47 protein-coding genes, 1 other RNA gene and 3 pseudogenes (2 of these 51 running past the window's edge) are annotated in these 56,830 nt (G+C 69.8%); 16 read left to right on the plus strand and 35 right to left on the minus strand.

Annotated elements, in window-relative coordinates:
* A protein-coding gene (locus tag MSPGM_RS23925; RefSeq protein ID WP_003600888.1) for a monovalent cation/H+ antiporter subunit A crosses the window boundary here: on the minus strand, positions 1-2,032 show its 5' portion. Its footprint begins 908 nt before the window's first position; the window shows 2,032 of its 2,940 coding nt (coding positions 1-2,032); the start codon lies at positions 2,030-2,032; its stop codon lies beyond the left edge, outside the window.
* A gap of 435 nt (positions 2,033-2,467) precedes the next feature.
* On the minus strand, positions 2,468-2,677 hold the full coding sequence (locus tag MSPGM_RS23930) for a hypothetical protein (RefSeq protein WP_238507547.1): 210 nt from the start codon (positions 2,675-2,677) through the stop codon (positions 2,468-2,470).
* 473 nt (positions 2,678-3,150) lie between these two features.
* Here MSPGM_RS23930 and MSPGM_RS23935 point away from each other — a divergent pair, with 473 nt between their 5' ends.
* Genes MSPGM_RS23935 through MSPGM_RS23955 form a run of 5 tightly spaced genes read left to right on the plus strand, consistent with a single transcriptional unit; the run spans position 3,151 to position 8,457 of the window.
* On the plus strand, positions 3,151-4,488 hold the full coding sequence (locus MSPGM_RS23935; protein WP_003600890.1) for a nucleotide sugar dehydrogenase: 1,338 nt from the start codon (positions 3,151-3,153) through the stop codon (positions 4,486-4,488).
* A complete protein-coding gene (locus MSPGM_RS23940) occupies positions 4,485-5,456 on the plus strand; it encodes an NAD-dependent epimerase/dehydratase family protein (RefSeq protein ID WP_003600892.1) in 972 nt (323 codons plus the stop codon). The genes MSPGM_RS23935 and MSPGM_RS23940 overlap by 4 nt, the downstream gene beginning before the upstream one ends.
* 10 nt (positions 5,457-5,466) lie before the next feature.
* Complete coding sequence (locus MSPGM_RS23945; RefSeq protein WP_003600893.1) at positions 5,467-6,405, plus strand: GDP-L-fucose synthase family protein; 939 nt, start codon at positions 5,467-5,469, stop codon at positions 6,403-6,405.
* Complete coding sequence (locus MSPGM_RS23950; RefSeq protein WP_261926033.1) at positions 6,398-7,273, plus strand: WecB/TagA/CpsF family glycosyltransferase; 876 nt, start codon at positions 6,398-6,400, stop codon at positions 7,271-7,273. The genes MSPGM_RS23945 and MSPGM_RS23950 overlap by 8 nt, the downstream gene beginning before the upstream one ends.
* Positions 7,274-7,284: 11 nt before the next feature.
* Entirely contained in the window at positions 7,285-8,457 is a 1,173-nt protein-coding gene (locus MSPGM_RS23955) for a glycosyltransferase (RefSeq protein ID WP_003600895.1), read from the plus strand.
* A 165-nt stretch (positions 8,458-8,622) separates the two neighbouring features.
* Here the strand turns inward: MSPGM_RS23955 and MSPGM_RS23960 are convergent, their stop codons facing one another.
* From MSPGM_RS23960 to MSPGM_RS24000, 9 genes and pseudogenes are all read right to left on the minus strand, one after another.
* Positions 8,623-8,790 carry a hypothetical protein gene (locus tag MSPGM_RS23960; protein WP_003600896.1) on the minus strand — a complete coding sequence of 56 codons (168 nt, stop codon included), beginning with the start codon at positions 8,788-8,790 and terminating at the stop codon, positions 8,623-8,625.
* A 115-nt stretch (positions 8,791-8,905) separates the two neighbouring features.
* Entirely contained in the window at positions 8,906-11,446 is a 2,541-nt protein-coding gene (locus tag MSPGM_RS23965; RefSeq protein WP_244426818.1) for a condensation domain-containing protein, read from the minus strand.
* Between the two features lie 41 nt (positions 11,447-11,487).
* Complete coding sequence (locus MSPGM_RS23970; RefSeq protein WP_015857593.1) at positions 11,488-14,949, minus strand: non-ribosomal peptide synthetase; 3,462 nt, start codon at positions 14,947-14,949, stop codon at positions 11,488-11,490.
* 328 nt (positions 14,950-15,277) lie between these two features.
* Positions 15,278-16,497, minus strand: a pseudogene (locus MSPGM_RS23975) (hypothetical protein).
* Positions 16,498-16,649: 152 nt separating this feature from the next.
* Complete coding sequence (locus tag MSPGM_RS23980; protein ID WP_003603670.1) at positions 16,650-17,180, minus strand: SixA phosphatase family protein; 531 nt, start codon at positions 17,178-17,180, stop codon at positions 16,650-16,652.
* Positions 17,177-18,157, minus strand: coding sequence for an aldo/keto reductase (locus MSPGM_RS23985; protein WP_003603668.1), 981 nt, complete (start codon positions 18,155-18,157; stop codon positions 17,177-17,179). Before MSPGM_RS23985 ends, MSPGM_RS23980 begins: the two co-directional genes overlap by 4 nt.
* Before the next feature lie 58 nt (positions 18,158-18,215).
* On the minus strand, positions 18,216-19,067 hold the full coding sequence (locus MSPGM_RS23990) for an AAA family ATPase (RefSeq protein ID WP_003603666.1): 852 nt from the start codon (positions 19,065-19,067) through the stop codon (positions 18,216-18,218).
* Between the two features lie 95 nt (positions 19,068-19,162).
* Positions 19,163-19,816 carry a hypothetical protein gene (locus MSPGM_RS23995; RefSeq protein WP_003603665.1) on the minus strand — a complete coding sequence of 218 codons (654 nt, stop codon included), beginning with the start codon at positions 19,814-19,816 and terminating at the stop codon, positions 19,163-19,165.
* Positions 19,817-19,941: 125 nt separating this feature from the next.
* Positions 19,942-21,180, minus strand: coding sequence for a hypothetical protein (locus MSPGM_RS24000; RefSeq protein ID WP_003603663.1), 1,239 nt, complete (start codon positions 21,178-21,180; stop codon positions 19,942-19,944).
* A 301-nt stretch (positions 21,181-21,481) separates the two neighbouring features.
* Between MSPGM_RS24000 and MSPGM_RS24005 the strand changes: the two genes are divergently transcribed.
* Entirely contained in the window at positions 21,482-23,374 is a 1,893-nt protein-coding gene (locus tag MSPGM_RS24005; RefSeq protein WP_003603661.1) for a cation:proton antiporter, read from the plus strand.
* Between the two features lie 34 nt (positions 23,375-23,408).
* On the opposite strand, the gene murD is transcribed toward MSPGM_RS24005, so the two are convergent.
* The 9 genes from murD to ligA form a co-directional block, all read right to left on the minus strand.
* Complete coding sequence (gene murD / locus MSPGM_RS24010; protein ID WP_003603659.1) at positions 23,409-24,776, minus strand: UDP-N-acetylmuramoyl-L-alanine--D-glutamate ligase; 1,368 nt, start codon at positions 24,774-24,776, stop codon at positions 23,409-23,411.
* A gap of 23 nt (positions 24,777-24,799) precedes the next feature.
* A complete protein-coding gene (gene mraY / locus MSPGM_RS24015; RefSeq protein WP_003603658.1) occupies positions 24,800-25,882 on the minus strand; it encodes a phospho-N-acetylmuramoyl-pentapeptide-transferase in 1,083 nt (360 codons plus the stop codon).
* Between the two features lie 105 nt (positions 25,883-25,987).
* Positions 25,988-27,451 (minus strand): UDP-N-acetylmuramoylalanyl-D-glutamyl-2,6-diaminopimelate--D-alanyl-D-alanine ligase, encoded by a 1,464-nt coding sequence (locus tag MSPGM_RS24020; protein WP_003603656.1) that lies wholly within the window; start codon positions 27,449-27,451, stop codon positions 25,988-25,990.
* Complete coding sequence (locus tag MSPGM_RS24025) at positions 27,448-28,926, minus strand: UDP-N-acetylmuramoyl-L-alanyl-D-glutamate--2,6-diaminopimelate ligase (protein WP_261926034.1); 1,479 nt, start codon at positions 28,924-28,926, stop codon at positions 27,448-27,450. The genes MSPGM_RS24020 and MSPGM_RS24025 overlap by 4 nt, the downstream gene beginning before the upstream one ends.
* Positions 28,927-28,985: 59 nt before the next feature.
* Positions 28,986-30,863 (minus strand): peptidoglycan D,D-transpeptidase FtsI family protein, encoded by a 1,878-nt coding sequence (locus MSPGM_RS24030; protein ID WP_003602232.1) that lies wholly within the window; start codon positions 30,861-30,863, stop codon positions 28,986-28,988.
* A gap of 7 nt (positions 30,864-30,870) precedes the next feature.
* Positions 30,871-31,302 carry a hypothetical protein gene (locus tag MSPGM_RS24035; protein ID WP_003602234.1) on the minus strand — a complete coding sequence of 144 codons (432 nt, stop codon included), beginning with the start codon at positions 31,300-31,302 and terminating at the stop codon, positions 30,871-30,873.
* Complete coding sequence (gene rsmH, locus MSPGM_RS24040) at positions 31,299-32,354, minus strand: 16S rRNA (cytosine(1402)-N(4))-methyltransferase RsmH (protein ID WP_043707481.1); 1,056 nt, start codon at positions 32,352-32,354, stop codon at positions 31,299-31,301. Before rsmH ends, MSPGM_RS24035 begins: the two co-directional genes overlap by 4 nt.
* 450 nt (positions 32,355-32,804) lie before the next feature.
* Positions 32,805-33,210: RNase P RNA component class A (gene rnpB / locus MSPGM_RS24045), an RNA gene on the minus strand.
* 54 nt (positions 33,211-33,264) lie between these two features.
* Positions 33,265-35,709 (minus strand): NAD-dependent DNA ligase LigA, encoded by a 2,445-nt coding sequence (gene ligA / locus MSPGM_RS24050; RefSeq protein ID WP_003602238.1) that lies wholly within the window; start codon positions 35,707-35,709, stop codon positions 33,265-33,267.
* Between the two features lie 117 nt (positions 35,710-35,826).
* Between ligA and MSPGM_RS24055 the strand changes: the two genes are divergently transcribed.
* The 3 genes from MSPGM_RS24055 (at position 35,827) to MSPGM_RS24065 (ending at position 37,767) form a co-directional block, all read left to right on the plus strand.
* Positions 35,827-36,147, plus strand: a complete 321-nt coding sequence (locus tag MSPGM_RS24055) for a hypothetical protein (protein ID WP_003602239.1) — start codon at positions 35,827-35,829, stop codon at positions 36,145-36,147.
* Complete coding sequence (locus tag MSPGM_RS24060) at positions 36,120-36,677, plus strand: Uma2 family endonuclease (protein WP_003602241.1); 558 nt, start codon at positions 36,120-36,122, stop codon at positions 36,675-36,677. The genes MSPGM_RS24055 and MSPGM_RS24060 overlap by 28 nt, the downstream gene beginning before the upstream one ends.
* 76 nt (positions 36,678-36,753) lie before the next feature.
* A complete protein-coding gene (locus MSPGM_RS24065; protein ID WP_003602243.1) occupies positions 36,754-37,767 on the plus strand; it encodes an adenosine kinase in 1,014 nt (337 codons plus the stop codon).
* A 52-nt stretch (positions 37,768-37,819) separates the two neighbouring features.
* Here MSPGM_RS24065 and MSPGM_RS24070 read toward each other — a convergent pair whose 3' ends face one another.
* Both MSPGM_RS24070 and MSPGM_RS24075 read right to left on the minus strand, forming a co-directional pair.
* Positions 37,820-38,242, minus strand: coding sequence for an FKBP-type peptidyl-prolyl cis-trans isomerase (locus tag MSPGM_RS24070; protein ID WP_261926035.1), 423 nt, complete (start codon positions 38,240-38,242; stop codon positions 37,820-37,822).
* Positions 38,243-38,309: 67 nt separating this feature from the next.
* Positions 38,310-38,777, minus strand: a complete 468-nt coding sequence (locus MSPGM_RS24075) for a hypothetical protein (protein ID WP_015857599.1) — start codon at positions 38,775-38,777, stop codon at positions 38,310-38,312.
* Positions 38,778-39,116: 339 nt separating this feature from the next.
* Between MSPGM_RS24075 and MSPGM_RS24080 the strand changes: the two genes are divergently transcribed.
* The gene (locus MSPGM_RS24080; protein WP_003602249.1) at positions 39,117-40,337 is read left to right on the plus strand and encodes a CaiB/BaiF CoA transferase family protein; all 1,221 of its coding nucleotides are present in this window, start codon (positions 39,117-39,119) and stop codon (positions 40,335-40,337) included.
* Between the two features lie 23 nt (positions 40,338-40,360).
* Positions 40,361-41,185: an enoyl-CoA hydratase/isomerase family protein gene (locus tag MSPGM_RS24085; protein WP_003602251.1), complete on the plus strand. Its 825-nt coding sequence runs from the start codon at positions 40,361-40,363 to the stop codon at positions 41,183-41,185.
* A gap of 31 nt (positions 41,186-41,216) precedes the next feature.
* Here MSPGM_RS24085 and MSPGM_RS24090 read toward each other — a convergent pair whose 3' ends face one another.
* Entirely contained in the window at positions 41,217-41,909 is a 693-nt protein-coding gene (locus tag MSPGM_RS24090; RefSeq protein ID WP_003602259.1) for a GntR family transcriptional regulator, read from the minus strand.
* A 264-nt stretch (positions 41,910-42,173) separates the two neighbouring features.
* On the opposite strand from MSPGM_RS24090, the gene MSPGM_RS24095 reads away from it, so the two are divergent.
* Positions 42,174-43,217 (plus strand): threonine aldolase family protein, encoded by a 1,044-nt coding sequence (locus MSPGM_RS24095; RefSeq protein WP_003602262.1) that lies wholly within the window; start codon positions 42,174-42,176, stop codon positions 43,215-43,217.
* A 130-nt stretch (positions 43,218-43,347) separates the two neighbouring features.
* Here MSPGM_RS24095 and MSPGM_RS24100 read toward each other — a convergent pair whose 3' ends face one another.
* From MSPGM_RS24100 to MSPGM_RS24120, 5 genes are all read right to left on the minus strand, one after another.
* On the minus strand, positions 43,348-43,893 hold the full coding sequence (locus MSPGM_RS24100; protein WP_003602263.1) for a DUF4142 domain-containing protein: 546 nt from the start codon (positions 43,891-43,893) through the stop codon (positions 43,348-43,350).
* Between the two features lie 83 nt (positions 43,894-43,976).
* Positions 43,977-45,104 (minus strand): carboxylate-amine ligase, encoded by a 1,128-nt coding sequence (locus MSPGM_RS24105; protein WP_003602264.1) that lies wholly within the window; start codon positions 45,102-45,104, stop codon positions 43,977-43,979.
* A 69-nt stretch (positions 45,105-45,173) separates the two neighbouring features.
* Positions 45,174-45,545 carry a hypothetical protein gene (locus MSPGM_RS24110; RefSeq protein WP_015857600.1) on the minus strand — a complete coding sequence of 124 codons (372 nt, stop codon included), beginning with the start codon at positions 45,543-45,545 and terminating at the stop codon, positions 45,174-45,176.
* A complete protein-coding gene (locus tag MSPGM_RS24115; RefSeq protein WP_003602124.1) occupies positions 45,542-47,197 on the minus strand; it encodes a S10 family peptidase in 1,656 nt (551 codons plus the stop codon). Before MSPGM_RS24115 ends, MSPGM_RS24110 begins: the two co-directional genes overlap by 4 nt.
* Positions 47,198-47,268: 71 nt before the next feature.
* Positions 47,269-47,721, minus strand: a complete 453-nt coding sequence (locus MSPGM_RS24120) for a DNA polymerase III subunit chi (protein WP_003602126.1) — start codon at positions 47,719-47,721, stop codon at positions 47,269-47,271.
* A gap of 161 nt (positions 47,722-47,882) precedes the next feature.
* On the opposite strand from MSPGM_RS24120, the gene MSPGM_RS24125 reads away from it, so the two are divergent.
* Positions 47,883-48,176, plus strand: coding sequence for a hypothetical protein (locus MSPGM_RS24125; protein ID WP_003602127.1), 294 nt, complete (start codon positions 47,883-47,885; stop codon positions 48,174-48,176).
* A gap of 61 nt (positions 48,177-48,237) precedes the next feature.
* Here MSPGM_RS24125 and MSPGM_RS24130 read toward each other — a convergent pair.
* From MSPGM_RS24130 to secG, 5 genes and pseudogenes are all read right to left on the minus strand, one after another.
* Positions 48,238-49,400, minus strand: a pseudogene (locus MSPGM_RS24130) (glutathionylspermidine synthase family protein).
* The gene (locus tag MSPGM_RS24135; protein WP_003602131.1) at positions 49,400-50,032 is read right to left on the minus strand and encodes a DUF1190 domain-containing protein; all 633 of its coding nucleotides are present in this window, start codon (positions 50,030-50,032) and stop codon (positions 49,400-49,402) included. The pseudogene MSPGM_RS24130 and the gene MSPGM_RS24135 overlap by 1 nt, the downstream one beginning before the upstream one ends.
* Before the next feature lie 4 nt (positions 50,033-50,036).
* Complete coding sequence (locus MSPGM_RS24140; RefSeq protein WP_003602133.1) at positions 50,037-50,435, minus strand: DUF350 domain-containing protein; 399 nt, start codon at positions 50,433-50,435, stop codon at positions 50,037-50,039.
* A 19-nt stretch (positions 50,436-50,454) separates the two neighbouring features.
* Entirely contained in the window at positions 50,455-52,083 is a 1,629-nt protein-coding gene (locus tag MSPGM_RS24145) for a CTP synthase (RefSeq protein ID WP_003602135.1), read from the minus strand.
* A gap of 192 nt (positions 52,084-52,275) precedes the next feature.
* Positions 52,276-52,743, minus strand: coding sequence for a preprotein translocase subunit SecG (gene secG, locus MSPGM_RS24150; protein ID WP_003602137.1), 468 nt, complete (start codon positions 52,741-52,743; stop codon positions 52,276-52,278).
* 302 nt (positions 52,744-53,045) lie between these two features.
* Between secG and MSPGM_RS24155 the strand changes: the two genes are divergently transcribed.
* Together MSPGM_RS24155 and MSPGM_RS24160 are read left to right on the plus strand one after the other, a co-directional pair.
* Positions 53,046-53,327, plus strand: a complete 282-nt coding sequence (locus MSPGM_RS24155; protein ID WP_003602139.1) for a hypothetical protein — start codon at positions 53,046-53,048, stop codon at positions 53,325-53,327.
* Positions 53,328-53,347: 20 nt separating this feature from the next.
* Positions 53,348-53,813 (plus strand): annotated as a pseudogene (locus MSPGM_RS24160) (cysteine hydrolase family protein).
* Between the two features lie 20 nt (positions 53,814-53,833).
* Here the strand turns inward: MSPGM_RS24160 and MSPGM_RS24165 are convergent.
* Positions 53,834-54,340 carry a Tsi3 family protein gene (locus MSPGM_RS24165; protein ID WP_315974123.1) on the minus strand — a complete coding sequence of 169 codons (507 nt, stop codon included), beginning with the start codon at positions 54,338-54,340 and terminating at the stop codon, positions 53,834-53,836.
* A gap of 3 nt (positions 54,341-54,343) precedes the next feature.
* On the minus strand, positions 54,344-55,108 hold the full coding sequence (gene tpiA, locus MSPGM_RS24170; RefSeq protein WP_003602146.1) for a triose-phosphate isomerase: 765 nt from the start codon (positions 55,106-55,108) through the stop codon (positions 54,344-54,346).
* A 235-nt stretch (positions 55,109-55,343) separates the two neighbouring features.
* Between tpiA and MSPGM_RS24175 the strand changes: the two genes are divergently transcribed.
* Positions 55,344-56,830 carry the 5' portion of a peptidylprolyl isomerase gene (locus tag MSPGM_RS24175; protein WP_003602147.1) on the plus strand. The gene runs 418 nt beyond the window's last position, so 1,487 of the gene's 1,905 nt are visible here — the first part of the coding sequence; it begins with the start codon at positions 55,344-55,346; its stop codon lies off the right edge, out of view.

Consider the following 56,830-nt stretch of genomic DNA (forward strand, 5'->3'; position numbering starts at 1 on the left):
GCAGCAGCATGACGGTGGTGACGATCTCGACGAGGATCTGCGTCACTGCCAGATCCGGCGCCGAGAGCCAGAGGAAGGTCAGGCTGCTGACGAGGCCGGCCCCGCCGACGAAGATCGTGGCCGAGAGGCGATGATACTTCGCCCGTTCCGCCGCACCGATCGCGCAGGCGCCGCCGACGAGCCACATCAGCGCGAAGGCGGGATCGAACGGCGTGAGCCGGCCGAGCGCGAAGAGGTCGAGCCCGCGGGCGACGCCGGTCGCCAGCGCGGCGAGCAGGGCGGCGAGGAACAGGATGCGCAATTGCGGCTGGAGCCGCTCGGCGCCGAAGGCCCGTTCCAGCAGGCGGGCGCCCTTCGTCAGCCCGGTCATCACGCGCTCGAACACCCAGCCGCCGTCGAGGCGGTCCATCAGCCAGGGGCCGCCGCGGGGATTGGTGTTGATGCGCTTTCCGAACAGGACGTAGAGCAGCACGCCGCCGACGAGGGCGATCATGCTGAGCGCCAGCGGTGCGTTGAAGCCGTGCCAGATCGCGAGGCTGTAGGTCGGGGTCTCCGCGCCGAACACCGCGCTCACCGCCCGTTCCAGGGCCGGGCCGATGGTGAGGTTCGGGACGAGGCCGATGGCGATGCAGGCGAGCACCAGCATCTCGATCGGGATGCGCATCCACCGCACCGGCTCGTGCGGCGTCTTCGGCAGATCGTGCGGGGGCGGGCCGAAGAAGGTCTGGCGGATGAAGCGCAGCGAGTAGAGCATGGTGAAGGCGCTGGCCAGCGTCGCCAGCACCGGCAGGGCAATATGGATCGGGTGGTCGCCCATGTTGTCGACCGCCTCGGAGAGGAACATCTCCTTCGAGAGGAAGCCGTTGAGCAGCGGCACGCCGGCCATCGCCGCGGCGGCGACCATGGCGAGCGTGCCGGTATAGGGCATCGCCCGCCACAGGCCGGAGAGGCGGCGCATGTCGCGCGTGCCGGTCTCGTGGTCGATGATGCCGACCGCCATGAACAGCGAGGCCTTGAAGGTCGCGTGGTTCACCGTGTGGAAGATCGCGGCGACCACGGCGAGCGGCGAGTTGAGGCCGAGCAGCAGCGTGATCAGCCCGAGATGGCTGATGGTCGAGTAGGCGAGCAGACCCTTCAGGTCGTGCTGGAAGATCGCGCTCCACGAGCCGATCAGCAGGGTCGCCATGCCGGCGCTGCCGACGATCCAGTACCACGCGTCGGTGCCCGCGAGCACCGGCCACAGGCGGATCATCAGGAAGATGCCGGCCTTCACCATGGTGGCCGAATGCAGGTAGGCGCTGATCGGCGTCGGCGCCGCCATCGCCCGCGGCAGCCAGATGTGGAACGGGAACTGCGCCGACTTGGTGAGCGCGCCCATGAGCACCAGCACCAGGGCCGGCAGGTAGAGCGGGCTGTTGCGGATCGTGTCGCCCGAGGCCAGCACGGTGGCCAGATCGTAGCTGCCGACGATGCGTCCGATCAGCACCGTCCCGACGAGCAGGCACAGGCCGCCCGCCGCGGTGATGGTGAGCGACATCCGCGCGCCGTCACGGGCCGCGGCGTTGTCGTACCAGTAGCCGATCAGCAGGAACGAGACGATGCTCGTCAATTCCCAGAACAGGACGAGCTGGATCAGGTTGCCGGAGAGAACGATGCCGAGCATCGCGCCGACGAAGGCGAGAAAATAAGAGAACAGCCGCGGCACCGGGTCGGCGGCGGCCATGTAGTAGCGCGCGTAGAGCACCACCAGCGCGCCGATGGCGAGCACCAGCACGGCGAACAGCCACGCGAGCCCGTCGAGCCGCAGGACGAGGTTGACGCCGAGGCTCGGCAGCCACTCGACCGCGTGGACGACGGTGCCGCCCTCGGCCAGTTGCGGCGTGAGCGCGAGGATGCAGCCGAGGCTGGCCAGGGTCACGAACCCGGCGAGCACGGCCGCGGCGGTGCGCGCATGACTCGGCAGGGCGCCCGTGAGCACGGAGCCCGCGAAGGGGAGGATCGCGGCGGCGGCGAGAAAAGCGTTGGACGACATCAACCCTGGCGAGATGCAGGCTCGGGAACAGCCTGAAGGACGAAAGGGGACCGCGCGTGAGAGTGATACGGTTTCCGCTCGATTCGAAGCGGGAAGCGTATCGCCCAGCCTGCGCAGCGCTCAAGCGAAGCCCCAATCCGCTATCCCTATGGGATCGTCGGAATTTGGGTTGAGACCACTCGCCCTGGTGGGCGTGGCACTCGCTGATGCACTTAAGGCATGTCCGGCGGTTCGACCGCAAGGGAATGGCGAGGAAAAGGCGAAATCGGCCCGATGGTTGCGCGGCGTGAGAATCCACACCTTGCCCCCGAACGCACCTCGATGCGGAGGTGACGCCGGTGGGCAACCGCGGCGCCATCCTCACGGTCTCTCACAAAACGCGCTGCTATGACCGGCCCGAGGCCGGCCGGCGGCCGGGCGTTTGCTGAACCATCCTCAGAGCGGGAAGGCCGACAGCGCCTGTTCGAGCGCCCGCCGTGCCATCTGCCGCGCGGCGGCCTCCGTCTGCGTTTCGGATTCAATGGCGGGCACCCGGACCGTCGCCGAGACCTCGACGATGTCGCGTCCCGCATCCGGCCTGCCGAACAGAACCCGCACCACCACCTGCCGCCGGCCGTCGATCACGTCCTGCGTTTCCTGGGTCATCCGAACCGGCATCCGTGTCTCCCTTCAAGCCGGTGGCGCCCGATGCGCCCCGCCGTCTCCGGCAGGACGAACGAAGCGCGGGGCGAAGCGTTGCTTGGGCGGCGCCGGGGCAGGCTGAGGCTATGGGCCGCGCGGGCGCAGCGGGATTGAAACGGCGCGGCGGGTGAACGGATCGCGATCCCCTGCCCCGGTCGACCCGACAAGAATCAAATGTTCCGCCCGTCGGACTCCGTCCGTTGACCGTCGAAAGTCCCGAAATCTTCGCGCGACGAACTCTGAGTGTCCGCTGACGGGCCGTTGATCCCGTTTTGATACGGTTTTCCGCAGGCACAGGCTTTGCTGAACTGGTCACAGTTCAATCCCGACGGTTTCGGCCGTCCCGGGGTGGAGCGGTGACGGGCGAGCGCTTGCGCCGTGCCGAATTCCCAATCGGGTCAGAGATTCCGACGATCGATCGCAGACGGGACCAAGTTATGGACGCCAGAAAAGCTCCCAACGTCGTCATCATCGGTCTCGGTTATGTCGGCCTGACCCTGTCCGTCGCCCTGGCCCGCCGCGGTGTCCAGGTCTACGGCATCGAGAAGCGGTCCGACGTCGTCGAGAAGACCAATGCCGGCGTGCCGCATTTCGCCGAGGTGGGGCTTCAGGCCGCCCTCGCCGACGTCGTGAAGAAGGGCCGCTTCGTCGCGAGCACCACGACGCACGATGTGCCGCGGGCCGAGTACTACATCATCACGGTCGGCACCCCGCTCTATCCCGGCTCGCACGAGCCGCGTCTCGACATGATCGAGGAGGCGACCCGCGAGGTGGCCGAGCACTTCACCGAGGGCGCCACGGTGATCCTGCGCTCGACCGTGCGGATCGGCACGACGACGGGCGTGGTCAAGCCGATCCTCGACCGCACCGGCACGCCCTACCACCTCGCCATGTGCCCTGAGCGGACGCTCGAAGGCGACGCGATGCGCGAACTCATCAACCTGCCGCAGATCGTCGGCGGCGAGACGCCCGACGCCTCCGACGCGGCGGCCGCCCTGTTCAGCCGCCTGACCCACACCATCGTGCGGGTCGCGAGCCCGGAGACGGCGGAGATGATCAAGCTCGTCGACAACACCTCGCGCGACGTCCACTTCGCCTTCGCCAACGAGGTGGCGCGGGCCTGCGACGCGCTCGGCATCAACGCCAACGACGTCATCCGCTACGGCAAACTCGGCTACACCCGCACCAATGTCGCCGCGCCGGGCCTCGTCGGCGGTCCCTGCCTGGAGAAGGACCCGCACATCCTGCTCTCCTCGGTCTCGGGCCAGGGCGTGAACCTCGAGATCACCGCGGCCTCCCGCCTCGTCAACGAGCGCCAGCCGGCGGAGACGGTGGGCAGCCTCGTCGAGCGGCTGCGGGCCCGCCGCGCCGGACCGTTCAAGGCCGTGGTCGCCGGCCTCGCCTTCAAGGGCCGCCCGGAGACCGACGACCTGCGCGGGTCGATGTCGCTCCACGTCATCCGCGAGATGATGGCGACCGAGCAGTTTTCGGAAATCCGCGTCTATGACGGCGTGGTGCCGATGGACCACATCCGGGCGATCTCGTCGGGGCTGACGCCCTACGACAGCCTCGCCGCCGCCTGCGAGGGCGCCGACGTGCTCGTGATCGCCAACAACCATCCGGAATATTCGAAGATCGATCTGGAAACGATCATCGGTACGATGTCGGATGACGCCTTCGTCTACGATTACTGGAACAACCTCAGCGAGATGCCGGCGGAGGTTCTGGAAAATCGCTACGTCACCGTGGGCAACCTCGTGGGTAAGTTTCAATGAGCAGACTGGCTGTCACCGGGGCGGGCGGATTCATCGGCGCCCACCTCACCCGCGCGCTCCTGGCCGAGGGGCACGAGGTCGTCGCGATCGACAACTACATCCGCGGACAAGCCTCGCGGCTCGCCAACGCCCAGGGCGCGATCGAGCGGGTGACGCTCGACGTGCGCGACAAGGATGCGCTGGTCGAGTCGCTCCGGGGCGTCGAGTGCGTGTTTCATCTGGCCGCCGTCAACGGCACGGAGAACTTCTACACGCAGCCGCAGCTCGTGCTCGATGTCGGCGTGCGCGGCGCGCTTGCCGTCTCCGAAGGCTGTATCGAGGCCGGCGTGCCCGATCTCGTCGTCGCCTCCTCGGCGGAGGTCTACCAGACCCCGCGCGTGGTGCCGACGGACGAGACCATCGAGATGGTGATCCCCGACTCGCTCAACCCGCGCTACTCCTACGGCGGGTCGAAGCTGATCTCGGAACTCATCGCCTTCAACTATTGCCGCGACAAGCTGCGCAAGGTCCAAGTCTTCCGCCCGCACAACATTTACGGGCCGGATATGGGCTGGAAGCACGTCGTGCCGCAGCTCATCGAGAAGATCGTCGCGGCCGGTGACGGCGGATCGATCACGCTCCAGGGCGACGGCAGCGAGACCCGCGCCTTCTGCTACGTCAGCGACGTCGTCGACGGCATCGTCCGGATGTGGCGCGACGGCGCGAGCATGAACGTCTACCACATCGGCTCGATGGAGGAGGTCGCGATCCGCGATCTCGCCCGGATCACCGCGGAGGCGCTCGGCACCCGCGTCGATCTGATCGCCGGACCGGCCGCCGCCGGGGCGACGCCGCGCCGCTGCCCCGACATCGGCAAGATGCAAGCGATCGGCTACGCGCCGAGCGTTTCCCTGGTCCAGGGCATCGAGCGCACGGTCGCGTGGTACCGCGAGAACCCGGCGCCGACCGATTCCAACCCGCTTCTGTAGGGGCCGACCGATGCACAGCTTGGCGGGCAAGACCGTCTTCGTCGCCGGACATCGCGGCCTCGTCGGCAGCGCTCTGGTACGGCGTTTGAAGGGTGAGGATTGCGAGGTCCTCACCGCGACGCGGGCGGAACTCGACCTGTGCGATCAGGCCGCCGTGCGCGCCTGGATGCGGGACCGGCGGCCGGACGCGGTGTTCCTGGCCGCGGCCAAGGTCGGCGGGATTCTGGCCAACGCGACCTACCCGGCCGACTTCCTCTACGAGAACCTGATGATCGAGGCCAACGTCATCGAGGCGGCGTTCCGCGAAGATGTCGGCAAGCTGCTGTTCCTCGGATCGAGCTGCATCTACCCGAAATTCGCCGAACAGCCGATCGTCGAGTCGAGCCTGCTCACCGGATCGCTGGAACCGACCAACGAGTGGTACGCGGTCGCCAAGATCGCCGGGATCAAGCTGGCCCAGGCCTATCGCCAGCAGCACGGCCGCGACTTCATCTCGGCCATGCCGACCAACCTGTACGGGCCGGGCGACAATTTCGACCTCAATTCCAGCCACGTCCTGCCGGCCCTGATCCGCAAGGCGCACGAGGCCAAGCGCTCCGGCGCGAAGGAGATGGTGATTTGGGGCACCGGTTCGCCGCGTCGTGAGTTCCTGCACGTCGATGACTGCGCCGACGCCTGCGTGCACCTGATGAAGACCTATTCGGAGGCCGAGCACGTCAATGTCGGCTCGGGCGAGGACATCCCGATCTACGACCTGACCCGCCTCGTCTGCGACGTCGTCGGGTTCGAGGGCGAAATCGTCCGCGATCCGAGCAAGCCCGACGGCACCCCGCGCAAGCTGATGTCGGCGGACAAGCTGCGCGGCCTCGGCTGGGCGCCGAAGGTGCCGCTGCGGGACGGCATCGCCGCGACCTATGCGTGGTTCCAGGAGCACGTCGCCCATGGCTGAGATCGAGGGAAGCCTGTCCATGGATGCCGTGGCCATCCCGGCCTCCGGGCCCTACGCGCTCCGGATCAACCGGAACGATCCCTACCTCGTCCAGGCGGACGGGCCGGCGGCGCATCGTCTCCCGGCGACCCGCATCCTCGGCGTGCCGGTGAGCGTCATCGACATGCCGTTCGCCGTGCGCACCATCATCGGCTGGGCGCGAGCGCGTCGCACCAGCATGATCTGCGTGCGCGACGTGCACGGCATCATGTGCGCCCAGGACCAGCCCGATCTGAGGGCCGCGCACGAGCGGGCCAGCATGATCACTCCGGACGGCGCGCCGCTCACGATCATCAGCCGGTTCTTCCGCGCGCACGGCACCGGCCGCGTTCCGGGCCCCTCGCTGATGGAGGAGATGTTCGCCGCCACGCAGAACACCGGGATTCGCCACTATCTCTACGGCGGCAAGGAGGGCGTGGCCGAGCAGGTTGCTGCGAATTTCGCCCACAAATATCCCGGCACGGAAGTCTGCGGCCTCGCTTGCCCGCCCTTCGGCGCCGTCGCGCCCGATCTCGACGCGCGGCTCACGGATGCGATCAAGGCGGCCGAGCCGCACATCGTCTGGGTCGGCATGTCGACGCCCAAGCAGGACATCTGGATGAACGATCACCTCGATCGTTTGCCGGGCATGGTGCTGATCGGTGTTGGCGCCGCCTTCGATTTCCATTCCGGGGCGGTCAAGCGCGCGCCGAAATTCATGCAGGTGCTTGCCCTCGAATGGCTGCACCGGCTCCTGAGCGAGCCCCGGCGGCTGTGGCGGCGCTATCTCGTCATGGCGCCCGTCTTCCTGTGGAAGATCGCGCGCCAGCCCGAGCCACGCCGGTCGTAAGGAGCCCTGTGTTGCGCGTCCTCATCGTCCACAACCACTACCAGATCCGGGGCGGCGAGGACGCGGTGGTGGAGCACGAGGCCGCGGCCCTGGCCGCGGCCGGCTGCACGGTCGAGACCCTGGCCTTCCACAACGACGAGATCCGCACGCCGCTGGATCGCCTGCGCACGGCGTTCGAGGCGCCGCATGCGCCCCGCGGCATCGCCCGCGTCGTCGCGGCAGTGGAGCGCTTCCGGCCGGACGTGGTCCACGCCCACAACACCTTTCCGCTGGTCTCGCCCGCCATGCATGGGGTGGTGCGGGCGCTCGGCCCGGTGACCGTGCAGACGCTGCACAATTTCCGTCTCGCCTGCGCAGGCGCCATGCTGATGCGCGACGGCGCGCCCTGCGAGACCTGTCTCACCGGCTCCTCCTACGCGGCGGTGCGCCACGGTTGCTATCGCGGCTCGCGGCTCGGCACGTTTGCCGTGGCGCGGATGATCGACCGGCACCGCCGCACCGGCACCTGGACGCGGGACGTCGATGCCTTCGTCGCGCTGACCGAGTTCGCCCGCGGTCGCTTCATCGCGGCGGGTTTGCCGGCGCAGCGCATCTTCGTGAAACCCAACGGCCTGCCCGATCCGGGGCCGCCGAGTGAGGGCCCGCGCGAGGGCATCCTGTTCGCCGGCCGCCTCAGCCCCGAGAAGGGCGTCGAGATCCTGAAGGGGGCCGGCGCGCTCCTTACCGCACCGGTCGATGTCGCGGGCGAAGGGCCGCTGCGGGAGATGCTGGAGGGGGCGCCGGGCCTCAACCTGCTCGGTGCCCTGCCCCGCGCGGAGATGCGGGCGCGGATGGGCCGGGCCGTCGCCCTCGTCGTGCCCTCGCTCTGGTACGAGGGTCTGCCGATGGTCGTGGCCGAGGCCTATGCGGCGGGCACGCCGGTGATCGCCTCGCGGATCGGTGCGCTCGCCGGTCTCGTCGAGGACGGCGTGACGGGCCTGCTGGTGACGCCGGGCGATCCGGCCGACCTCGCCCAGGCCATCGAGCGGTTGCGCGCCCGGCCAGAGGAAGCCCAGCGGATGGGTGTGGCCGCCCGTGCCGCCTACCTGCGCGACTGGACCGAGACGGCGACGACCGCCACGCTGCTGACGGTCTATCGCTCGGCGCTCGCTGCACGGATGCGGGACGGGCGCGCCATCGCCTGAGGACGCGCGCCTTATCAGGGTACGAGCAGGTCCGCGGATGGGGCCCGACCTCATCCCTGATCCGGTCGATCCCTTCGGCATGATGGGGCTGGGTTTCGCTCGAGCGGCGTGCCGGCTAAGCGCGACGCTTTCCGCTTGGATCCAAACGACTACCGTATCGCGTCGCTAATCCAACGACCGGTAGCGCAACCTCTGCTTTTCGAGTTCGGAAACCACCTGCTCGGGTTCGAGGCCGTCGTCGTATGGAGCGTTCTTAAGTTCGTGCAGAAGGAACAGCATCGCGAGACATCCGACGCCGATCGCTCCACAGATCACCAACGACAGGCCCGTCATCGCTCCCCCACGCACCGCCCGCTGCTTATTAACCTAAATTACTCTGAGCCGAAAATGGATTGCAAGCGGATCTAGGCTCGCCCGCTGCGTGTGCGGCGAAGTGCGGCAGATCGGATCACCGGCACGCCATCAGGCTGATCTTGGCGGCCATCACCCGGCAGCCGGCGGGAGAGAACGCGCCCTCATGGCCGAAGCCCGGAACACTCACGCTTTCGCAGTTCTCGGCATAGGCGCGCCAGCCGAGCATCGGGTCGAGCGCGGGGCCGACCGGAACACTCTCACTGCGGACGATCAGCACCGGCCCGGGATGGGGGCGCGGCTCGTAGGCCAGGGCGAGCGCGTCGAGTTCGTCGGTCACTTGCCAGAACGCGTCCTCTGGGCTCGGGGCGGCGAGCCCCACCCGGTTCAGGGCACTCCGCAGCCCGCGCCAGGCGCGGTGAGAGCGGAACCAGAGATGGGCCCGCGAGCCGAGGTAGCCGATGCCGTCGCGGCGGAGGTGGCGGATGAGCGCGGCGAGCCGGCCGCGCCGGTAGGCCGCCATCACCCGCATGCGCGCGAGCGGCTTGAAGCGCCTGATATAGCCGGGCTCCCAGCAATCGATCAGGACGACGAGGGCGACGTCCCGGCCGCCCTGCGCGAACTGCCGGGCGATCTCGAAGGCGAGAACGCCCGAGCGGCAGAACCCGACGAGGCGGATCGGCCCCTGCGGCTGCGCCGCATCGATCGCGTCGCGATAGGCGCAGGCCAGCCGCTCCAGGGTTTCCTCGTGGGGCGGAACCCGGCTTTCCAGTTGCAGCGTCGCGAAGGGATGGTCCGCCCCGAGGGCCTCGGACAGGGGCCGGTAGAGTTCCTGATCGGCCGCGGCGTGGTGGATCGCGGTGAAGCCGGGCCGCGCCTGCGCCGTCGGCTCCTGAAGCGCGCGGTGCCGCACGCCCGCCGCCGCCTCGCCGCTGAGGAAGGCGCAGAGCCGTGCGACCGTGCCCGCCTCGAAGAACGACCAGAGCGGAACGGTTCGGCCCGTCGCCGCCTCGATCCGGGCGACCACGCGGGCGGCCAGCAGCGAGTGCCCGCCCGCCGCGAAGAAATCCTCGTCGTCGGACAGGTCGGGGCGGCCGAGCATCTCCCGCCAGATCGTGCGTATCGTCGGCAGAAGGTCGCCCGCCGCCTCGCCCGCCGAGGGAGGCGCCGTCTCGGGGGCAGGTGCCGCATCCGGCGTCACCCGCGCGGCCGTCTCCTCCGCCTCCGGCTGCCCCGCTTCCCGGGATGCCTGTTCACGCTCGGCCGCGACCCCTCCCCCGCCCCTTCCCAGGGGGGCCGGATCGGGCAGCCGCGCCCCGACCGCCGCGCGGGCGGCCTGCTCGAAGTCGGCCAGCAGGCCGGCGACGGTCTCCGCCGCATAGAGGCCGGCATCGTACTCGCAGATCAGGCGCCAGCCGGCCTCGCCCGGCGCAAGTTCGAGATCGAGGTCGAAGAAGCTGCCGGTGGGGGCGTAGTCGAGATCGACGAGGCGGATCGGGGCCGGCTCCCCGACTGACGACCCGCCGGACGGCGTCGCCTGGGGCGTCGGCCTCATCCGGACGTTGACCGAGACCAGCGGCGGCCGCAGCCCGTCGCGGCAGGGCGCCAGCGCCTGCACCACCCGGTCGAAGGGGGCGAGCGCGTGATCGCAGGCATCGAGGATCGTCCGGCGGGTCGCCGCCAGCCGCTCGGCGAAGCTCTGCTCCGCTCCGACACGGGTCCGAAGCACCAGCGTGTTCACGAAGGTGCCGACGACCCCTTCCAGCTCGATCTCGTCGCGCCCCAGCACCTGCGTGCCGATGGCGATGTCGCCGCGCCCGGTGCGTGCGCTTAGGAGCCCGAACAGGATGGTGCAGGCGAGGACGAAGGGGGTCGCGCCCTGCGCCCGCGCATAGGCCTCCATGCGCGCGCCGAGATCGGCGGAAAGCGGGCGGGTCTCGGCGGCGAAGCGGCGCTCCCGGCCGGGGCGGCGGGGATGGTCCGGCGGCAGCTCGAACGGGGTGAGATCGCGCAACGACCGCGCCCAGAAGGCGAGGTCGCGTTCCGCCGCCTCGGCGAGGGCCGGGGAGATCTCCCATTCCGCGAAGTCGGCATAGTGCAGGGCCGCAGGCGCCAGAGCCGGTGTCTGTCCCCGGATCAGGGCGCCGTAGATCGCGACGAATTCGCGGGCCAGCACCACCATCGACCAGCCGTCGCAGACGCTGTGATGGGCGGTGACGAGCAGCAGGGAATCGCCGCGCCCGAGCCGCAGCAGCGTCACCCGCACGAGCGGCGCGCGGGCCAGATCGAAGGGCTTCCCGGCCTCCGACTCGGCGATCTCGCGCGCCTCGCCGAGGCGGTCGCCGGGCAGGCCGGAGAGGTCGATTTCGGAGAAGGCCAGCGGCACCGTTCCGGCGATCCGCTGCACCGGCCGCCCGCCCTCCCCGACGATCGACGTGCGCAAAGCTTCGTGCCGGTCGAGCAGGAGGCGGAAGGCGCGGGTGAGGATCTCGGCATCGAGCCGCCCGGCAATGCGCCAGCGGGCGGCGACGTGCAGGCTCGGATCGCCCGGCCTCAACTGATCGAGCAGCCAGAACCGCGTCTGGCTGTGGGAGCAGCGGGCCGTGAAGGCGTCGCCGCCGTGAACCTCGCCGGTCATGGCCGGCGATTCCTGCGTGAAATGCCGCATCCCGCCCGCCCTCACGCCTGACCGACCGCTGCGCGGTCGGCGTCGGCGGGCCTTGGGCGCCGGATCGACGGGATCGGCGCGCGCGCGGCGGCCGGTGTTTCGCGCCCCTCCCCGAGGCGCCCGTGCAGCAGGGCCGCGACCCGGGCGATGGTGCGTTCCTGAAAAAGATCGCCGGCCCCGAGCGGCAAGTTCTCACGCCGCGCCCGCGCGACGATGCGGAACACGCTGAGCGAATCCGCCCCGAGCGCGATCAGGTCGTCGTCCCGCTCCACACTGGCGAGCCCCAGCACTTCCCGCCAGATCGCCGCGAGGGTGGTCTCGAGGCCGTCGTCGGATGTCGGGACCGGAGCAGGCTTGAGGGGAAGCTTGATCGCGGCGGCCGGCTCGGCCGGACCGGTGGGCCCGGCCTCGGGAGCGGGCAGCGCCCGGCGATCGACCTTGCCGCTCGCCGTCAGCGGCAGGGCCGACAGCCGGACCCATTCCGAGGGGATCATGTAATCGGGAAGTTCGCGGGCGAGCGCGGCGCGCAGATTGCGCAGAGTGGGCGCCGCCTCGCCCTCGGGGCGCACGAAGTAGCAGACGAGGCGATCTTCGCCGCCCGCGTCGGGGCGCAGCACCACGACGGCGTGCAGCCCAGTCTGGCGCAGCAGCACCGCCTCGATCTCAGCGGGCTCGATCCGGTAGCCGCGCAGCTTGATCTGGTGGTCGGCCCGTCCCAGGATCTCGACGCGTCCGTCCGGCCGGTAGCGGGCCCGGTCGCCGGTCCGGTAGAGCCGCGCCCCGGCGCATTCCGGCAGCGCACTCGCGATGAAGCTCCGCTGCGTCAGGTCCAGCCGTCCGAGATAGCCGCGGGCGAGCCCGAGCCCGCCGATCAGCAATTCACCCGTGACCCCGACCGGCACCGGCTCGCCCTGCGCATCGAGGATGAACAGGCTGGTGTTGTCGATCGGCCGCCCGACCGTGACCGTCTCCTCCCCCGGATCGATCCGCGCGGCCGAGGACCAGATCGTCGTCTCCGTCGGCCCGTAGAGATTCCAGAGTTCGCCCCCGCCCTCGGTGAGGCGCCGGGCCAGATCGAGTGGAAGAGCTTCGCCGCCGCACAGCATCTTGAAGCCGGGGCGCGAGCGGAAACCTGCCTCCAGCAGGAGCCGCCACGTCATCGGCGTCGCCTGGAGCATGGTAGCCTCGCCCCATTGCAGGCGGGCGAGGAGGGCGTGGCCGTCGCGCGCTTCCTCGGCCGAGGCGAGCACGATCTGGGCGCCGCGGATCAGCGGCAGCAACAATTCGAGCCCGGCGATGTCGAAGGTGACCGTCGTCACCGCCAGCAGCCGGTCGTCGCGTGCGATCCCCGGTGCCCACGCCATCGAGAACAGCAGGTTCGAAAGGCCGCGATGCAGCACCTCGACGCCCTTCGGCGCGCCGGTCGTGCTCGACGTGTAGATCAGGTAGGCGGCCCGCTCCGCCGGCACGCGCGGGAAGCGGGTCGGCGCCGGTCCGTCGAGACGATCGACCTCGATGACCCGGGGGCCCTCCGGCAGGAGCGCGCGGTCGGCCGCGAGCGTGAGCATCGCGCCGATCCCGGCATCGGCGACGATTCCCGCGCGGCGGGCTGGCGGCATCGCCGGGTCGAGCGGGACGTAAGGGATGCCGGCGCGCAAAGCGCCGAGCATCGCCGCGACGAGGCCGGGCGAGCGGCGCATGAGCAGGCCGACGCGGGCCCCCTCGGGCAGAGCGCTTCCCTGCAAGGCCGCGGCGACGCGATCGGCCCAATGGTCGAGGGCGCCGTAGGAGACGGTCTCTTCGCCGAAACGGATCGCGATCCGGTCCGGGTCGCGCCGGGCGTGGAGCTTGAAGGCCCGCATCGCCCCGACCTTGAGCGGATGGGCTGTCTCAGTCGCGTTCCAGTCCACCAGCATGGTCTGCCGCTCGGCCGCATCGAGCAGCGGAACGCGCCCGACCGGCTGCGCGGGATCGCGGGCGAGATGCCCGAGCAGGGTGAGGTAGTGCTCGATCCAGCGCTCGATCGTGTCCGGTTCGAACAGGGCGCGGTTGTAGATGGCGTCAACGGTCAGCCCGTCGGCCGTCTCGCTGAGGCTGACGGTGAGTTCGAACGTCGAGAAGCGCTTCGGCGCGGGTGCAAGGGTGCCGCGCAGGCCCGCCCCGAAATCGATGGTGTCGGCGAAACGCTGGAGGTTGAACTGCACCTGCGCCAGCGGCGGGCGCGCCGGATCGTGCGGCCGGTCGAGATGGTGCAGCAGCCGCCCCAGGGTGCAGTCCGCATGAGCGGCGGCCTCGGCCAGGGCCGCGCCGGTGCGGGCGAGATGGGCAGCGAAGGGCTCGTCCGGGTCGAACCGGGCCCGCAGCGGCAGGAAATCGGCGTGGTGCCCGACGAGGCCCGGCTCGCCGCGGCGCGGCTGGCCCGCCATCGGCACGCCGACGACAAGGTCGTCCTGCCCCGAGAGCCGCGCGAGGAGCACTTGAAAGGCCGCGAGCAGCGTGGCGTTCAGCGTCTGCCCCTGGCGGGTCGCGAGCGCTTTCAGCGCGGCGACGAGCGGCGGCGGCAGAGTGGCGCTTCGGGTGTCGCCGGCAAAGCCGCGCAGCTTCGGCCGCGGATGGTCGGTCGGCAGGTCGAGCGGCGCGGGCAAGCTCGTATAGAGCCCGGCCCAGTAATCCAGCGCCCGGCTCGCCTCCGCCTCCGACGGAGCACTGCCAGCGGTCTGCGGGGCCGGCGCCAGCTCCTCCGGCGCGGCGCCGTAGGCGCTCGCGATCGCGTCGGCCAGGACCGCGAAGGACCAGCCATCGCAGGCGATGTGGTGGGCCGAGAGGACGAGGACGTGACGCCGCTCGTCGAGGCGAACGAGGTCGGCCCGCGCCACCGGGCCGGCGACGGGATCGAACGAGAGGCACGCTTGTGTGTGAAGATGCGCTGCCAGAGCGGACTCCGGATCGGATTTGCCTGCGAGATCGACCCACCGCACCGGCACGAGGCCCGCGGGATCGATCCGCACGGTCTCGCCGCTCGGCGAGAAGCGGCTGCGCAGGGCGTCGTGGCGGCCGAGCACCGCTCTCACGACGGAGAGAAGCCGCTCGGCGTCGAGCCGGCCGTCGAGCCGTAGGGTGACGATCTCGGTCATCGCGGCATTGGCGTCGGCGCCGAACTGCGCGGCGAGCCAGATCTCGGCCTCCCCGTCGGTCAGCGGCCGCTCTGCCCCGCGATCCGCCATCGGCAGAGCCGGCGATGAGTGCGGTTCCGGCAGGCTCACCCGCGCGGCTGTGAAGGTCAGCGCGAGCGTGCGAAGCTGCTCCTCCACCACGCGGCACACGGCATCGAGCTGATGCCGGAAGACCTCCTGCAGTTCCTCCGGCGTCGGCGTGGCGAGGGGGACGACCGGCCGCCCCTCCCCGTCCGAACCAGGCGCGGCGTAACGGGCCGGGATCGACTGGAAAACAGCCTCGCCGTCGATGCAGGACATCCCGATCCTCGTCTGGCCGTGCGGCTCATCGGCGGAGGTCGGGCATCCCGCACCGGACGCCAGCCGCGCCGCCGGGTTGGAACCGGGCGCTCTCGGCGATCGGGCGTCCGATGAGGCACACCTGCCTTCGCGTGACGAGCAGGAGGGTCATCGCGTCGCCGGGAGTGTGAGGACCGGTGTCTCGACCGGTTTTTCCGCAAGCCCCCGAGAGACGTTATTACGACCATACCAGCGGGACGGCGGCGATCATCTGCCTCCTTGGGAGTAGTGCTTCTCCACTCTGCGCGCTTCATTGCGCGGGCCGGTCGGTGCTCTTCGAGGCGTAGTCCTAGAGTGCGGAATTCGACCGTGCTTCCGACGAGGCGGTTCCGGAGAGGCGCGCCTCCAGCCGCTCGATCGCCGCGCTCACCAGCGCCTTCGAGGCGTGCAGCGTACCGAGTTCGACTGAGGACATCGCCAGCAGCACCGGCAGGAGGTTATCGCTCGGCCGGCCGTCGTCGCGGAACAGGCGCAGATCGTCGTCCGGCTTGAGGCCGACGCTGCCGGCGATCCGCGCGGCGTAGTTGCGGATGCGCGTCTCGTCGTTGGCGCAGACAGGGGCCGGGAGGCTGAGATCGAGCAGGCTGCCCTTCGGCAGCGAGGTGGCGATCGAGGGCAGTGCTGCCGCCTCCGCCGTGAGCCGGTCGGGCGCCAGCAGGGCGGCGGGATTGGCCGCGCCGGAGGCGACGAGAGTGCGGGCCGGGGTGACCGCCGGCGGAGCCTTGGCCGCGATTTTCGGTGCCTCGGTCAGGCCCGTTGCGATGTCGGCGGCCGGCCTCGGCACGGAGACGGCCGATCCTGCCACGGCGCGGGGCGCCCGCCCGGGATGCCCGGCGAGCCGCGCGCGGGCCGACCAGGGCTGCACCCGCAGCCCCGCGGCGGCGCTGGGCGCGGCCCGCGCGACGCCGCCCCGCCCATGTCGCGCGAGGAAGCGGGCGCGCAACGTTCCGCCGATGCCCCGCGGTGCGGTCGTCGTTGACACGGCGGGCGCGGCGGCTTGGCGTGCCGGCGGCCTCGGTTTTCCAGCGACAGGCGCGGCCGCCACGGGGCGGGCCACGCCGCACTCGGCGGGCGCCCAGCGGCGCACGATGGCGAGTGCCGAGCGGCGTCCGTAATCACGCTGGTAGCGGCGCAGGAGCTGCACCGCCGCATCCGCTCCGTCGGCGGCGGTGGCGAAGCCGGTATGGCCCTCCGCGTCGCCGCCGAGCTCGCCGCTCCAGCGCGCCTGTTTGATGCACCAGTAATTGTTGAGCCGCACACAGCGGGCGACGAAGCCAGGCTCCGTCGCCGCGTGCCGGACGACGAAGGCGAGCGAGCCCGGCGCGAGGTTCTCGCCCGCCTGTTCCCGCCAGTTCGAGACGGCCCGCGCCACGAGGCTGAAGCTCGGCGCGGGCGCCGGGGCCGCCTCGGCCGCGCGGGGAGAGGCGGCAGGCGCGCCCGCGCCGTGTCGAGCGCGGGCTCGATCCGCGGCAGCAGCATCGTCACGGCGAGGAGCGTTTCGAGGAGCACGCCGGTCTTCCCTACGCGGTGTCAGCTCGGCTGTTCTCGTTGAGGAACGGCGCAAGAGGGCGAAGGGTTCGGTGCCCGAGCATCATCCCGAACGGTGCTTGCAGGCTTTCGGGACGATGCTCTCGCTGGCAAAACCCCTCAATCGTCGTCCATCAATCGTCGTCCATGTCCGCCGCGAGCTGGCGCGGGCGCACGAACCGCAGGAGACGCCCGCCGCCCGCGGCAATGTCCTCCCAGCCCTCCGCGTCGAACGCGAACACGGCGAGCGCCGCGGTCGGAAACTTTTCGCGCAGATCCTTCTGCAAGTCCTTCGGCCCTTCCCCGACGAGCCGCAGGGCGAGATCGCCGAGGCCGGGATTGTGGCCGATGACCAGCAGGGTCGTCGCCTCCGCCGGGGCGGAGCGGATCGCGTCGAGAATGCGCGCGGCCTGCGCCTCGTAGATCGAGGGCACCGTCTCCATCGGCGTCTCGGGAAGCTCGGCCCGCAAGGCCGCCCAGGTCTCCTGCGTGCGCCGGGCCGGCGAGACCATGACATGGTCCGGCGTCAGCCCCTCGCGGGCGATGTAGGCGCCCATCAGCGGTGCGGCCTCCCGCCCGCGCCCATTGAGCGGGCGGTCGATATCGGCCACGCCCTGCGGGTAGGCGGATTTGGCGTGGCGCAGGAGGAGCAGGCGGCGCATCATTGGAACCCGACCACGGCGTGCGGAACGTAAGGGGCTTCGAGCCGGGCGATCTCGTCCGGCATCAATTCGAGGTCGAGGGCCGCCGCCGCATCGTCGAGGTGCCCCGGCTTCGAGGCGCCGATGATCGGGGCGGCCACGCCCCGCTTCTGGATCACCCAGGCCAGCGCCACCTGCGCCCGGGGCACGCCGCGGTCGCGCGCCACGTCGGCCACCGCCTCGACCACCTGCCGGTCGGCCTCGACCGTGGCGTCATAGAGGTTCTTGCCCACGAGATCGCTCTCTTGCCGGGCGCTGCCCGCGTCGAAGTCGCGGGTGAGCCGGCCGCGGGCGAGCGGGCTCCAGGGCAGGAGCGGGATGCCCTGGTCGGCGCAGAGCGCGATCATCTCCCGCTCCTCCTCACGGTGCAGCAGGTTGAGGTGGTTCTGCATCGTCGCGAACCGCGTCCAGCCGTTCAGGTCAGAGGTGTAGAGCGCCTTGGCGAACTGCCACGCGAACATCGACGAGGCACCGATGTAGCGGGCCTTGCCCGCCTTCACGACGTCATGCAGTGCCTCCAGCGTCACCTCGATCGGCGTGGCGTAGTCCCAGCGATGGATCTGGTAGAGATCGACGTAATCGGTGCCGAGCCGTTTGAGCGAGGCGTCGATCGCGGAAAAGATCGCCTTGCGCGAGAGGCCGCCGGCATTGGGCTGGTTCTTCTGCGGGTAGTAGACCTTGGTGGCCAGTACGATGCTGTCGCGGTCGGCGTAGTCCTTGAGCGCGCGGCCGACGATCTCCTCGGAGGTGCCGTCCGAATAGTAGTTCGCGGTGTCGAAGAAGTTGATCCCGAGATCGAGCGCCCGCTTGATCAGCGGCCGGCTCTCCTCCTCCCGCAGGGTCCACGGATGCGGTCCCCGCTCCGGCACGCCGTAGGTCATGCAACCGAGGCAGAGGGGCGAGATGTCGAGGCCGGTGCGGCCGAGCTTTTTTGTCTGCATGGGATCGGTCACGCGGAAGCGGGTCGGAGCCGCTTAACTGGGGCGCCGCGGCGGTCCGTCACCCGCCCCGTCCCTCACGGCGCATCATGAAGGCGAGCTTCTCGAACAAGCTCACGTCCTGCTCGTTCTTCAGGAGCGCGCCGTGTAGAGGCGGAATCAGCTTGCGGCCGTCACGCTCGCGCAGGGTCTCCGGCTGGACGTCCTCGGAGACGAGGAGCTTGAGCCAGTCGAGCAATTCGGAGGTCGAAGGCTTCTTCTTGAGGCCCGGTACCTCGCGGGTCTCCAGGAACACCCGCAAAGCCTCTTCGACGAGGCGGTGCTTGATGCCGGGATAGTGCACCTCGACGATGGCCTTCAGCGTCTCGGCATCGGGGAACTTGATGTAGTGGAAGAAGCAGCGGCGCAGGAAGGCGTCCGGCAGCTCCTTCTCGTTGTTCGAGGTGATGATGACGATGGGGCGGATATCGGCGCGGATCGTCTCGCCGGTCTCGTAGACGTGGAACTCCATCCGATCGAGTTCGGTCAGCAGGTCGTTGGGGAACTCGATGTCGGCCTTGTCGATCTCGTCGATAAGCAGCACCGGCCGCTGCGGCGCAGTGAACGCCTCCCACAGCTTGCCGCGACGGATGTAGTTGGCGATGTCCGACACCCGCGGGTCGCCGAGCTGCGAGTCGCGCAGCCGCGAGACGGCGTCGTACTCGTAGAGGCCCTGCTGCGCCTTGGTCGTGGACTTGATGTTCCAGGTCAGCAGCGGCGCGCCGAGGCCCCGGGCGATTTCTTCCGCCAGCACCGTCTTGCCGGTGCCGGGCTCGCCCTTCACCAGGAGCGGGCGCTCCAGCACGATCGCCGCGTTGACCGCCGTGGTGAGATCGGGCGGCGCGACGTAGGACTCGGTTCCGGTGAAGCGCATGGAGCCTCGCGTCGGGAGGGGAATCGAAGCGGACTAACCCGAGGCGAAGCGGCTCGGCAACCGCTCACGCGGCGGTCGACGCCCGGGGCGTTCCCTCACAACGTCTTCCCGTCGTGCCACACGCAGTTCGAGGCCAGAATCCCCAGATTCACGTCCGACTTCTGCGGCTGCGGCAGGGTCTTGCCGTCCATGGCGAGGTCGATCTTGATTTCGACCTGCCCCTTCGTTTCGTTCGAGCGACGGGAGAAGTAGCAATATTGCTGGAACGGCCGCTCCTCGTTGGCCTTGAAGTTCCAACCCGTCACGATCTGCCCGTCGAGATAGGGCACCTGCTTGAACACGGTGAAGGTCGTGTTCACCGGCGCCTGCGAGGCCGGGACGGCGTCGGTGCCGAGCTGGGCCTTGGTCGGCGTCGGCACCGCGTTGGCCTTCTGCGCCGGCAGACCTTCGAGCTTCAGGGTGTTGTCGGTGAGGGTGACCTCGCCCTTGGTCTTCAGCGTCACGTCGGAGAGCGCGGCCTGCATCGCGCTGGCGATCTTCTCCGCCGCCGAGTCGAACTGGTTCATATACGCGTAGCCGTAGCAGGCCGCGCCGATGCCGATCCCGGCCAGCGCCGAGAAGGCCCCGGCGCCGATCGCTCGCAGCAGAAAGGCGCGGGCGAAGTGCATCCGCGCCTCCGCCCGCAGGCGGCCATTGACGTGTTGCGCGAGCACGATGTTCTCGTGCGTGCCGTCGGTGTGGATACTCATGGCCGGGCACTCGCCTCAGGAGCGCTCTCCGCCGAAGGGGCCGCCGGTCGGCGCGGGAGAGCGCGTTTAAACAAGGATTTCGCAAGGAATTCGAGCCGCTCCCGATCGGGGGCGGCTCGATGGATTTACGCGGTGGCGCCGGTGGTGGCGTTGCCGGAGGTGTTGGCGGGCGGCGGGGGCGGCGGCACCACGGGCGCCGTGCGCCGCTCCAGCGGGATCACCGAGGCCTCCCGCGTCATCGGTCTCGGCTGGGCCAGCGCCATCTCCTGGCGCACGCCCTCGGCGATCGAGGCGAGCAGGTAGGGCGTCGCCTCCGGGTTCACCGCGGCGCCGAGGTCGTCCTCGTCCATGAAGGTCTTGCGCACCGAGACCGCCGAGAGAGCCAGAATCGTCGAGGCGAAGGCGGCGCAGAGCGCCGGCACGAACACGAAGATGCGCAGGAAGGCGTGGACCTGCGCATCGTTCACGTCGATCGGATCGACGCCGTAGACCATGGCGGTGAAGGAGTGGAGCTGCGAGCGGTTGACCGAGTTGCGGTAGGCCTGCTCGGCATCGGCCACCTTGCGGTCGGCCGCGCCGCGGTCGAGGGCGGCGCGGGCCTTGCGGGCCTCTTCCAGCTCCTTGACGATGGCGCCCCGGTCGCTGCCCGCCTTGGCCACCGCCGCGTTGAGGGTCGCGGTGCGCGGGTCGGTGACGCATTTCAGGTTCGAGTAGCGCATGCCGCGGCTGTTGGTGCCGTAGACGCGCTCGCAGCGCTGCGCTGGAAGCCCGGCGAGCTGCGAGGCATTCTCGGCCGAGCGCCGCTCGATCTGCTCCAGTTCGTTGGTGTACTGCTCGACCCGGGCATTGGCGGCGGCGATGCGCGTATCGATGCTGTTGCGATCGGCCTGCGCGTCCTTGAGGGCGGTTTTGGCCTTGGCTGCGTCCATCAGGCGGGGATGGAACATCATCTCGCCGAGCTGTGACACCGACTTGGTGGTGACGCCCGCGGCGAAGATGATGCCGACGATGGCGAGCGCCTTCACGAACCACGAGCGCTGGGTGCGTGCCAGGATGCCGAGCGGCACGCGGCACAGCTCCACCGCGGCGTAGACCAGCGGCGCCAGCAGCATGAAGTAGAACGCCCGGTCGTCACCGTCGCTGTAGGTGCCCGCGAACAGCCACGCCCCCCAGAGCGAGGCGCCGATCACCATGAACTCGACGAGATAGGCGATGGCGACGTAGCCCCACTTGATGCGGTAGCCACGCTCGATGTCGCGTTGGTGCTTCCAGCGCTGCTGGTCGAGCATCCATTCGCGCCGCTCGCGCTGCACGTCCCGGCTCGGAGGCGTGTCGGACAAGAATTTCATGGGCCAGAACTTCATGGGCCTCAGATCGCTACGGGCCTCCGGCTGAGCGGCGGACCTGCCATCCCCTAACATCGCGTTACCCGAGCGTAAGGGCGTATTGTGCCGAAGTTGTGCCGGCCCGATCGATGAGCAGTGGATGGCGGCCCGACGCGATCGCTGCGGGTGAAGCGGGCGCGAAAACGGCCGATCGCCCCGGAAAACGGTTGCTCCGCCACCGGCTCGCCGCCCATGATGCCGCCGGTCCCTCCCGCGGCATCGAAGATGCAAGGAGCCGGGCCGCCCTCTCCTCCCCTCCAGGCGTCAGCATATCAGCCCGATGACCGACCCCGTGCAGGCCGGAACCCAGATCGCCGCGGAAGCCGGCGCGCATGCGGGCGGCTACCGGGAGGCGATCCTTTTCCTCGTCACCGCCGGCATCGTCGTGCCGCTGTTCCACCGCCTGCGGATCAGCCCGGTGCTCGGCTTCATCGGCGCGGGCGCGCTGCTCGGGCCGTTCGGGCTCGGGCGCTTCGCCGACGCGCATCCCTGGCTCGCGCCCTTCACCATCGGCAACCGCGCGGAGATCGCGCACCTGGCCGAGTTCGGCGTGATCTTCCTGATGTTCATGATCGGGATCGAGCTGTCCTGGGAGCGCCTGCGGGTGCTGCGCCGGCTCGTCTTCGGCCTCGGGGCAATTCAAGTGGCGGCCTCCGCCACCGTGATCGCCGTGATCCTCATCGTTCTGGATCAGCCGGTGGCCGGGGCGGTGCTGGTGGGGCTGGCGCTCGCCCTCTCCTCGACCGCCGTGGTGCTGCCGGTGCTCGCCGAGCAGAAGCGGCTCGGCACGCCGGCCGGACGCACCAGTTTCGCGATCCTGCTGTTTCAGGATCTGGCGGTCGCCCCGATCCTGTTCGCCATCGCCGTGCTCGGCCGCAAGGATGGCGGCGACCTCGGGGCCGCGCTCGCCCTGGCCCTCGGACAGGCGGCGATCGCCCTCGCCGTGATCGTGGTGGCCGGCCGGGTCGCGTTGCGCCCGCTCTTCCATCTCGTCGCGCGCACCCGCTCGCCCGAACTGTTCATGGCGGCCTGCCTGCTCGTCATCGTGGCGACCGCCCTGGTCGCGGCGGGCAGCGGCCTGTCGATGACGCTCGGCGCCTTCGTTGCCGGCCTGCTGCTCGCCGAGACCGAGTATCGCCGCGCGATCGAGGCGACCATCGATCCGTTCAAGGGACTTCTGCTCGGGGTGTTCTTCGTCTCGGTCGGCATGAACCTCGATCCGGCCCAGCTCATCTCGGCGCCGGGCGCGATCCTCGGCCTGTCGGTCGGGCTCCTCGTCATCAAGGGCGCCGTGGTGCTCGTCGGCGCCCGCATCATGAAGCTGTCCCGCTCGGTCGCCCTGGAGGCGGCCCTGCTGATCGGCCCCGGCGGCGAGTTCGCCTTCGTTCTGATCGGCGGCGCGATGGCGACCGGGCTCGTGCCGGAGCCGGTGGGCGGCGCCGCCCTCATCGTCACCACCGTCACCATGATCGCGATTCCCGGCCTCGCGGCGCTCGGCCGCCGCATCGGCGGCCGCGCCTCGAAGCAGCAGGTCGGTCCGGCACAGGCCGAGCCGGTGCCGGAACCGGAGCAGAACCGGGTGATCATCGCGGGCTATGGCCGGGTCGGGCGGCTGGTCGGCGAGATGCTCAAGCGCCACGCGATTTCTCACATCGCTGTTGATTCGGACCCCGCCCGTGTCGCCGAACAGCGCCGGCTCGGCAGCCCGGTCTATTTCGGTGATTCCGCCAACACGGAGATGCTGCGCCGCTGCGACATCGCCACGGCCCGCGCGCTGGTGGTGACCCTCGACAATCCCCGCGCCGTGGAGGCGGTGGTGCAGGCCGCCCGCGCCGAGCGGCCGGACCTCACCATCGTCGCCCGCGCCCGCGACGCGCGCCACGCCACGCAGCTCTACGAGATGGGCGTCGACGACGCGGTGCCCGAGACGATCGAGGCCTCACTCCAGCTCTCCGAGGCCGTGCTGGTCGATGTCGGCGTGCCGATGGGCCACGTCATCGCCTCGATCCACGAGCGCCGCGACGAGTTCCGCACCATGCTCAAGCGCCGGGAAGCGGAGGCGCGGCCGGTCTTCCGCGCCCGCCGCACGGTCGGCAAGGGACGCGAGACGCCGTCCGAGGCCAAGGCCGCCGAACCGGCCCCGAGCCCGCGGCCGGTCGGCAAGAGCGCCTGAGCGGAAGAGCGCCTGAGCGGGCTCCGGCCCGCCCTCAGGCGTCCGGCAGCGCGGCGACCAGGGTCCGAAAGCGGTCGCCGCGGACCTCGAAGTTCGGGAACTGGTCGTAGGAGGCGCAGGCCGGCGACAGCAGCACGACGGGCGCCTCGGTACCGGATGCGCGGGCGGCCCGCGCCGCCGCCTCGGTCGCGGCCTCCAGCGTGCCGCAGCGGGTGAAGGCGACGCGTCCTTCCAGCGTCGCGGCGAAGGCCTCGCTCGACGCACCGATCAGGTAGGCGTGGGCGACGCGGTCGAACAGCGGCGCCAACGGCTCGATGCCGCCCTCCTTCGCCTTGCCGCCGACGATCCAATGGATGTCTCGGAAGGCCAGCAGCGCCTTCTCGGTCGAATCGGCGTTGGTCGCCTTGGAATCGTTGACGAACAGCGTCGGGCCGATCCGGCGCAGCGGCTCCATCCGGTGGGCGAGGCCGGGAAAGCTCTTCAGCCCCGCCGCGATCTCCGCGCTCGTGAGACCGAGCCGGATCGCGGCGGCGACCGCGGCGGCGGCGTTCTGGAGGTTGTGGTCGCCGAGCAGCGCCTGGATGCCGGTGACCTCGGCGATCACGGCGCCGTCAGGCCCGCGCACCGTACCGTTGGCGCCGACATAGTCGCCCGCTGCGTCGCCGTGCCCCTCAACATGGAGGCGGATGCGCTCGCCCGTGCGGCGCTCGGCGATCGCTGCGCAGTAGGGGTCATCGACGCCGATCACGGCGAGATCCGCGCCCGCCACCAGCCGCTCCTTGATCGCGGCGTAGTTCTCCATGGTGCCGTGACGGTCGAGATGGTCCGGCGTCAGGTTGAGCAGGATGCCGACGCCGGGTTTGAGCGAGGGCGTCAGGTCGATCTGGAACGAGGACAGTTCGACCACGTGGACGCAGGTAGCCGCGGGCGGCTCCAGCGACAGGATCGCGGTGCCGATATTGCCGCCCATCTGCACGTCGCGCCCGGCATGGCGCAGCAGGTGGGCGGTGAGCGCCGTGGTGGTGGATTTCCCGTTGGTGCCGGTGATGGCCACGAACGGTGCGTTGGGTGCCAAGGCCGCGCGCTCGCGGCAGAAAATCTCGATGTCGCCGATGACCGGGATGCCGGCCTGCCGCGCCAGTCCCACGGTCCAGTGCGGCTCGGGATGTGTCAGGGGCACGCCGGGCGCCAGCACCAGGGCCGAGAAGCCCGACCAGTCGGCCTCGTTGAGATCGGTGACGGTGATGCCCTGCTCGCGGGCGCGGTCGCGGCTGCCCGCGTTGTCGTCCCAGGCTAGCACGTCGGCGCCGCCGGCCAGCAGCGAACGGACGGTGACGAGCCCGGACCCGCCGAGGCCGAACAGGGCGAGTTTCTGGCCGGCGAAGGTGGTGGCTGGCGTCATGGTTTTGTGTCTCTCGTCCCGGCTCAGCGCAGCTTCAGCGTGGCGAGCCCGACCAGCGCCAGGATGACGGCGATGATCCAGAAGCGGATCACGACCTGCGGCTCCTTCCAGCCCTTCTGCTCGAAGTGGTGGTGGATCGGCGCCATGCGGAAGACGCGCTTGCCCGTGAGCTTGAACGAGACGACCTGGATGATCACCGACATGATCTCCAAGACGAACAGGCCGCCGACGATGGCGAGCACGATCTCGTGCTTGGCCGCCACGGCGATGGAGCCGAGCAGGCCGCCGAGTGCGAGCGAGCCGGTATCGCCCATGAAGATCTGCGCGGGCGGCGCGTTGAACCACAGGAAGCCGAGCCCCGCCCCGATCACCGCGCCGCAGACCACGGCGAGTTCGCCGGTGTCGCGCACGTAGTTCACCTGCAGGTAGCCGGCATAGATCACGTTGCCGACGAGGTAGGCGATGATGCCGAAGGTGGCGCAGGCGATCATGACGGGGACGATGGCGAGCCCGTCGAGGCCGTCGGTGATGTTGACCGCGTTGCCCGCCCCCACGATCACGAAGGCGGCGAACGGCACCCAGAACCAGCCGAGGTTCAGCAGCGTGTCCTTGAGGACGGGGAAGGCGAGCTGGTTCTGCAGTCCGGCCGGCGAGTAGAGCGAAATCATCAGGCAGGCCGCGCCCGCGATCGCGAATTCCAGCAGGAGGCGGAAGCGACCCGAGAAGCCCTTGTGCGATTGTTTCGTGACCTTGAGGTAGTCGTCGTAGAAGCCGATCGCGCCGAAGCCGAGGGTCACCGCGAGCGTCACCCAGACGTAGTGGTTGTGCGGGTTGGTCCAGAGCAGGATCGAGACCACGGCGCCGGCCAGGATCATCAGGCCGCCCATGGTCGGCGTGCCGCGCTTGGTGAGGTGGCTGGCCGGGCCGTCCTCGCGGATCGGCTGGCCCTTGCCCTGGCGCAGGCGCAGCAGCGAGATGATCCAGGGCCCGAACCAGAACACGAAGAAGCCCGCCGTGAACAGCGCGCCGCCGGTGCGGAAGGTGATGTAGCGGAACACGTTGAGGGGCGTGAGCGTGCCGCTCAGTTCCGACAGCAGATAGAGCATGCGTTCGTCCGCCCGCGGCAGGTTCTTTGTCGAAACGCCCGGCACGGCGTTGCGCGCGGCCGGATGGAACGGCCGGGCGTGAGGGCCTGGCCGATGGAGTGAAGCTTAGCGAACCGCGTTCAGCGAGGCTTCGCGCGGGTCCGGCGCGACCGCGTAGCGGGCTTTCACCGCTTCGACAATGCGGACCATGCGCATGGAGTTGGAGCCCTTGACCATCACGGCATCGCCCGACCGCAGGGTCGCGAGGACGGCATCGGTGACTCCCTCGGCGGTCGGCGCGGCCGTCCCCCGCACCGGCATCGGCAGCGCCTCGAACAGGTGCGCCATCAGCGGGCCGACGGCGAAGACGAGGTCGATGCCGTTCGCGGCGACCGCGTCCGCCAGTTCGCGGTGCAGCGCTTCACCCGCCGCGCCGAGCTCCTTCATGTCGCCGAGCACGGCGATGCGCCGGCCCTTGGCGCCGGTGTCGATGCCGGCAAGCGTCGACAGCGCCGCGCGGATCGAGGCGGGGTTGGCGTTGTAGCTCTCGTCGACGAGGAAGGCCTCGCCGTCCCCGATCCGAAGCGCCGTGCGCTCGCCGCGCCCGACCGGCGGCTTGAGGCTTGCCAGCGACAGGGCGGCGCGGGCGAGGTCGGCGCCGAGCGCGTGGATGCAGGCGAGCACGCCGAGCGAGTTCATTGCGACGTGCCGGCCCGGCGTGCCGAGCTGGTAGGTCACGGGAACGCCCATCACGGTGGCATCGACCACCGACACGTCGGGGCGGGTCAGGATGCGGTGGGCGCACACATCCGCCGCCGCGTGCTCGCCGAAGGTGATGACGCGCCCCGCCCGCGAGGCCTGCGCGTGGGCGAGCAGGCGCTCGTAGTTCGGGTTGTCGCGGTTGATCACCGCGACGCCGCCGGGCTTGAGCCCGGAAAAAATCTCGCCCTTGGCGTCGGCGATGGCCGAGAGCGAACGGAAATGCTCGATATGCACCGGCTCAACCGTGGTGATCAGCGCCACGTCCGGCCGCACCATCGCGGTCAGCGGCAGGATCTCGGCGCCGTGGTTCATGCCGATCTCGAACACGCCGAAGCGGGTGTCTTCCAGCATCCGCGTCAGCGTCAGCGGCACGCCCCAATGGTTGTTGTAGGAGGCGACCGAGGCGTGCGTGGCGCCTTGCGCCGAGAGCACGTGGCGCAGGGCTTCCTTGGTACCGGTCTTGCCGACGGAGCCGGTCACCGCGACGATCGCCGCCCCGGTGCGGGCGCGCGCGGCCAGACCGAGACGACGCATCGCGTCCAGAACCGGATCGTCGCCCTCACCCGGCACGGCCAGCACCGGGCCGGCGCCCTCGAATTCCTTCGCACGGGCTTCCGCGACCACCGCCGCGCCGGCGCCCTTCTCCAGGGCGGCGCGCACGAAGTCGTGCCCGTCGCGCGCCTCGCCGCGGATGGCGAAGAACAGGTCGCCGGGTTCCAGGCTGCGGGTGTCGATCGAGGCGCCGGTGACGGCACGCGGCGCGCCGATCAGGCGCCCGCCGGTGGCCGCTTCCAGGGCGGCGGGGGTCCAGAGGGGGGCGTCGCTCATCCGTTCAACTCCGCGATCGCGGCGCGCAGGGTGTCGTGATCCGAGAAGGGGAGCACGCGTGGCCCGACGATCTGGCCGGTTTCATGTCCTTTGCCGGCCACCACCAGCACGTCGCCGGCCCGCAGATCCCGCACGGCCGCGCGGATCGCCTCGGCCCGGTCGCCGATCTCCTCCGCCCCTGGTGCCGCGGCGAGGATCGCGGCGCGAATGGCGGCAGGCTCCTCGTTACGGGGATTGTCGTCGGTGACGATGACCCGGTCGGCGAGGCGTTCGGCGATGGCGCCCATGATCGGCCGCTTGCCGGCGTCGCGATTGCCGCCGCAGCCGAACACGACGACGAGGCGCCCGCTGGCGAAGGGGCGGAGCGCGCTCAAGACATGCTCCAGGGCTTCCGGCTTGTGGGCGTAATCGACGAGGCACAAGCCCCCGTTCGCTTCGCCGATCCGCTCCATGCGGCCCGGCACGCCGGTGAGCCCTTCGAGCGCTGCGAAGACGCCGGCCGGATCAGCCTGACCCGCGGGCGTCGCCAGGGCGAGACCCGCTGCGACCAGGGCGTTCTCGACCTGGAAGCCACCGACCAGCGGCAGGCGCACGCGATAGTCCTTGCCTGCGTGGGCGAGCGTCAGGCTCTGCGCGAAACCCTCCGTCCCGGCCTCGACGAGGCGGATGAAGTCGCCGCCGCGCCCCGTGGTGCGGATAGCGTGGCCGGCGGCGTCGGCCACGCCGATGACGCGCTCGGCATAGGCGCCGTCCGCATTGACGATGGCCGGACAGCCCTTCGGCAGCAGCGTCGTGAACAGGCGGAGCTTGGCGTCGAGATAGTCCTCGATGGTGGGGTGATAATCGAGGTGGTCGCGGCCGAGATTGGTGAAGGCGGCCGCCGTCAGCTCCACCCCGTCGAGGCGGCGCTGCTCGATGCCGTGCGAGGAGGCCTCCATGGCCAGATCGGTGATGCCCTCGTCCACCAGCCGTGCCAGGGTCTCGTGCAGCGTGACGGGGTCGGGGGTCGTCAACGAGCCGTATTCCGCGCCCCGGTTGGTGACGATGCCGACGGTGCCGAGGCTCGCCGATTCCTGGCCGAGGCGCGACAGGATCTGCCGCACGAAATCGGCGACCGAGCTTTTGCCGCTGGTGCCGGTGACCGCGACCACCGTCTCCGGCTGGCGCCCGGAGAGGCCGGCGGCGGCGAGCGCCAGCGCCCGGCGGGCATCCGCGACCTCGATCCAGGCCGTCGCCTCGGGCAGATCTGCTGGGCGCGTCCCCTCACCGGCCACGGCGACCGCGCCGGCCGCTGCCGCGGCGGCGGCGAAAAGCCGGCCGTCGGCGGCGGTACCGGGTACCGCTACGAACACGCCGCCGGGCACGACCTTACGGCTGTCGGCGGTCAGCCCGGCAACGGGGCGGCCGGCGATGGCCGGGTCGGCTTCCGGGAACAGGTCGCCGAGAGTCCGGTCGTCAGGCGTCGGCTGGCTCATCGGCAAAACAATCCTCGGAAGCGTCCATGCGGGTCAGGCCGACGGGGTACAGGCTGCCGTCACTGCCCGTCCACCATGGTCGCATGGTAGGCGCCGAGCTTCACCATCAGCGGGAACGGCTTCACCGGCGGATCGAAGCGCGGTGCCAGCCCGAGGATCGGCGCGGCCCGCTCGATGATCTTGCCCGTGACCGTGCCGGAATTGTAGGCGGCCGTGGCGTAGCCGCCGGTCTCGGGCAGGCCCTGCGGCTCGTCCATGATCGTCAGGAACAGGTATTTCGGCTTGTCCATGGGCGCCGCCGCCATGAAGGTCGTGAACAGGCGGTTCTTGGCGTAGCGCCCGTTGATGACCTTCTCGGCCGTGCCGGTCTTGCCGCCGACGTAGTAGAGCGGGATCGACGCCTTCTTGGCCGAGCCCTCGACCGCGTTGAGGCGCATGATGAAGCGCATCGCCTCGCTGGCCTCCGGCTTCATCACGTGGCTGGCCTTGCCCCGCGCGGTCGGCTCGTCGGTCTTCAGGAAGGTCGGCGTCATCAGGTCGCCGCCGTTGATGATCGCCGCCACCGCCGCCGCCGCCTGGATCGGCGCCACCGCGATGCCGTGGCCGAAGGCGATGGTGATGGTGTTGATCTCGGCCCAGCGCGGCGGAAGGATCGGCGAAGCCGATTCCGGCAGCTCGGTCCGCATCCGGTCGAGCAGGCCCATCTTCTTGAGGAAGGCGCGGTGGCCGGGCACGCCGACGCCGAGAGCCATCTTGGCCGAGCCGATGTTGGAGGAGTGGGTGAACACCTCCGGCATCGTCAGCACGCGGCCGGTGGCGTGGTAGTCGTGGATCTTCTGCCGGCCCCAGTGCAGCACGCCGCCGCGGGTGTCGAAGGTGGAGTTGACGTTGTACTTGCCGGAATCGAGCGCCATGGCGAGCGTCATCGCCTTGAAGGTCGAGCCCATCTCGTAGACGCCGACATTCATCCGGTTGATGCGGTCGTCCGAGAGCGCGTCCTTCGGCTCGTTGGGGTCAAAATCCGGATAGGAGGCGAGCGCGACGACCTCGCCGGTGGTCACGTCGAGGATCATCGAGGCGCCGGCCTTGGCCTTGAACTTCTCCACGCCCTTCACGAGCTCGTCGCGCAGGGCGAACTGGGCGCGCAGGTCAAGGGAGAGCTGGATCGGCGAGAGGTCGGTCTGCTTGGCCACGAGGCCGAATTCGTTGAGCGCCTTGTTGCCGCGGTTGTCGATGTACTTCTCGATGCCGGCGATGCCGATATTGTCGAGGTTCGTCGCGCCGATGACATGCGCGGCCGCGACCCCGTTCGGGTAGACGCGCTTGTGGTCGGGCAGGAAGCCGACGCCGGGGATGCCGAGGCGGTGGACTTCGAGCTGCTGCTTCGGCGTGATCTCGCGCTTGATCCAGACGAAGCCCTTCTTCGAGGACAGCTTGGCGCGCAGCTCCGCCGCGTTCAGCTCGGGCAGCACCGCGGTCAGCAGTTCGACCGCCTCATCGGTGTCGAAGGTGCGCACCATCCGCTTCGGTTCGGCGAAGACCGAGACGGTGCGGATGTCGGTGGCCAGGATCTCGCCGTTGCGGTCGATGATATCGGGGCGGATCGCGGTGGTGGCGGCCGCCGCCACCCGGTGCTCGTCGCTGTTGCTCGCGGGCGTCGCCGCCATCACGATCAGCCGCACGCTGATGGTGACGAACACCGCCGTGAAGGCGAGGCCGACCAGGGCCACGCGGGCATGCGAGCGCTCGATGGCGAGACGGAACATGATCCGGGTGAGCCGCGTCAGCGCCGAGACCGGAGGCTCGCTCCGCACCACCCGGTCCGCGCCCGGCTCCGGCACGGGGGCATCGGCCGCGAGCGCGTCCGGCTGCTCGTGCTGCAGGCCCTGCGACGGACCTTCCTGCGACGGATCTTCCTGGGAAGGATCGTGGGACACGGGGACGCTACCTCGAAACCGCGGGCGGGCGGGTGGAGACGGTGCGGGTGGTGACGGAGCCGGTGGTGCGCGGCTCGTCGCGGGCGCTCCCCGGCTTGTCCGTCGGGGTCACGGTCGGGGTCGCCGTGGAGGCGAGCAGGCGGCCGATCTCATCGCCGCGGTCGGGCCGGTTCGGCAGATCGGAGAGCCGGGCGAGATGCCCGTTGCCGATCGGCTCGAGGGTGAGATGCCGCTCGACCGCCGCCTGGAGCCGGTCCGGGCGGGTCAGGAGCTGCCACTCGGCGCGCAGCACGGCGATGGCCTGCCGCTCCTTGTGCAGGCCGGTCTTCAGCTTGGAGACCTGACCCGCCTGATAGAGCGTGTCGTACTTGATCGAGTAGGCGTAGACCGCCGAGCAGATCAGCCCGACGATCGCCAGCACGTTGAGAAGCCGGATCACCGCCGTGGCCCCCGTCCCTGTGGAGCCGGCAGGCTCGCCAGCGTTTCGATGGCGCTCAGCGGCGGCGGCGCGGGCGCGTCGGTCCGCTCGCCGGCGCGCAGCTTGGCCGAACGCGACCGCGGGTTCACGTCCGTCTCCGCCTCGGAGGGCAGCACCGGACCCTTGGTCACCAGCTTGAAGCTCTTGGGGGCCGGCCGCTCCACGCCCGGGACGTGCCGGGAGGCCTGCGCCGCCCGGCCGCTGCGGGCCGAGAAGAACTGCTTGACGATGCGGTCTTCCAGCGAATGGAACGTCACCACCGCGAGTCGGCCGCCGGGCTTGAGCACCCGCTCGGCGGCGTGCAGGCCGCGCACCAATTCGCCGAGTTCGTCGTTCACCGCGATCCGCAGGCCCTGGAAGCTGCGGGTCGCCGGATGGATCGGGCTGCCGGGCTCGGGCCGCACCACGCCGGCCACGAGGTCGGCGAGCTGCGCCGTGGTCTCGATCGGGGCGCGGCGCCGCGCCTCGACGATGGCGCGCGCCACCGCCCGCGAGCGGCGCTCCTCGCCGAAATGGTAGAGGATGTCGGCGAGCGTGGTTTCCTCCTCGCCGTTCACGAGGTCGGCCGCCGAGGGGCCCTCCCCGCCCATGCGCATGTCGAGCGGCCCGTCCTGCCGGAACGAGAAGCCGCGCTGCGCCTCATCGATCTGCATTGAGGACACGCCGATATCGAGCACGATCCAATCGGCCTGCGCCTCGTCCTGATCCGCGATGAGCGTGTCGAGATCGCCGAAGCGGCCCTGGACCAGCCGCAGGCGGCCCCCGGAGGCAGTCACGAGGTCCGCTCCGCCCCGGATCGCGGTGGGATCGCGATCGATGGCGATCACGCGCACCTCCGGCCCGGCCTCGAGCAGCGCGCGGGTGTAGCCGCCCGCTCCGAAGGTGCCGTCCACGGCCAGGCCCGGCCGGTCGAGGGAGAGCGCGGCGAGAACCTCGGCGAGCAGGACGGGAACGTGGCGAGCCTGCTCGCCCTTCGGCAGCTCGGCTCTGGCCGTGCGCGGCGCCCGGCTCATCGGCATCGCCCCACGGTGCTCTCGCGGAATCCGTAGAGAGCTCGGGCGCCACCCGGCGGGGGATGCATCATGGGAGCCTGCTGAATGGACGGACCGCAGGGCGGCCCGAGAAGTGGCGACGCCGATCCGCGAGCGGCTCCGGCCATGCGCGCGCAGTCCCGCGAGGCAACCTGGGCGAGTGTTGGCCGATCCAGAACAGGGCGTCAACGGGATGGCGCGGGGTAACATGGGCCCTCGAAACGCGTCAACGAGCTTGACCATGCAGGCAGCTCTGATCTGACCGCATCAAGGTTAACCGAGCGTCAATGACCGGGATGTTTTCTTGAGGTTTACCAAGCCAAGCGATGGCAACTCTCGCCGCTGGCGCCGGATGCGCTGTGGCCGAATTCACGAAACTCGGGAAGCACTTGCCCCGACGGACGCGGGACCGCACGCGTCGGCCGGATCGGGTGGATCAGCCGGCCTGTAAGCCGGGTTCTGTAGGGCCCGTGAGATGAACTCACGGACGTGGCAGCCATTCCTCTGGGACGTCCGTTACCGGCCGCCTCGAGCAACCAACCCGGGCGACGAGCCTGGAGAGAGGGCCTGCCCTCCCCTCGCGGAGAAGGCGTGTCGCCCCTATTCGGTTTTGCTCCCGGTGGGGTTTGCCGTGCCGTCCGCGTTGCCGCGTCCGCGGTGCGCTCTTACCGCACCCTTTCACCCTGACCTTGCGAAGGACAAGCCTTCCGCAAGGCGGTCTGCTCTCTGTGGCACTGTCCCTGGGGTCGCCCCCGCCGGAGGTTATCCGGCACCGCCTCTCCATGGAGCCCGGACTTTCCTCCCCGTCTGACGACGGAGCGGCTGCCCGGCCGGCTGATCCGGGGCACGGATTGCGCCGTGGGGGGCGCGGGGTCAAGGCTCGGGGGAAACTTTACGCCTCCGCCAGCATCGCCAGCCAATCGTCCTCCGAGACCACCTTCACCCCGTGCTTCTCGGCGTCCTTGAGCTTCGAGCCGGCGCCGGGGCCGGCAACCACGAGGTCGGTCTTGGCCGAGACCGAGCCGGAGACCTTGGCGCCCAGGCGCTCGGCGGTGGCTTTGGCCTCGCTGCGGGTCATCTTTTCGAGGGAGCCGGTGAACACCACCGTCTTGCCGGCAAACGCCGCCGCCGAGGTCGTGGTGGCCAGCGGTTCGGTTCCCACCTCTTCGAGCAGCGCCCGCACCGCCGCGTCGTTGTGCGGCTCAGAGAAGAACTGGATCAGTGAATCCGTCGCCACGGGGCCGATCTCGCCATCGTCGGCGAACAGCCGGTAGGCGTCGCCGGGCCGCTGCGAGGCAGCCCGCTCCAGCGCCGCGTCGGCCTCCGCCTCGCTGCCGTAATGAGCCAGCACCGCCTCGCGCTGGGACGGCGTGAGCCGTCCGCGCAGGCGGGCGCCGAGGCTCAGATCCTGCATCGCCTCGCCGGGCAGCGGATCGAGGGTGTCGAACAGCCGGTCGCGGGTGCCGGGCCCGATCCGCGGGAGCGCCGAGAGTTCGAGCCAGTCCTGACCGGCCTGCTCCCGCGTCGCCGCTGCGAGGGCCGCCATCAGGGCGGGCATGTCAGGAAAGCGCTTGGCCAGCGCCTTGGCCGTCGATTCGCCGATCTGCGGGATGCCGAGGGCGAACAGGAAGCGGTTGAGCGGGATCGTTCGGCGGGCGTCGAGCGAGGCGAGCAGGTTCTTGATCGCCTTGTCCTCCTCCTCGCCCTTCTTCTTCGTCGGCTTCTTCGGCGCCGGCTCGCCCTCGGCACGGCGCTGGGCGGACAGCGCTTCGCGCCGGGCGACGATGGCCGCCTTCAGAGGCTCGAACTCCAGGCGGAACAGGTCGGCGGGCTGCTTCACGAGGCCGGCCTCGAACAGCACCTCGATATAAGTCTGGCCGAAGCCTTCGAGGTCGAAGCCGTTGCGCGAGACGAAGTGCTTCAGCCGCTCCACGCCCTGCGCCGGGCAGATCAGCCCGCCGGTGCAACGGCGGATCGCGTCGAGTTTTTTCGTACGCGGGTTGAGTTCACGCACGGCCCGGCTGCCGCAGGCCGGGCAGGTATCCGGGAACACGTAGGGCACCGCATCTGCCGGGCGCTTGTCGATCACCACATCCCGCACCTTCGGGATGACGTCGCCGGCGCGCACCACGATCACGGTGTCGCCGACGCGGATGTCGCGACCCTCGCGGATCGGCTCGCCGTCGGCGCCGACGCCCTGGACGTAACCCTCGTTGTGCAGCGTCGCATTCGACACCACCACGCCGCCGACGGTGACGGGCTTGAGGCGCGCCAGCGGGTTGAGCGAGCCGGTGCGGCCGACATTGATGTCGATGGCGAGAAGTTCGGTGATCGCCTCTTGCGCCGCGAATTTGTGCGCCAGCGCCCAGCGCGGCGCGCGGCTGACGAAGCCGAGCCGCCGCTGGAAGCCGAGGTCGTCGACCTTGTAGACGACGCCGTCGATGTCGTAGCCGAGACCCGCCCGCTCCGCCTCGATGGTGCGGTAATGCGCGATCATCTCTTCGGCCGAGCGGCACAGCTTGGTCCGCGGGTTCACCGGCAAGCCCCAGCCGCGGAACCGCTCCAGCACCGCCGATTGCGTGTCGGTGAAGGGCTCGGAGACCTCACCCCAGGCATAGGCGAAGAAGCGCAAGGGCCGTGAGGCGGTGATCGCCGGATCGAGCTGGCGCAGCGAGCCGGCCGCGGCGTTGCGCGGGTTGGCGAAGAGCGGCTTGCCCGCCGCCTCCTGGCGCGCGTTGATGGCCGCGAAATCCTCGTGCGACAGGTAGACTTCGCCGCGCACCTCCAGCACCTCGGGGATGTTTTCGCCGGAGAGCGTTTCCGGGATGTCGTCCACCGTCAGCGCGTTGGCGGTGACGTTCTCGCCGACCTCGCCGTCGCCCCGCGTCGCCGCGGTGACGAGCCGGCCCGCCTCGTAACGCAGCGACAGCGACAGCCCGTCGATCTTCGGCTCGGCGGTGAAGGCGACCGCCTCCTCGGCCGGCAGGTTGAGAAAGCGGCGCACGCGGGCCACGAACTCGTCCACGTCCTCGTCAGCGAAGGCGTTGCCGAGCGAGAGCATCGGCACCGCGTGCCGGACCTTGGCGAACTTTTCCGAAGGCTTGGCGCCGACGCCCGCGCTCGCCTCGGTGGTGCCGGTCAGCGCGGGGAAGCGCGCTTCGATCGCCTCCAGCTCCTGGCGCAGGGCGTCGTATTCGGCGTCGGTGAGTTCGGGCGCGTCCTCGTTGTAGTAGAGCTGGTTCGCCCGCTCGATCGCCCTCGATAGCTCGGCATGGCGCGCCTGGGCGGCATCCTCGCTCAAGGCTTCGACGGCGGCGGAAAGGGGCGTGCTCGGCATGGGCCGCGTTCTAACCGATCTCGCGCGACGGTGCGTTAACGCTGGTGCCGGCAACGTCCCCATTCCCGCCACAACTCGACGGGCAGAACCCTCGCGACGACGGCTCGGGGACGGATCATGGCAGGACGCATCATCACGGCACTGGCGCTGGCCGGCCTCGCGGGCCCGGCGCTGGCCGCCCCCTGCGCCCCGCCGATGCCCCCGCCGGCGGAGGCGCGGCCGGAAAAGCCGAAGCTCCCGGAAAAACCCGCCTGCCTCGACAAGAAGGACGGCTGCCCCGGCTGGGAGGCCTACAGCTACAACGACGCGATCAAGGCCTACAACGCCCAGGCCCAGGCTTTCCAATCAGTCGCAGGGGCTTACGTCCAGAAGCTCAACGCCTACGTCAAGGCGAGTTCGGACTACGCGCAATGCGAGGTGAAGGCGTTGCAGCAGTGACGACCGTTACTGAGTTCATCGACTGGGCCGAAGGACGGCCTGGGCGCTACGAACTCGTAGATGGTGAGATCGTATCGAGGCCGTATCAATGCGTTCGGCATGTCGAAACGAAGTTTGCTGCCCAGATCGCCTTGTCCGAAGCGCTTCGCGTGATCCCTCTTTCCTGCGAGATGCTGCCCGGCGGTCTCTGCGTTCCGATCGACACCCAAACCGCCTTTGAACCCGATGCCCTCGTCTATTGCGGGGAACGCCTCGCTCCGGATGCGATCACCGTCCCGGAGCCCATCATCGTCATCGAAGTCATCTCCCCGAGCACGAAACAGGTCGATATCGGTGCCAAGCTCCTTGGCTACTTCCGCCTTCCGAGCCTGCAGCACTACCTCATCCTCGACACCGAGCGGCGCACGGTGATCCATCACCGCCGCAGCACGGGCGACCTGATCGAGACGCGCATCGCCGCCTCGGGCGATCTCTCGCTCGATCCGCCCGGCCTCACGCTCGCCGTAGCGAGCCTGTTCGCGGAACCTTGAGGCGGCCTTTGCTTGACGCTTGCCGAGCGGGGTGCGACAGGCCCGGCCCATCTGTCACGCGAGACCGGACGGCCCGATGTCCCAATCCCTCGACCTCCTCGTCCTCGGCAACGCCATCGTCGATCTCATCGCCCATGCCGAGGAGGATTTCCTCGTTAAGCAGGGCGTCACGAAGGGCGCGATGCAGCTCGTCGACGAGCCGCGGGCCGAGAACCTCTTCGAGGTGATGGGTCCGGCGACCGTCGTCTCCGGCGGCTCGGGCGCCAACACCGCCGTTGGTGCGGCCTTGCTCGGCGCCAAGACCGGCTTCGTCGGGAAGGTGCACGAGGACGAACTCGGTCGGCTGTTCAGCCATGACCTGAAGGCCACGGGCGTGCGCTTCGACGTGCCACCGGCGACCGAAGGGCCGACCACCGCCCGCTGCTTCATCCTGGTGACGCCCGACGGCGAGCGCACCATGAACACCTATCTCGGCGCCTGCCAGGGCCTCTCCCCGGACGACGTGGACGAGGCGACCGTGCGCTCGGCCCGCGTCACCTATCTCGAAGGCTATCTGTGGGATCCGCCGGCCGCCAAGGACGCGTTCCGCAAGGCGGTGAAGGTCGCCCATTCAGCCGGTAACGCCGTAGCGCTGACTCTGTCGGACGCGTTCTGCGTCGGTCGCTACCGTGAGGAATTCCTCGAGCTGATCCGCAACGGCAGCATCGACATCCTGTTCGCCAATATCGGCGAGTTGCAGAGCCTCTACCAGACCGACGATCCGGACGCCGCCGTCGCGGCCCTGCGCGAGGAGCGCGGCGGGCAGGGCACGCACCTGCTCGGCCTCGTCACCCGCTCGTCCCAGGGCGCGCTGGTGGTGCGCGGCGGCGAGGTGCGGGCGGTGGATGCCTTCCCGGTGCGCGAGGTGATCGACACCACCGGGGCCGGCGACCTGTTCGCGGCGGGCTTCCTCGCGGGCTACACCCGCGGCATCGACTACGTGTCGTCGGCTCGTCTCGGCGCGCTCGCGGCGGCCGAGGTCATCGAGCATATCGGTGCCCGGCCGCAGCGCGATCTGCTGGCGCTGGCGCGCGAGCACAAGCTCATCTGAGGCTTTCGCCCACGGGATCCGGCGCCCGCAGAGGCGCCGGAGAAGTTCGCGATCAGCGCGAGCCGATCAGCTCGACGTCGAAGATCAGCGTGGCGTTCGGCGGGATCACGCCGCCGGCGCCGCGGGCGCCGTAGCCGAGATCCGGCGGGATCGTCAGGATGCGGCGGCCGCCGGCCTTCATCGTGGCGACGCCCTCATCCCAGCCGCGGATCACCTGGCCCGCGCCGATGGTGAACGAGAAGGGCTGGCCGCGATCACGCGACGAATCGAACTTCTTGCCCCGCTTGCCGCCGCCCTCGTCGAGCCAGCCGGTATAGTGGACGGTGACCTGCTGGCCGGACTTCGGCTCGGGGCCGGTGCCGACCACTTCATCGGTGTAGCTGAGGCCCGAGGGCAGCGTGACGGGCTGGGCGGCGGAAGTGGCACTGGTCATGGCGAGGGCGATGGCTCCGGCTAGGGGAAGGATCGAGCGCATGAATCTCGTCTCGGGGCGTCGTCGCTGACGACGGGGCGCGCGGGTTAGCACGCGCCCGGCCACAAGGCTAATAACGGGCCCGGATGGCACCGCGCTCCATCGCCGGGCAGGCGCCGGCCTGCGGACCGACCACGAGGTCGCCCTGGCGCGGATTGTTGAGGGCGAGCGGCCCCGTATCCTTCCGGCCGATGAAGCCGCCGCCGAGCTGCTCCTCGAAGAAGCCGTCGCCGAAGCGGATGTAGCAGCGGTCGATGATCGCCACCGTGTCGTAGCTCGCCCGGTAGGCGGCCTGCTCCGGCAGGGCGCCCGGGCCGCAGGTCAACGCCACGTCGATGCGTCCGGAGTGATGGTACTGGATCGTCTGCGAGCGGTGCGGCCGCACCGCCACCCAGGGGCCGCCGTCGCGGCTGACGAGGGCGACGTAGCCGGATTTGTTGATGATGCGGCGGGCGCAGGACGCCTCCGCCGGAGCGATGCTCGCTGCCGTCACGGCGAGGGCCGCCGCCAGTCCCAGTGCCGTGCTCAACCCGCGCATCGATCCCTCCGCTCCACAGGGCCGAAAGGGAGACATTCCGACGGCCACGCTTTCGCCGACAACCGGGAGCCGGCCCGCGCGTTCCATCGCGCGCGTCGAACACCCCCGCTGTTTCCCGCACGCTCAGCAAATCGCATTCAAAACCGGTTGCCTCGCCGGCAATCGAGTCCGTAAAATCAATTCAAAACGCGAGTGATCGCTGATCCGTCACGCGGCTCCAGCGCCGCATGAGAGGGGTCGCCGGCCCTCGAAGGGAGGATGGATGTGATGGGCTCTTCGCCAGCTTTCGATTCGCGTCGTGCGTGTGCCTCGACCGGGCGGCATGACGAGGCAGTGTCGATGACGGAAGCCGCGAAGTCCGGCCCTCTGGCCGGCGTGAAGGTCATCGAACTCGCCCACATCATGGCCGGACCGGTCTGTGGGCTGATGCTCGGCGACATGGGCGCCGAGGTCATCAAGGTCGAGAAGATCGAGGGTGGCGACGACACCCGCCGCTCGGTGCCGCCCGCAATCGAGGGCGAGAGCGCCGCCTATATGATGATGAACCGCGGCAAGCGCGGGATCGCCCTCGATCTCAAGAGCGCGGACGGCAAGGCGGTGCTGCGGCGCCTGCTCGCCGACGCCGATGTGCTGATCGAGAACTACCGCGCCGGCACGATGGAGCGGCTCGGCCTCGGCTACGACGTTCTCCGACAAGAATTTCCGGGGCTGGTCTACTGCTCGCTCTCGGGCTTCGGCCGCTCGGGGCCCTATGCCGAGCGCGCGGGCTTCGACCTCGTGGCGCAGGGCATGAGCGGGCTGATGAGCATCACCGGCGAGGGGCCGGGCCGGCCGCCGATGAAGTGCGGCCCGCCGGTCACCGACATCACCGCCGGCATCCTGGCGGCGATGGGCGTGCTGGCCGCCCATGTCCACAAGCTGAAGACCGGCGAGGGTCAGATCGTCGATACCTCGCTGTTCGAGGCCGGCATCACCCTCACCTATTGGCAATCGGCCATCGCCATGGCGACCGGCGTCGCGCCGGGGCCGATGGGCTCGGCCCATCCGCTGAACGCGCCCTACGAGGCATTCGAGACGGCAGACGGCTGGATCACCATCGGCGCGGCCAACCAGACCAACTGGCTGCGCCTGCTCGCGGTGCTCGGCGCCGAGGATCTCGCCGCCGATTCGCGTTTCTCGGCCAACCGCGACCGCATGGCGAACCGCGCGGCTCTGGCACAGGTGCTGGCCCCGCATTTCCGCACCGCGCCCTCCGCCGATTGGCTCGCGCGGCTGGAAGCCGGCGGCGTGCCGGCCGGGCCCGTGCTCGACGTGCTCGCGATGCAGGCCGATCCCCAGACGCGCGCCCGCGAGATGGTGGTCGAGGTCGAGCACACCCGCGCCGGGCGGATGAGCACGCTCGGTCTGCCGGTCAAATTCTCAGCGACGCCGGGGCGGGTGCACGGCCCCGCGCCGCTGCTGGGCGAACACAGCCGCGCCATCCTGGCCCAAGCCGGCTATGACGGGGCGGCGATCGACGATCTGATCGCCCGGGGCGTCGTGCGCGAGACGACGGCCTGAGACGCTTGACGAGGAACCGCTCCATGAACGCTGACGCCGAGACCGCTTCGACCGACGAACTGCTCTTCGCGGTGGATGCGGCGGGCATCGCCCGCATCACCCTCAACCGGCCGAAGGCGCGCAATGCGCTGACCTTCGCGATGTATCGCGGGCTGGTGGAACTGTGCGAGCGGATCGAGGCGGACCACGCGATCAAGGCGGTGATCATCACCGGCGCCGGGGACAAGGCGTTCGCGGCGGGCACCGACATCGCCCAGTTCCGCAGCTTCAGCAAACCGGAAGACGCGATCGGCTACGAGCGCTTCATGGACCGGGTGCTCGGCGGCCTGGAGCGCCTGCGGGTGCCGACCATCGCGGCGGTCGCCGGCGCCTGCACCGGCGGCGGCGCGGCCATCGCTGCGGCCTGCGACATGCGCATCGCCAGCCGCGACGCCCGCTTCGGCATCCCCATCGCCCGCACGCTCGGCAATTGCCTCTCGCAGAACACCCTGAGGCGGCTGGCGAATCTCATCGGCGCGCCGCGCGTGAAGGACATTCTGTTCACCGCCCGGCTCGTGGAGGCGCAGGAGGCGCTGGCGATCGGCCTCGTCAACGAGGTGGTCGAGGATGCCGCGGCCGTCGCGGCCCGAGCGGATGCGCTGGCCACCCTGCTCGCGAGCCACGCGCCCCTCACCCTCCAGGCCACCAAGGAAGGCCTGCGCCGCATCGGCGAGGAGGGCGTGGCGGAGGCCGCCGAGGGCGAGCGGCCCGGCGACGACCTGATCGTAATGACCTATATGAGCGAGGATTTCCGGGAGGGCATGGAAGCCTTCCTGGGCAAGCGCCCGCCGAGCTTCAAAGGGCGCTGAGCCTGCGGCGTCCGCTTCGTCGGAAAACGCTCTAACGGGGCGACGCCTCAGTCCCCTCTTCGCCGTAGATCGCCGCGATCACCGGCTTCTTCGAGCGGATATGCCGGCGCATCAGCCCGGCGAGTTCCTCGCCCTGACGGGCGCGGAGCAGCGGAATCATGCGCTCGTGCTCCTCGACCGCCTGGGCCCACTGCGCCTCGGTCTGGTGGGCACTGTAGCGGGAGCGCTGAATCCGGCCGGTGAGACCCAGATACAGGCTGCGCAACTTGGTGTTGCGGCTCGCCAGCATGATCGCCTCGTGGATTTCGCGATTCAGGCGGAAGTAGCTCGTCTCGTCGCGCGCCTGCCACGCCGCCATCATCGCCTGATGCTTCGCCTCGATCTCCGCGAGTTCCTCGTCGGTAATCGTCCGGCAGGCGAGGTCACAGGCGGTCGCTTCGAGCCCGGCGATGACCTCGATCATCTCCTCCAGCTCGTCGGGGGAGATGCTCGCGACCCGGGCGCCGCGATTCGGCAGCAGCTCCAGAAGGCCTTCGGTCGCCAGGATCTTGATCGCCTCGCGCAGCGGCGTGCGCGAAATTCCGAACCGCTCGGTCAATTCGCTCTCGTTGACGCGCGCACGCGGCTCGAGTTCGCCTTCGTTGATCAATTCCCGCATCCGGTCCGCCACCTCGTCATGAAGGTAGCGACGGTTGATCCCGATACTGGGCTCAATTCTATTCATCGAGCTCTCAAAGAATTTTAAATGCGAAACTACGCGTCGCAATTTCTAGACTTGCGGCTACCGCCTGTCGAGATACGCGGCCGTTCCCAGCTTCGTGAGCCACACGGAAAGTTCCGGACCTGCGAAAGGCGACCATCGCGACGGCGCGCGGGACGGCTTGCGAGTGATTGAATTTTTCATGCATTCAGGAGCGCCGCGGGAGCCCCTTGCAGCGGAGCGTGGCGGCGGGACCGAGCGGACGGGGCCCGCAAGGAAGGATGCGCCATGATCGATCTGTTCAGCGACACCCAGACGCGCCCGACGCCGGGCATGCGCGAGGCCATGGCGCGGGCCGAGGTCGGCGACGAGCAGTCGAACTCCGATCCGACCACCAATGCGCTATGTGAGCGCGTGGCGGAGATGCTCGGTCAGGAGGCGGCCGTGTTCATGCCGTCGGGCACGATGTGCAACCTCGCCTCGATCCTCGTCCATTGCCGACCGGGCGACGAGATAATCGTCGACGACCAGTCCCACATCTACAACACCGAGGCCGCCGGCTCAGCCGCGATCGGCGGCGTCTCGGTGAAGGCGCTGCCGACGCGGGTCGGGTTGTTCACCCTGGCCCAGGTCGAGGCGGCGATCCGGGTTCCGCAGCGCACGGCGCCGCGCTCGCGGCTGGTCTCGATCGAGCAGACGACGAGCTTTTCCGGCGGGACGGTCTGGGACATCGGTGAGATGCGCCTGATCCGCGACTACGCCCAGGCGCGCGGCCTGAAGGCGCATATCGACGGGGCGCGCCTGCTCAACGCGGTCGTCGCCAGCGGCCTCTCGGCGGCGGAATATGCGGCCGGCTTCGACAGTGTCTGGATCGATCTCAGCAAGGGTCTCGGTTGCCCGGTCGGCGCGGTCCTGTCCGGCACGCGGGATTTCATCGACCACGCGTGGCAGTGGAAGTACCGGCTCGGCGGCGCGATGCGCCAGTCGGGCGTGCTGGCGGCAGCGGGGCTCTACGCCCTCGACCACCACATGACCCAGCTTGCCGAGGACAACGCCAATGCCGGCCGGCTGCACCGGGCGATCGCCGACGTGCCGGGCCTGGCCTTCGACCCGACGGCAGGGCAGTCGAATATCCTGTGCTTCACGGTGGAGGCCTTGGGCATCACCGCCTCGGCCTTCGCGAGCGCCTGTCTCGAAGATGGGGTGCGGGTGCGGGCGATCGGAGCGCATCAGATCCGTGCGACTGCCAATCTCGACGTCGATCGCGCGGGCATCGACCGGGCGGCCGAGGTGATCCGCGCGAAGGCCGCGGCGTTCATGCAACGAGTTTGATGGTCAGGGGCCGAGCGCCCCTCTTCCATCCCGGCACCTCAGGGTGAGGCTGTGGTCTGATAGCCCGTGCTGAAGATGCCGCCGGCTGGGCGGCACTCACCGAGGAGCGCCGCCCGAAAACGCGAAAAGACTACTTCTTGTTGTCGAGGTCCTGAGCCATCTTCAGGTGCTCGTCGAGATGCGGCTTCGTCTTGATGGCGAAGGCCTTGAGCGCCGCGTTGTCGCCGCTCTCGGCGTAGCGCTTGTAGAGGTCGGTGGCGTTCTTATGCGCCGTCACCTGATCGTCGTGATACTGCTTCGTGAAGTCGTTGCCGCTCAGGCTCTTGAGCTTGTCGAGCTTGCTCTGGTGGGCCGAATCCAGGGCGGTCGGAAGGTTGAGCTTCATGTCGCCGGTCTGAACGACGGATTTCAGCTCGTCCGAGGTCTTCTTGTGGTCCTCGATCATTTTCTTGGCGAAGGCTTTGGTCTTCTCGTCGGCCTTCTCCAGGGCGAGCTTGCTCGTCTGATCCTCGAACATGTCGCTGATGACGGCTTGCGTGACGAAGTCCTGAGCCGTGGGGGCGACGCCCATCAGCGAGTTCACGCCGGTCTTCTCGCCGACCGATTGGGCATGGGCCGGCATCCCCGCCGCGCCCAGCAGGAGCAGGCAGGCGGCGGCAGTGAGTGTCGTTCTCATGGAAGTCTCCTAGGACAGAATCGGACCTGTCGGAGCAACCGGAGCGGGCGTTCGATGTTCCTGGCGGAGCCGGAGGCGCGCCGTCACGCCTCGCAGTTCGCGGTCTCGCGGGCGAGCCAGTCGATGACGCCGGACAGCGCCTTGCGCTCGCTGCCGCCCGCGGCGAGCGAGGCCTCGTAGGCCCGGATCTGCCCGTCCGCGCTGGAGCCGCATTCGGTGATGGTGAGGGCATGTGCGATCTGTGCGTTGCAGCCCAACGCCGCGGCATCCTCCGCCACAAGGTCGAGCAGGCGCTCGACGAGGCGGCGCACCGGCACCGCCTCCTCCGCCGCCTCATCGATCAGGGCGGCGTGAACGCCGTCGCGCTGCGCCCGCCACAGGTTCTCCATGACGAAGCCGCGCGAGGCGCCCGTCGGCCGGGCGTTCAGCTCCGGCCGGCGCACGCAGAGTCGCACAAGGCATCGGTAGAGCGCGGCGATGGCCAGCGTGTCCTTGAGCCGGGTGCAACTGTCGGCGACCCGCAATTCGAGGGTCGGGTAACGAATCGACGGGCGGATGTGCCACCAGAAATAGGTCGCGTCCTCGACGGCACCCGCCCGCGTCATCACCCGCACGTAGCGCTCGAAATCGTCAGCTCCGTCGAACAGTTCCGGCAGGCCGGTGCGGGGCAGCTCGGCATAGGCACGCAGGCGGTAGCCGGCGAGCCCGGTGCGGTGGCGCTCGTAGAAGGGCGAGGAGGTGGAGAGCGCGAGCAGCACCGGCAGAAACGGCATCAGCCGGTTGATCAGGTCGATGCGCTGGTCCGGCTCGGGCACCTCGACATGGACGTGCAGGCCGCTGACGATGGAGCGCCGGCCCACCATCTGCAGCGTCTCGATCATCTTGCGGTAGCGGACCTTGGCGGTCTCGCGCTGGTCGGTCCAGATCGCGGTCGGGTGGGTGCCGGCGGCGAAGACCTTCAGGCCGTGCTCGCGGCCGATGCCGCACAGGCCGGTGCGGAGCTTGGCCAGGGCTTCATGGGTCTCATCGAAGCTCGCCGAGGGCTTGGAGCAGATCTCGGCTTGGCTCTCCAGCATCTCGCGCTCGACGCCCTCCAGCCGGTTCCGCGCCGCCTTGTGGAAGGCCGAAACCGATTCGCTGGGCGCCGCCCGGGTGCGGCTGTTGGCCAGGAACAGCTCTTCCTCGATCCCGAACCGGTATGCGTGTGCCATCGCTCGTCCCACCTTCCGGGTCCGACCCGGTCCGGATGGAAGCAAGCACGGGCCCAATTGGTTCGTGCGTTAACGAACGATACGATCGAGGCGGTTGTTCACGAAGAAATACAGCTCCTTGGCGCCGGGCTCGGTGTAGAGCACCTGCACCTCGCGGCCGGAACGGCCCTCGCCGACCAGGACGTCGGTGGGCGGGCGGCCCTTGAGCCGCACGAGGTCGCATTCGCCGATCCCAGTTTGGATGGCGGCGGCCGTGCCCGGTGCTGGCCCGGTGCAGGCGCCGTTGCCGTCGAGCACGGGGCCGAGCGCGGCGGCCGGCGCCGACGGGATCGCGGGCAGAACCGCGCTCGGTGGCGGCGGTGGCGGGATCGGTTCGCGGCGCTCGGCGGTGTTGCAGCTCGCCAGCAGCAGGGCGGGCAGAAGTCCCAGAAGCAGTCTCAAGGCGTCGGTCTCTTCTCCGGCATGGTCGCGCCCGACGCGCCACCGCCCTTCGCGCTCCCGTTGGAGCGGGTCTCCAGCGCTCGGGCAAACAGGTCGGCGGCGTCGTCGTGGAAGGCGTTGCGCGAGTCCGGCCGCGTGTAGAACATGTGGCCGCCGGGATAAACCGAGAGCTTGAGGCGGTCGGGCGAGCCGTAGACCGGCATCTGGTCCAGCAGCATCTTCGAGGTGAAGTAGGGCGTCACGAGGTCGGTGAAGCCGTGGGCGACGAGCACCCGCATCCGCCCGTCGAGCGCCAGCGCGTCCTTTAGGGCCCCCATCGCTTCCGGCGCCGAGCGGCCCGAGCCCCAGGTCCAGCCGCGGTTGACCGCGCCGTTGAGCAACTCGTAGCGCATGTTCTCGACACGCCAGTTGAGGCGGCCCTGATAGAGCTGCACCATGGCGGTGGTGAGCGGCGCCTGCAATGCGTCGAGCACCGGATCCTCGAAGTTCGATTGCGGAGCGGTCGGGTCCGGGTCCCAGCCGGTCACGCCGGTGTCGTAGGCCGAGGCGACACGGCCGGCATCGCGGCCGATCTCGCGCTGGTAGCTGTGGGCGGTGAGTCGCCCGGCCTGGCGCCGCACGGTCTCCGGATCGAGGCCGGTCAGCGCCGAGACCTTCTCGGCGAGCCGCGCCACCGCCTCCCGGTCGGACGGGCCTTTCAGGAGATCGGTGAGATAGGCGCCGGACGCGTAGGCTTCCGCCTCCTTCATGAGTTCGCGGCTCGGCGTCGTGCCCGCGCGCTCCAGCGCCGCGGCGGCAAACGAGGGGAGTTTGGTGACAAACCCCCAGGGCGTGGTGCGGGGCGGCTGCAGCCACGCGAAGTCGAGCACGGGGGAGAGCAGCACGAGGCCCGAGAGACCGACGCCGACATCCTGCTGCAGCTTCTGCGCGATCAGCGGCCCGCGGAAGCCGCCATAGCTCTCGCCGACGAAGAATTTTGGCGAGGCGAGGCGGTCGTTCTGGCGCAGATAGCGGGCGATGGCCGCGGCGAGCACCGAGGCATCCGCATCGACGCTCCAGTACTTCTTGCCGTCGCCATCCGCCGCGCGGCTGTAGCCAGTGCCGACGGGATCGATGAAGACGAGATCGGTGAAATCGAGCCAGGTCGCCGGGTTCGGCTGAAGCGCGATCGTCTGCGACGGGCTGATCGAGGCGCCGTCGGTCGGCAGGCGCCAGGGACCGATCGCACCGATATTGAGATAGGCCGAGGCCGCGCCCGGCCCGCCATTGACGCCGAAGGTAATCGGCCGGGCGGCGGCCTCCTCCGGCTTGCCCGCCTTGGTGTAGGCGATGAAGGCGATCTCGGACTGAAGCTTACCCTCCTCGTCCACGAGGGCGAGGCTGCCGGCGGTCGCGGTGAAGGCGAGCGCACGCCCGTTCGGTCCGTCGATGCTGTGCTCGGTGATCGCGTCCGGCGGCAAACGGCGTCCTTCCGGCGCCTTGCGCGGCTGGCCCTGCGCCGTTCCCCTCCCCTGCGCTTGGCCAGGACCGTCACCCTGTGCCGGGCCGTGCTGGGCCAACACCGGCCCCAATCCCACGGTGAGGGAGAGGAGGCCGGCCAGGTAGAGCCGGGCCGTTCCGGCACGGGGGGAGAGGGAGAAGGCTTGCGTCATCGGTCTCTCGCGATCCTCGGGCGATTGGTCGTGCGTGTTGTCGCGCCTTCCCATCGGACGACGAATTGATCTCACGCCTTCTTGGTCCAGCGCCCGCCCTCGTCCTGCTGCCAGTAGGCGATGGCGTGGCCGGCGGCCTTGGCGCCGCGCCATTGCTCGCGCGCGTGGAGCAGTGCGTCGGTGTCGGTGCCGTCGAACAGGATGCAGATCCGCTGGTAGCTCTCCGCATCCTCCGGCAGTTCCGCGCCCTCCACGAGGAAGCGGATCGAGGCGCCGTTGGGGTTGGTCTCGCGCAGGGTCAGCACCACGGGCTGCCTCGCCGCGTCCGTGTCGCGGTCCGTGCCGTGGGGCAGGAAGCTCTCGTCGGTATAGGTCCAGAGGCCGTCGTCGAGCGCCTGAAGCCGCTCCTCGCTCACCGCCTGGATGGCCGCCTGCCAGCCGCGCTCCAGCGACTTCTCGACGAGGCTGGGCAGCACCTTTTCGAGGGGCTGGCGCTGGAGGTGGTAGAACAGGATTTCGGTCACGGTATCGCACCATATAGGGTCTGCTGCCCCGAAGGCAGTGCGGACGTGGCGTCGCGGCCGCCGGACCCACGGATCGCGCGACGGCTGAGGAAATTCGCGCTGAACCATGCCGTCGGCGGCGGGTTCGCTTTCCACACCCGATATCAGGGAAGGAAAGAACCATGCCGACCAAGATGATCGCGCTCGCCGCCGCGCTGACCCTCGCCGTCTCCGGGGCAGCCTTCGCCCAGTCGAGCACCGGCAAGGGCGGCACCGGCGGCACCACGGACAGTGCCAGCCCGGTGCGGAACAACACCGGCAACAGCATGCGGCCGACGAACGGCAGCCCCGCAGGCGCAACCACCGGCTCGACCGGCACCATGGCCCCCGGCGCCACGACGGGCAACGCGCCGGGTGGCACCATGGGCGGTGGCGCGGGCAGCGCCGGCGGTGGCAACAGCGCCGCGGGCCGCTAACGCGAGCCGGAGCGCAAGCGAGGGGGCCGGAGCCGATCCGGCCCCTTTTTCGTGAGCGGCGTCAGCCCCGCTCGATCAGGTGCGGCACAAACAGCGCGGTGTCGCCGGTGATCGGGCCGTCGGATTCGCGGATACACAGTCCGGCCGGCGCATCCCCGACGATCCAGGCCCCCAGGAGCGGGCGGCGGCCGTCGAAGCAGGGCAGCTCGGCCAGCCCCTGCCGGATGAAGCCGTTCCCACCGTAAGGCCCATCCGCTCCGGCGACGCGGGCGCCATCGGAGAAGATTTCGACATTGGCGCCCTCCCGCGAGAGCAGCGGCTTGCGCACATAGTCGCCGCCCAGGCTCGCACCGGCGGGATCGGACTCGAAGAAGGCCGGCAGCAGGTTCGGGTGGCCGGGCTCGCGCGCCCAGAGATGGGCAAGCAGGCCCTTGTTGGAGAGCACCATCTTCCAGGGCGGCTCGAGGAACCGCGTCGGCGAGGCCGCGACCGCCGAACCGAACGCGTCCTGAAACGCCCATTCCCAGGGGTAGAGCTTGAACAGGGCGGCGAAGGGCTGCTCGTCCGGCCCGCAGAAGGCGCCATCCGCCCGCAGGCCGATCTGGGCGAGGTCGAGCAGGATCGTCGCGCAGCCGGCCTGGACCGCGCAATCCTGAAGGTAGCCGGCGGTGCCGAGGTCTTCCGGACCGCTCGTATCGGCGGCGAAGGCGATGAGGCCGGGCGGCGCGATCTCGGCGAGACGCGCAATCAGCCGTTCGTGAAGTGCGTTGAACTGGTCGCTGCCCGCAGGAAGGCGCCCTTCCTTCAACCCCTGTTCGAGCCAGAGCCACTGGAACACGGCGGTTTCGTAGAGGGCGGTCGGGGTGTCGGCGTTGTATTCGAGGAGCTTGGCTGGCCCCGTGCCGCCGTAGGAGAAATCGAGGCGTCCGTAGAGGCTCGGATCGCGCCGGTGCCAACTCGCTCGCACCGTGTCCCAGACCGGTTCGGGAATCGCGAGCGAGGTGAGGATGCGCTCGTCCGCGACCGCCTCCGCCGCGAAATCGAGGCAGAGCGCGTGCAGCTCGGCGCTCGGTCCTTCGATGTCGTCTTCGATCTCGGCCAGCGTGAAGGCGTAGGCGTGGCTCTCGTCCCAATAGGGTTCGCCGTCGATGGTGTGGAAGGCAAAGCCGGCGTCCCCGCGATCTCCCGCCAGCCGGGCCGCTCTCCGCAGGCGAAGCGGCGCATCAGGTGCCGCCGAAGGAGGAGAAGCTCTTGCCGCTGCTGCCGAAGCCGCCGAACTGTGTCGCTTTCGCCGCGGCGGGCTTGAGCGTTGCCGAGGAGGCGTGGCCTCCGCCTCCGGTGGAGACCTTGCCGCCCGACCCGGTGCAGTAACTGCCGTGATGACCGCCGTGACCCTGGCGGTGCTCGTAAACGGGTTCGGGTGTCACCCAATCGGAGGCGCGGCGACCGAGCAGGAAGCCCGCCATGCGGGGGACGGACTGCGGCGGCGTATTCGGATCCGGCAGGCAATGCGACGACCCGTGGTGCTCCTCGCACTCCGCCGCTGACTCATAGTGTGGCGCGGTCGACGGATAGGCCGCACGGGCGGTGGCATAGTCGCTGCGGCACTCTTCGGCCGGGCGAATGCCGTCGGCGGCGCAGGCGGCCGCGTCGACGTAGACGAGGACGTCTTTCGACGGCGCAGTCCGCTCGAGAGAGCCAAGGCCGAGTGCTGCGAGGCCCGCACTCGCGACCAGCACAGTTGAGACGGTCTGCGAGCGTTTGCTCGCGGCCGCGTCGGGCGGTGTGACGGCCGGAGCAGGCTCGTCCGGCCTGCGTCGGCCGAACCCGCGCCCGGTCTCGCGGTCGTCCGCCACGGCGTCAGTAGCTCATGCAGGCGGCGTTCACGAGGCCGCCCGCCAGGGAGGCGGCTCCGAGCAGGACAGCGGGCGCCGTTTGGCCCTCGTCGATCCGCTGCGACAGGTTCGGCAGCAGCGGCCGCATCAGCCAGTAGATCGCGACCTGCACCACAAGGGCGACGAGCCCCCAGACGATGCAGTCGAGCAGCGAGCCGGCGTAGCGCACTGCGGCTGAGAGCGGGATGGAGTAGCCGAGAAGGCTGCCTCCGAGAGCGAGCGCGGCGGCGAGGTTGCCCTCGCGCACCAGAGCGATTTCCCGGTGCGCCGTCGCGGTGAGGTAGGTCACGAGGTAGAGGGCGGTGAGCCCGAGGGAGACGGCGAAGTAGGCGAGAAAGGCCGGAAGGCCCGAGATCGTCGTCAACCGTGGGTCCCTCTCTCGATCACACCAGGCGGCTCTGGTCGATCGCGGCGGCGATGAACCCCTTGAACAGCGGGTGCGGCTCGAAGGGGCGCGACTTCAACTCCGGGTGGAATTGCACGCCGATGAACCACGGGTGGCCCTCGTGTTCAACCGTCTCGGGCAGGAGCCCGTCCGGCGAGGTGCCGGAGAAGCGCAGACCCTTGGCCTCCAGGCGGGCGCGATAGGCCATGTTGACCTCGTAGCGATGACGGTGGCGCTCCGAGATCTCTGTGCCGCCGTACATCTGCGAGATCTTGGTGTCCGCACCGAGCGTCGCCTTGTAGGCGCCGAGCCGCATGGTGCCGCCGAGATCGCTCTCGGCCGCGCGCCGCTCCAACTCGTTGCCGCGCATCCACTCGGTGAGGAGGCCGACCACGGGCTCCGCGGTCGCGCCGAATTCGGTAGAGTTGGCCCCCTCGATCCCGGCGAGCGAGCGCGCCGCCTCGATCACTGCCATCTGCATGCCGAAGCAGATGCCGAAATAGGGGATGTTGCGCTCGCGGGCGTAGCGGGCCGCGCGGATCTTGCCCTCGGCGCCGCGCTGGCCGAAGCCGCCGGGCACGAGAATGCCGTGCAGCCCTTCGAGGAAGGGCGCCGGGTCCTCGCGCTCGAACACCTCCGCCTCGATCCATTCGAGGTTGACGCGCACGTTGTTGGCGATGCCACCGTGGGTCAGCGCCTCGGTGAGCGACTTGTAGGCGTCCTTCAGCCCCGTATACTTGCCGACGATGGCGATGGTGACCTCGCCCTCGGGGTTGCGCACCCGCTCGAGGATGTTCTGCCAGCGGTCGAGCTTCGGCTCGGTCTCCGGCTCCATCTGGAAATGCGCCAGGATCTCCCGGTCGAGTCCCGCCTCGCGGTAGGAGAGTGGCACGGCGTAGATCGTGTCGACGTCGCGCGCCTCGATGACCGCGCTTTCCCGCACGTTGCAGAACAGGCCGAGCTTGCGCCGCTCGTCCTGCGGGATCGGACGGTCGCAGCGGCAGAGCAGGATATCGGGCTGGATGCCGATGGAGCGCAGCTCCTTCACGGAGTGCTGCGTCGGCTTGGTCTTCAACTCACCGGCGGACGGGATGTAGGGCAGGAGCGTGAGGTGCAGGTAGCAGACGCTGCCGCGCGGGCGCTCCTGGCCGATCTGGCGGATCGCCTCGAAGAACGGCAGGCCCTCGATGTCGCCGACCGTGCCGCCGATCTCGACCAGAACGAAGTCGTAATCGTCATTGCCGTCGAGCACGAACGCCTTGATGGCGTTGGTGACGTGCGGGATCACCTGGATCGTGGCGCCGAGATAATCGCCGCGCCGCTCCTTGGTGATGATGTCGAGGTAGATCCGCCCCGTGGTCACGTTGTCGGCGCGCGAGGCCGGCAGGCCGGTGAAGCGCTCGTAATGGCCCAGATCCAGGTCGGTCTCGGCGCCGTCGTCGGTGACGAACACCTCGCCGTGCTGCGTCGGGCTCATCGTGCCCGGATCGACGTTGAGATAGGGGTCGAGCTTGCGCAGGCGCACGCGGTATCCGCGCGCTTGGAGCAAAGCCGCGAGGGCGGCGGAGGCGAGGCCCTTGCCCAGGGAGGAAACCACGCCGCCGGTGATGAAAACGTACCGCGTCATGGGCTCTGGTCCATAAAGGGGCTCAAGCGATTCGCCAAACCGCAACGGTTACCGCACCCCGCCGGCCACGCGGGAGGCGGCACGGGGCGATGCCCCTCATGCCGTTGAGGAATTTGTCTTCCACGTCCCCGCGGCCGATGCGCCGGCCGCAAGGCTCTTATCCGCAGATGGTGCGGCTGCGTCGCATCGCGCTCAGCGCGATTGCGGCGCGTCCGGCGTCGCCGGTGCGGCCGGCGGGGTGTTCGGAGCGGGCGCCGGGGTTGCCGGCTTGGCCGGTGCGTCGGTGGGAACCGAGGCGGGCTGGCCGCCCTGGCTCGGGCTGCCGCTGCGCAGCGTGTCGAGCAGGTTGTCCGCGTTCACCGGCTTGTCGGTCTGCTGCGTCTGGCCCTGCGGCGTTCCGGCCTCGTCGAGGATCGAGCGAGGCGCGGCGGTGCGGTGGGCCAAGATCGCCAGCGCGATGCTGGTGGTGAAGAACAGGGCGGCGAGGATCGCGGTCGCGCGAGTCAGCGCGTTCGCCTGGCCGCGGCCGGTCATGAAGCCGGAGACGCCGCCCCCGCCGCCACCGCCGAGCCCGAGCCCGCCCTCCGAGCGCTGCAGCAGCACCACGGCGATGAGCGCCAGCACGATGATGAGGTGGACGACGATGAGGACGGTCTGCATTGCGATTCCGGTGCCCACTCGCGCGGACGCTGTCGGTGTGCCGTACTAAAGGTCGCGCGCAAAAGCAGCGCGCCCGCGTATCCGCTGCACGAAGTGGGGGCTCCTACACCGTTTGCCCACCCGCGCCAACCAGCCTTTACGCAAGCGGGCGGGACAAACGCCTCGCGCGCGGCGAACGCGCGGTCAACATGAAGGTTGAGCCGAGGCATCGGGAAATGCCGCTCGCCCGCATGGAGGTGACGCCTGGGAAAAACGCCGCAGGAGCATGGTCATAGGGCCATGGCCCGTGCGAGGAGTCGAAAATGAGCGATTTTCAGCACGAAGCCGGGCGGTTCGCCGCCTTCATCGACCGCGCCGACCGCGAGGAGATGGAGGCCGTCCAGGGCGACCTCCTGCGGATCGCCCTGGAGCGGCCCGACCCGGCGGGGCGGGTGCAGGCGATGGATTCGCTGCAGGCCGCACTCTCGGACCGGATCCGGCCGGTCGCGATGAGCCCATTGCAGCAGGCCTTCTACGTCGCGGTGCTCTCGATGATCGAGCGCACCAAGGAGGCGGTGGCCAAGGCGCCCGCTCGGGCGGACTAGCCACGGACCTAGCGCGTTCCATGCGGCAGGCCCTTCTCGTCGTCGATGTCCAGGCGAGCTTCCGCGTGCCGGACACGATCGTGGCCGGCATCACCGCGCTGAGCCGGACGCTGACACACGGTTGCGACCGTCGAGCGGCACGACGAGGCGGTGACGCCCTTCAGGGCGCAGCTCGGCTGGGCGCCGCCGTTGGACGAGGCGCCGCTGGTCCCGGCCGACCGGGTTTTCGTCAAGCACGGCTACCTGCCGCCGCCCGCGCTGATCGACCATTTCAAGGCGCTCGACATCGAGCGCGTCCTCGTCTGCGGCGTGCAGACGGAGACCTGCTGCCTCGCCGCCGGCTTCATGCTGTTCGATGCCGGGCTGCGCCCGACCCTGCTGCCATGGCTCAGCGTCGGGTCGTCCCTCGACCGTTCGGCCTCACTGGGGGCCAAGCTCTGGCGGCATCATTTCGGCAGCGTTCTGAGTGGCCCCGACGCACTGTAACCGACGGGTGGGGCGGCGGGTCAGCGGGTCTCGGTGCAGCGCGCGGTCGCAAGTGCCGACCACGCCGGTTCGAAATCCGGCTCGGCGCCATCGTCTCGCTGCGCCGACGCTTCCAGACGGATGACACCGCCTCCACGCTGGACCTCGACAATGAGCGCCGTCTCCTCGCCGCCCGATCCCACGGTTTCGCGTGTCATCCGGTAGCGGGCGATCGTCGCACCGAGCGGCCGGCGCTCCGTCAGGGCGGTCGCGTCTCTGCCGTGTCCGGGCGTCAGCTTGATCTCGACCACGCTGCGCCGGCCCTCCTGCCCGATCGGTTGCAGGACGATGTCCGCGCCGCGTGACCGGGCCGAAAAACCCTTGGGGACATCGACGGTCAGCCGACACCCGCCCGGTACCGTGATCGCCGCGCCCCGCGCTGCCGTGGTCGTCAGGAGAAGGGGGATCGTTCCGGCCGTCGACAGAAGCAGCCGGGTGCCGAGCAGCCCCGGCCCGATGAGGCTGAGGGCGCGGCTCGGCCGGGACAGGGCTCACCCCTCGTAAGCGCGGCAGATCCCCAAAAAGTCCTCCGCCACGAGGCTGGCGCCGCCGACCAGCGCGCCGTCGACGTTCTCCACCGCCATCAGTTCGCGGGCGTTCGAGGGCTTCACCGAGCCGCCGTAGAGGATGCGGATCTTGTGCGCCTCCTCGCCGACGAGCTTGTCGAGCATCTCGCGCAAGGAGGCGTGGACCTCGGCGATCTCCGTCGCCGTCGGCGTGCGGCCCGAGCCGATCGCCCAGACCGGCTCGTAGGCGATCACCGTGTCGGCGCCGGTGGCGCCCTTCGGCAAGCCGATCGCGAGCTGCGCGCGCACGATGTCGAGCGCCCGGCCCTGCTGGCGCTCCTCCATCGTCTCGCCGACGCAGATGATGCCGCGCAGGCCCGCGCGGCGAGCGCCGAGCGCCTTGGCGTGGACGCCGTCATCGGTCTCGTAATGGTAGGCGCGCCGCTCGGAATGGCCGACGATGACGTAGGTTGCGCCGAGATCGGCGAACATCTCCGCCGAGATCGAACCGGTGAAGGCGCCGCTCGGCCGGGCGTGCAGGTTCTGACCGCCGATGGCGACCACGGAGCCGTAGACCGCCGCCACGCAGGAGGAGATCAGCGTCGCGGGCGGGCAGATCAACACGTCGATCTTGTCCGCGAGCGCCGGCGAGAGCCCGTCACGGATTGCCTCCACGGTCGGGACCGAGGAGAGCAGACCGTTCATCTTCCAGTTGCCGGCAACCAGCGGACGGCGTCCCTCGCTTGCCATGGCGTCCCGGTTCTCCGTGTCTCGTTCGAGGACTTACAACGTCTAGGGCGGACCTAGCAGAGCAAGCTTAGGCGCGCAAACCACCTTTGCGATCGTCCGGCACCCATCCCGCCCCCGTCCGGTCCCCCCGGACGACATGCCCTTTGCGCCGCCGTTCCGATCGTCTATCGCGGGGCTCGAATTTGTTCCCCGCCCGTGCGGGCAGGGACCGTAGAGATTTAGGCCCGGGCGTCCGATGCTCCAGTCCATTCGCAGTGCCAGCCAGCATTGGCTCGGCAAGGTCGTGCTGTCGGTGATCTTCACCTTCCTGATCGCGGGCGTCGCGATCTTCGGTGTGGAGGAGTTCTTCCGCGGCGGGTCGAGCACGGCCGTCGCCACCGTCGGCAAGACGCCGATCTCGGCCGAGGAGGTCCGCACTGCCTATCAGAACCAGCTCCAGCGCTATCAGGCGCAGCTCAAGCGGACGCTGACGCCGGACCAGGCGCGGGCGATGGGCCTGGAACGGCAGGTGCTGGCCCAGCTCATCACCGAGGCGGCGCTCGACCAAAAGACCACGGATCTCGGGCTTGCCGTGTCCGACGCGACGGTGCTGCGGGCGATCCAGGACGAGCCGAGCTTCAAGAACGCCAATGGCAGCTTCGACCGGGCGCTGTTCTTCCAGACGCTCCAGCGGGCGGGCCTGAACGAGGCGATGTTCGTGCGCGAGCAACGCTCGGTGATCGCCCGCCTGCAGCTGGCCGACGCGATCGTCGCCGAGATGCTGGTGCCCCAGGCGATCCGCGAGGCGGTGCACCGCTACTCGACCGAGCGCCGCGACGCCGCCGTGCTGACGCTGGCGCCCTCCGCCGCGGGCGAGATCCCCGCCCCGACCGACGAGGCGCTCAACGCCTACTACGAGAACAACAAGGCCTCGTTCCGCGCCCCCGAATACCGCAGCCTCAACCTGCTGGTGCTCGACCCCGCCGCGCTGGCCAAGCCCGACGAGGTGTCCGACGACGAGGCGCGCAAGGTCTACGACGCCAATCCCGGCCGGTTCGGCAAGGCGGAGCGCCGCACGATCCAGCAGATCAGCTTCCCCGACGAGGCGGCTGCTGCGGAGGCGCGGGCCAAGATCGAGAGCGGCGAGTCGCCGTTCGAGACGGTGGCCGCCGACCGCGGCCTCGACCCGAAGCAGCTCGATCTCGGCACGATGACGAAGGCCGAGCTGTTCGATCCCGCGGTCGGCAACGCCGCCTTCGCGCTGGAACAGGGCAAGGTGAGCGAGCCGGTGAAGGGCCGCTTCGGCACCGTGCTCCTGCGCGTCACGGCCATCGAGCCGGGCACGGTCAAGCCGTTCGACGAGGTCAAGGACGAGATCCGCAAGGAGATCGCCCTGAAGCGCGTGCGCGACGGCGGCTTCGACAAGGTTCAGGACGCCATCGAGGATGCCCGCGCCTCCGCCAAGCCGCTGGCCGAGATTGCCAAGGACCAGGGCCTGACGCTGCTGAGCATCCCGGCGGTGGATGCGCAGGGCAACGACCCCTCCGGCCAGCCGGTCGCCGGCATTCCGGACAAGGAGAGCACGCTGCCGGCCGCCTTCCGCGCCGATGTCGGCAACGACACCGAGGTGCTGCGCACCAAGGCCGGGGGCGCGATCTGGTACGATGTCGTCAAGATCGACCCTTCGCACGAGAAGCCCCTGGCGGAAGTCCGCGACGAGGTGGTGAAGGGTTGGACCGCAGC

Source organism: Methylorubrum sp. GM97, from assembly GCF_024347855.1.
In the GTDB taxonomy this organism is placed as follows: Bacteria; Pseudomonadota; Alphaproteobacteria; order Rhizobiales; family Beijerinckiaceae; genus Methylobacterium; species Methylobacterium extorquens.

Excerpts from the sequence above, each read along its gene's own strand:
- MSPGM_RS24000 (WP_003603663.1), bottom strand. The coding sequence starts at position 21,180 with ATGAAGTTCTGGCCCATGAAATTCTTGTCCGACACGCCTCCGAGCCGG.
- secG (WP_003602137.1), bottom strand. The coding sequence starts at position 52,743 with ATGCAGACCGTCCTCATCGTCGTCCACCTCATCATCGTGCTGGCGCTC.
- tpiA (WP_003602146.1), bottom strand. The coding sequence starts at position 55,108 with ATGGCAAGCGAGGGACGCCGTCCGCTGGTTGCCGGCAACTGGAAGATG.
- MSPGM_RS23965 (WP_244426818.1), bottom strand. The coding sequence starts at position 11,446 with ATGACCGGCGAGGTTCACGGCGGCGACGCCTTCACGGCCCGCTGCTCC.
- MSPGM_RS23990 (WP_003603666.1), bottom strand. The coding sequence starts at position 19,067 with ATGCGCTTCACCGGAACCGAGTCCTACGTCGCGCCGCCCGATCTCACC.
- MSPGM_RS24105 (WP_003602264.1), bottom strand. The coding sequence starts at position 45,104 with ATGGCACACGCATACCGGTTCGGGATCGAGGAAGAGCTGTTCCTGGCC.
- MSPGM_RS23935 (WP_003600890.1), top strand. The coding sequence starts at position 3,151 with ATGGACGCCAGAAAAGCTCCCAACGTCGTCATCATCGGTCTCGGTTAT.
- MSPGM_RS23945 (WP_003600893.1), top strand. The coding sequence starts at position 5,467 with ATGCACAGCTTGGCGGGCAAGACCGTCTTCGTCGCCGGACATCGCGGC.
- MSPGM_RS24025 (WP_261926034.1), bottom strand. The coding sequence starts at position 28,926 with ATGAGCCAGCCGACGCCTGACGACCGGACTCTCGGCGACCTGTTCCCG.
- MSPGM_RS23960 (WP_003600896.1), bottom strand. The coding sequence starts at position 8,790 with ATGACGGGCCTGTCGTTGGTGATCTGTGGAGCGATCGGCGTCGGATGT.
- MSPGM_RS24155 (WP_003602139.1), top strand. The coding sequence starts at position 53,046 with ATGAGCGATTTTCAGCACGAAGCCGGGCGGTTCGCCGCCTTCATCGAC.
- MSPGM_RS24080 (WP_003602249.1), top strand. The coding sequence starts at position 39,117 with ATGACGGAAGCCGCGAAGTCCGGCCCTCTGGCCGGCGTGAAGGTCATC.
- murD (WP_003603659.1), bottom strand. The coding sequence starts at position 24,776 with ATGACGCCAGCCACCACCTTCGCCGGCCAGAAACTCGCCCTGTTCGGC.
- MSPGM_RS23950 (WP_261926033.1), top strand. The coding sequence starts at position 6,398 with ATGGCTGAGATCGAGGGAAGCCTGTCCATGGATGCCGTGGCCATCCCG.
- MSPGM_RS23980 (WP_003603670.1), bottom strand. The coding sequence starts at position 17,180 with ATGATGCGCCGCCTGCTCCTCCTGCGCCACGCCAAATCCGCCTACCCG.
- MSPGM_RS23970 (WP_015857593.1), bottom strand. The coding sequence starts at position 14,949 with ATGTCCTGCATCGACGGCGAGGCTGTTTTCCAGTCGATCCCGGCCCGT.
- MSPGM_RS24055 (WP_003602239.1), top strand. The coding sequence starts at position 35,827 with ATGGCAGGACGCATCATCACGGCACTGGCGCTGGCCGGCCTCGCGGGC.
- MSPGM_RS23985 (WP_003603668.1), bottom strand. The coding sequence starts at position 18,157 with ATGCAGACAAAAAAGCTCGGCCGCACCGGCCTCGACATCTCGCCCCTC.
- MSPGM_RS24115 (WP_003602124.1), bottom strand. The coding sequence starts at position 47,197 with ATGACGCAAGCCTTCTCCCTCTCCCCCCGTGCCGGAACGGCCCGGCTC.
- MSPGM_RS24095 (WP_003602262.1), top strand. The coding sequence starts at position 42,174 with ATGATCGATCTGTTCAGCGACACCCAGACGCGCCCGACGCCGGGCATG.
- MSPGM_RS24090 (WP_003602259.1), bottom strand. The coding sequence starts at position 41,909 with ATGAATAGAATTGAGCCCAGTATCGGGATCAACCGTCGCTACCTTCAT.
- MSPGM_RS24005 (WP_003603661.1), top strand. The coding sequence starts at position 21,482 with ATGACCGACCCCGTGCAGGCCGGAACCCAGATCGCCGCGGAAGCCGGC.
- ligA (WP_003602238.1), bottom strand. The coding sequence starts at position 35,709 with ATGCCGAGCACGCCCCTTTCCGCCGCCGTCGAAGCCTTGAGCGAGGAT.
- MSPGM_RS24075 (WP_015857599.1), bottom strand. The coding sequence starts at position 38,777 with ATGCGCGGGTTGAGCACGGCACTGGGACTGGCGGCGGCCCTCGCCGTG.
- mraY (WP_003603658.1), bottom strand. The coding sequence starts at position 25,882 with ATGCTCTATCTGCTGTCGGAACTGAGCGGCACGCTCACGCCCCTCAAC.
- MSPGM_RS23930 (WP_238507547.1), bottom strand. The coding sequence starts at position 2,677 with ATGACCCAGGAAACGCAGGACGTGATCGACGGCCGGCGGCAGGTGGTG.
- MSPGM_RS24020 (WP_003603656.1), bottom strand. The coding sequence starts at position 27,451 with ATGAGCGACGCCCCCCTCTGGACCCCCGCCGCCCTGGAAGCGGCCACC.
- MSPGM_RS23940 (WP_003600892.1), top strand. The coding sequence starts at position 4,485 with ATGAGCAGACTGGCTGTCACCGGGGCGGGCGGATTCATCGGCGCCCAC.
- MSPGM_RS24070 (WP_261926035.1), bottom strand. The coding sequence starts at position 38,242 with ATGCGCTCGATCCTTCCCCTAGCCGGAGCCATCGCCCTCGCCATGACC.
- MSPGM_RS24065 (WP_003602243.1), top strand. The coding sequence starts at position 36,754 with ATGTCCCAATCCCTCGACCTCCTCGTCCTCGGCAACGCCATCGTCGAT.
- MSPGM_RS24145 (WP_003602135.1), bottom strand. The coding sequence starts at position 52,083 with ATGACGCGGTACGTTTTCATCACCGGCGGCGTGGTTTCCTCCCTGGGC.
- MSPGM_RS23995 (WP_003603665.1), bottom strand. The coding sequence starts at position 19,816 with ATGAGTATCCACACCGACGGCACGCACGAGAACATCGTGCTCGCGCAA.
- MSPGM_RS24085 (WP_003602251.1), top strand. The coding sequence starts at position 40,361 with ATGAACGCTGACGCCGAGACCGCTTCGACCGACGAACTGCTCTTCGCG.
- MSPGM_RS24060 (WP_003602241.1), top strand. The coding sequence starts at position 36,120 with ATGCGAGGTGAAGGCGTTGCAGCAGTGACGACCGTTACTGAGTTCATC.
- rsmH (WP_043707481.1), bottom strand. The coding sequence starts at position 32,354 with ATGAGCCGGGCGCCGCGCACGGCCAGAGCCGAGCTGCCGAAGGGCGAG.
- MSPGM_RS24125 (WP_003602127.1), top strand. The coding sequence starts at position 47,883 with ATGCCGACCAAGATGATCGCGCTCGCCGCCGCGCTGACCCTCGCCGTC.
- MSPGM_RS24100 (WP_003602263.1), bottom strand. The coding sequence starts at position 43,893 with ATGAGAACGACACTCACTGCCGCCGCCTGCCTGCTCCTGCTGGGCGCG.